General features: G+C 65.0%; 52 protein-coding genes, 1 tRNA gene and 2 pseudogenes (1 of these 55 cut by a window edge). 22 read left to right on the top strand and 33 right to left on the bottom strand.

Annotated features, from left to right (window positions below; genetic code table 11):
- The 8 genes from ABIE58_RS15765 to mbfA all read right to left on the bottom strand — a co-directional run.
- Positions 1-377, bottom strand: the 5' portion of a protein-coding gene (locus ABIE58_RS15765) for a fumarate hydratase C-terminal domain-containing protein (protein ID WP_354545662.1). The gene continues 295 nt to the left of window position 1, outside the view; only the first 377 of its 672 coding nucleotides appear in the window; the start codon lies at positions 375-377; its stop codon lies beyond the left edge, outside the window.
- Complete coding sequence (locus tag ABIE58_RS15760; RefSeq protein ID WP_354545661.1) at positions 374-1,333, bottom strand: fumarate hydratase; 960 nt, start codon at positions 1,331-1,333, stop codon at positions 374-376. Before ABIE58_RS15760 ends, ABIE58_RS15765 begins: the two co-directional genes overlap by 4 nt.
- A complete protein-coding gene (locus ABIE58_RS15755) occupies positions 1,330-2,244 on the bottom strand; it encodes a hypothetical protein (protein WP_354545660.1) in 915 nt (304 codons plus the stop codon). The genes ABIE58_RS15760 and ABIE58_RS15755 overlap by 4 nt, the downstream gene beginning before the upstream one ends.
- Positions 2,241-3,995 carry an L-aspartate oxidase gene (locus tag ABIE58_RS15750; protein WP_354545659.1) on the bottom strand — a complete coding sequence of 585 codons (1,755 nt, stop codon included), beginning with the start codon at positions 3,993-3,995 and terminating at the stop codon, positions 2,241-2,243. The genes ABIE58_RS15755 and ABIE58_RS15750 overlap by 4 nt, the downstream gene beginning before the upstream one ends.
- Entirely contained in the window at positions 3,995-4,336 is a 342-nt protein-coding gene (sdhC, locus tag ABIE58_RS15745; protein WP_354545658.1) for a succinate dehydrogenase, cytochrome b556 subunit, read from the bottom strand. The genes ABIE58_RS15750 and sdhC overlap by 1 nt, the downstream gene beginning before the upstream one ends.
- Positions 4,333-4,665 carry a succinate dehydrogenase gene (locus ABIE58_RS15740; protein ID WP_354545657.1) on the bottom strand — a complete coding sequence of 111 codons (333 nt, stop codon included), beginning with the start codon at positions 4,663-4,665 and terminating at the stop codon, positions 4,333-4,335. Before ABIE58_RS15740 ends, sdhC begins: the two co-directional genes overlap by 4 nt.
- Positions 4,658-5,392: a succinate dehydrogenase/fumarate reductase iron-sulfur subunit gene (locus ABIE58_RS15735; RefSeq protein ID WP_354545656.1), complete on the bottom strand. Its 735-nt coding sequence runs from the start codon at positions 5,390-5,392 to the stop codon at positions 4,658-4,660. Before ABIE58_RS15735 ends, ABIE58_RS15740 begins: the two co-directional genes overlap by 8 nt.
- A gap of 119 nt (positions 5,393-5,511) precedes the next feature.
- On the bottom strand, positions 5,512-6,489 hold the full coding sequence (gene mbfA / locus ABIE58_RS15730) for an iron exporter MbfA (RefSeq protein ID WP_354545655.1): 978 nt from the start codon (positions 6,487-6,489) through the stop codon (positions 5,512-5,514).
- A gap of 165 nt (positions 6,490-6,654) precedes the next feature.
- On the opposite strand from mbfA, the gene ABIE58_RS15725 reads away from it, so the two are divergent.
- The 3 genes from ABIE58_RS15725 to ABIE58_RS15715 all read left to right on the top strand — a co-directional run bounded on the left by ABIE58_RS15725 (position 6,655) and on the right by ABIE58_RS15715 (position 9,232).
- Positions 6,655-6,810 carry a hypothetical protein gene (locus tag ABIE58_RS15725; protein ID WP_354545654.1) on the top strand — a complete coding sequence of 52 codons (156 nt, stop codon included), beginning with the start codon at positions 6,655-6,657 and terminating at the stop codon, positions 6,808-6,810.
- A 101-nt stretch (positions 6,811-6,911) separates the two neighbouring features.
- Entirely contained in the window at positions 6,912-7,529 is a 618-nt protein-coding gene (locus ABIE58_RS15720) for a TetR/AcrR family transcriptional regulator (RefSeq protein WP_354545653.1), read from the top strand.
- Positions 7,530-7,678: 149 nt separating this feature from the next.
- On the top strand, positions 7,679-9,232 hold the full coding sequence (locus ABIE58_RS15715; protein WP_354545652.1) for an alkaline phosphatase D family protein: 1,554 nt from the start codon (positions 7,679-7,681) through the stop codon (positions 9,230-9,232).
- 66 nt (positions 9,233-9,298) lie between these two features.
- Here the strand turns inward: ABIE58_RS15715 and ABIE58_RS15710 are convergent, their stop codons facing one another.
- From ABIE58_RS15710 to eutB, 9 genes are all read right to left on the bottom strand, one after another.
- Positions 9,299-10,480, bottom strand: a complete 1,182-nt coding sequence (locus tag ABIE58_RS15710) for an ABC transporter permease (RefSeq protein WP_354545651.1) — start codon at positions 10,478-10,480, stop codon at positions 9,299-9,301.
- A gap of 12 nt (positions 10,481-10,492) precedes the next feature.
- Complete coding sequence (locus tag ABIE58_RS15705) at positions 10,493-12,160, bottom strand: ABC transporter permease (protein WP_354545650.1); 1,668 nt, start codon at positions 12,158-12,160, stop codon at positions 10,493-10,495.
- Between the two features lie 105 nt (positions 12,161-12,265).
- Complete coding sequence (locus tag ABIE58_RS15700; protein WP_354545649.1) at positions 12,266-13,381, bottom strand: extracellular solute-binding protein; 1,116 nt, start codon at positions 13,379-13,381, stop codon at positions 12,266-12,268.
- A 121-nt stretch (positions 13,382-13,502) separates the two neighbouring features.
- Complete coding sequence (locus tag ABIE58_RS15695; RefSeq protein ID WP_354545648.1) at positions 13,503-14,606, bottom strand: ABC transporter ATP-binding protein; 1,104 nt, start codon at positions 14,604-14,606, stop codon at positions 13,503-13,505.
- Between the two features lie 223 nt (positions 14,607-14,829).
- Complete coding sequence (locus ABIE58_RS15690) at positions 14,830-16,200, bottom strand: aspartate aminotransferase family protein (RefSeq protein ID WP_354545680.1); 1,371 nt, start codon at positions 16,198-16,200, stop codon at positions 14,830-14,832.
- Between the two features lie 68 nt (positions 16,201-16,268).
- Positions 16,269-17,744, bottom strand: a complete 1,476-nt coding sequence (locus tag ABIE58_RS15685) for an NAD-dependent succinate-semialdehyde dehydrogenase (RefSeq protein ID WP_354545647.1) — start codon at positions 17,742-17,744, stop codon at positions 16,269-16,271.
- A 108-nt stretch (positions 17,745-17,852) separates the two neighbouring features.
- The gene (locus ABIE58_RS15680; protein WP_354545646.1) at positions 17,853-18,326 is read right to left on the bottom strand and encodes an Lrp/AsnC family transcriptional regulator; all 474 of its coding nucleotides are present in this window, start codon (positions 18,324-18,326) and stop codon (positions 17,853-17,855) included.
- Positions 18,323-19,312: a cyclodeaminase gene (locus ABIE58_RS15675; protein ID WP_354545645.1), complete on the bottom strand. Its 990-nt coding sequence runs from the start codon at positions 19,310-19,312 to the stop codon at positions 18,323-18,325. Before ABIE58_RS15675 ends, ABIE58_RS15680 begins: the two co-directional genes overlap by 4 nt.
- Positions 19,302-20,303, bottom strand: coding sequence for a hydroxyectoine utilization dehydratase EutB (gene eutB, locus ABIE58_RS15670; RefSeq protein WP_354545644.1), 1,002 nt, complete (start codon positions 20,301-20,303; stop codon positions 19,302-19,304). The genes ABIE58_RS15675 and eutB overlap by 11 nt, the downstream gene beginning before the upstream one ends.
- Positions 20,304-20,469: 166 nt before the next feature.
- On the opposite strand from eutB, the gene ABIE58_RS15665 reads away from it, so the two are divergent.
- On the top strand, positions 20,470-21,654 hold the full coding sequence (locus ABIE58_RS15665) for a M24 family metallopeptidase (protein WP_354545643.1): 1,185 nt from the start codon (positions 20,470-20,472) through the stop codon (positions 21,652-21,654).
- Positions 21,655-21,664: 10 nt separating this feature from the next.
- Here ABIE58_RS15665 and ABIE58_RS15660 read toward each other — a convergent pair whose 3' ends face one another.
- The 3 genes from ABIE58_RS15660 to ABIE58_RS15650 all read right to left on the bottom strand — a co-directional run bounded on the left by ABIE58_RS15660 (position 21,665) and on the right by ABIE58_RS15650 (position 24,894).
- A complete protein-coding gene (locus ABIE58_RS15660; RefSeq protein WP_354545642.1) occupies positions 21,665-22,750 on the bottom strand; it encodes an alpha/beta hydrolase in 1,086 nt (361 codons plus the stop codon).
- A 58-nt stretch (positions 22,751-22,808) separates the two neighbouring features.
- Positions 22,809-23,705, bottom strand: a complete 897-nt coding sequence (gene rpoH, locus ABIE58_RS15655) for an RNA polymerase sigma factor RpoH (RefSeq protein WP_354545641.1) — start codon at positions 23,703-23,705, stop codon at positions 22,809-22,811.
- Between the two features lie 142 nt (positions 23,706-23,847).
- Positions 23,848-24,894 carry an RluA family pseudouridine synthase gene (locus tag ABIE58_RS15650; RefSeq protein ID WP_354545679.1) on the bottom strand — a complete coding sequence of 349 codons (1,047 nt, stop codon included), beginning with the start codon at positions 24,892-24,894 and terminating at the stop codon, positions 23,848-23,850.
- A 67-nt stretch (positions 24,895-24,961) separates the two neighbouring features.
- Here ABIE58_RS15650 and ABIE58_RS15645 point away from each other — a divergent pair, with 67 nt between their 5' ends.
- A complete protein-coding gene (locus ABIE58_RS15645; protein WP_354545640.1) occupies positions 24,962-25,237 on the top strand; it encodes a DUF6476 family protein in 276 nt (91 codons plus the stop codon).
- Positions 25,238-25,243: 6 nt separating this feature from the next.
- Here the strand turns inward: ABIE58_RS15645 and ABIE58_RS15640 are convergent.
- Positions 25,244-25,320: transfer RNA gene (locus ABIE58_RS15640), tRNA-His, on the bottom strand.
- Between the two features lie 161 nt (positions 25,321-25,481).
- Here ABIE58_RS15640 and ABIE58_RS15635 point away from each other — a divergent pair.
- Positions 25,482-25,667 carry a DUF6324 family protein gene (locus ABIE58_RS15635; protein ID WP_354545639.1) on the top strand — a complete coding sequence of 62 codons (186 nt, stop codon included), beginning with the start codon at positions 25,482-25,484 and terminating at the stop codon, positions 25,665-25,667.
- Here the strand turns inward: ABIE58_RS15635 and ABIE58_RS15630 are convergent.
- From ABIE58_RS15630 to rpsD, 6 genes are all read right to left on the bottom strand, one after another.
- Positions 25,662-26,102: an MmcB family DNA repair protein gene (locus ABIE58_RS15630; RefSeq protein WP_354545638.1), complete on the bottom strand. Its 441-nt coding sequence runs from the start codon at positions 26,100-26,102 to the stop codon at positions 25,662-25,664. The genes ABIE58_RS15635 and ABIE58_RS15630 overlap by 6 nt on opposite strands.
- A gap of 281 nt (positions 26,103-26,383) precedes the next feature.
- Positions 26,384-26,716 carry a hypothetical protein gene (locus ABIE58_RS15625; RefSeq protein WP_354545637.1) on the bottom strand — a complete coding sequence of 111 codons (333 nt, stop codon included), beginning with the start codon at positions 26,714-26,716 and terminating at the stop codon, positions 26,384-26,386.
- A 109-nt stretch (positions 26,717-26,825) separates the two neighbouring features.
- Entirely contained in the window at positions 26,826-27,434 is a 609-nt protein-coding gene (locus ABIE58_RS15620; RefSeq protein WP_354545636.1) for an extensin-like domain-containing protein, read from the bottom strand.
- Positions 27,431-28,348 (bottom strand): prephenate/arogenate dehydrogenase family protein, encoded by a 918-nt coding sequence (locus ABIE58_RS15615; RefSeq protein WP_354545635.1) that lies wholly within the window; start codon positions 28,346-28,348, stop codon positions 27,431-27,433. Before ABIE58_RS15615 ends, ABIE58_RS15620 begins: the two co-directional genes overlap by 4 nt.
- The gene (gene hisC / locus ABIE58_RS15610; RefSeq protein ID WP_354545634.1) at positions 28,348-29,430 is read right to left on the bottom strand and encodes a histidinol-phosphate transaminase; all 1,083 of its coding nucleotides are present in this window, start codon (positions 29,428-29,430) and stop codon (positions 28,348-28,350) included. The genes ABIE58_RS15615 and hisC overlap by 1 nt, the downstream gene beginning before the upstream one ends.
- A 117-nt stretch (positions 29,431-29,547) precedes the next feature.
- A complete protein-coding gene (rpsD, locus tag ABIE58_RS15605) occupies positions 29,548-30,168 on the bottom strand; it encodes a 30S ribosomal protein S4 (RefSeq protein WP_354545633.1) in 621 nt (206 codons plus the stop codon).
- Between the two features lie 188 nt (positions 30,169-30,356).
- Here rpsD and ABIE58_RS15600 point away from each other — a divergent pair, with 188 nt between their 5' ends.
- Positions 30,357-31,646, top strand: coding sequence for an NAD(P)H-dependent oxidoreductase (locus ABIE58_RS15600; protein WP_354545632.1), 1,290 nt, complete (start codon positions 30,357-30,359; stop codon positions 31,644-31,646).
- A 23-nt stretch (positions 31,647-31,669) separates the two neighbouring features.
- Here the strand turns inward: ABIE58_RS15600 and plsY are convergent, their stop codons facing one another.
- From plsY to ABIE58_RS15575, 5 genes are all read right to left on the bottom strand, one after another.
- Entirely contained in the window at positions 31,670-32,275 is a 606-nt protein-coding gene (gene plsY, locus ABIE58_RS15595; protein WP_354545631.1) for a glycerol-3-phosphate 1-O-acyltransferase PlsY, read from the bottom strand.
- Positions 32,275-33,555 (bottom strand): dihydroorotase, encoded by a 1,281-nt coding sequence (gene pyrC / locus ABIE58_RS15590; protein ID WP_354545630.1) that lies wholly within the window; start codon positions 33,553-33,555, stop codon positions 32,275-32,277. Before pyrC ends, plsY begins: the two co-directional genes overlap by 1 nt.
- Before the next feature lie 133 nt (positions 33,556-33,688).
- A complete protein-coding gene (locus ABIE58_RS15585; RefSeq protein WP_354545629.1) occupies positions 33,689-34,141 on the bottom strand; it encodes a hypothetical protein in 453 nt (150 codons plus the stop codon).
- Complete coding sequence (locus tag ABIE58_RS15580; RefSeq protein WP_354545628.1) at positions 34,138-34,665, bottom strand: hypothetical protein; 528 nt, start codon at positions 34,663-34,665, stop codon at positions 34,138-34,140. The genes ABIE58_RS15585 and ABIE58_RS15580 overlap by 4 nt, the downstream gene beginning before the upstream one ends.
- On the bottom strand, positions 34,662-35,603 hold the full coding sequence (locus ABIE58_RS15575; RefSeq protein WP_354545627.1) for an aspartate carbamoyltransferase catalytic subunit: 942 nt from the start codon (positions 35,601-35,603) through the stop codon (positions 34,662-34,664). Before ABIE58_RS15575 ends, ABIE58_RS15580 begins: the two co-directional genes overlap by 4 nt.
- A 162-nt stretch (positions 35,604-35,765) precedes the next feature.
- On the opposite strand from ABIE58_RS15575, the gene ABIE58_RS15570 reads away from it, so the two are divergent.
- The 8 genes from ABIE58_RS15570 to ABIE58_RS15535 all read left to right on the top strand — a co-directional run bounded on the left by ABIE58_RS15570 (position 35,766) and on the right by ABIE58_RS15535 (position 45,161).
- Positions 35,766-36,566 carry a uracil-DNA glycosylase gene (locus ABIE58_RS15570; protein ID WP_354545626.1) on the top strand — a complete coding sequence of 267 codons (801 nt, stop codon included), beginning with the start codon at positions 35,766-35,768 and terminating at the stop codon, positions 36,564-36,566.
- Positions 36,563-37,183, top strand: coding sequence for a LysE family translocator (locus ABIE58_RS15565; RefSeq protein WP_354545625.1), 621 nt, complete (start codon positions 36,563-36,565; stop codon positions 37,181-37,183). The genes ABIE58_RS15570 and ABIE58_RS15565 overlap by 4 nt, the downstream gene beginning before the upstream one ends.
- Before the next feature lie 3 nt (positions 37,184-37,186).
- Positions 37,187-37,729, top strand: coding sequence for a molybdenum cofactor biosynthesis protein B (gene moaB / locus ABIE58_RS15560; protein WP_354545624.1), 543 nt, complete (start codon positions 37,187-37,189; stop codon positions 37,727-37,729).
- A gap of 107 nt (positions 37,730-37,836) precedes the next feature.
- Entirely contained in the window at positions 37,837-39,294 is a 1,458-nt protein-coding gene (locus ABIE58_RS15555; protein WP_354545623.1) for an efflux RND transporter periplasmic adaptor subunit, read from the top strand.
- Positions 39,295-39,299: 5 nt separating this feature from the next.
- On the top strand, positions 39,300-42,671 hold the full coding sequence (locus ABIE58_RS15550; RefSeq protein ID WP_354545622.1) for an efflux RND transporter permease subunit: 3,372 nt from the start codon (positions 39,300-39,302) through the stop codon (positions 42,669-42,671).
- A 20-nt stretch (positions 42,672-42,691) separates the two neighbouring features.
- A complete protein-coding gene (locus ABIE58_RS15545) occupies positions 42,692-43,630 on the top strand; it encodes a bifunctional riboflavin kinase/FAD synthetase (RefSeq protein ID WP_354545621.1) in 939 nt (312 codons plus the stop codon).
- Positions 43,627-44,118 carry a YcgN family cysteine cluster protein gene (locus tag ABIE58_RS15540; protein WP_354545620.1) on the top strand — a complete coding sequence of 164 codons (492 nt, stop codon included), beginning with the start codon at positions 43,627-43,629 and terminating at the stop codon, positions 44,116-44,118. The genes ABIE58_RS15545 and ABIE58_RS15540 overlap by 4 nt, the downstream gene beginning before the upstream one ends.
- Positions 44,115-45,161: a threonine aldolase family protein gene (locus tag ABIE58_RS15535; RefSeq protein ID WP_354545619.1), complete on the top strand. Its 1,047-nt coding sequence runs from the start codon at positions 44,115-44,117 to the stop codon at positions 45,159-45,161. The genes ABIE58_RS15540 and ABIE58_RS15535 overlap by 4 nt, the downstream gene beginning before the upstream one ends.
- Positions 45,162-45,221: 60 nt before the next feature.
- Here ABIE58_RS15535 and ABIE58_RS15530 read toward each other — a convergent pair whose 3' ends face one another.
- Positions 45,222-46,016, bottom strand: coding sequence for a FadR/GntR family transcriptional regulator (locus ABIE58_RS15530; RefSeq protein ID WP_354545618.1), 795 nt, complete (start codon positions 46,014-46,016; stop codon positions 45,222-45,224).
- Positions 46,017-46,151: 135 nt separating this feature from the next.
- On the opposite strand from ABIE58_RS15530, the gene ABIE58_RS15525 reads away from it, so the two are divergent.
- The 7 genes and pseudogenes from ABIE58_RS15525 to ABIE58_RS15495 form a co-directional block, all read left to right on the top strand.
- On the top strand, positions 46,152-46,280 hold the full coding sequence (locus ABIE58_RS15525) for a hypothetical protein (RefSeq protein ID WP_354545617.1): 129 nt from the start codon (positions 46,152-46,154) through the stop codon (positions 46,278-46,280).
- 53 nt (positions 46,281-46,333) lie between these two features.
- Complete coding sequence (gene dld, locus ABIE58_RS15520; RefSeq protein ID WP_354545616.1) at positions 46,334-48,052, top strand: D-lactate dehydrogenase; 1,719 nt, start codon at positions 46,334-46,336, stop codon at positions 48,050-48,052.
- Positions 48,053-48,210: 158 nt separating this feature from the next.
- On the top strand, positions 48,211-50,862 hold the full coding sequence (gene aceE, locus ABIE58_RS15515; RefSeq protein ID WP_354545615.1) for a pyruvate dehydrogenase (acetyl-transferring), homodimeric type: 2,652 nt from the start codon (positions 48,211-48,213) through the stop codon (positions 50,860-50,862).
- A gap of 24 nt (positions 50,863-50,886) precedes the next feature.
- The gene (locus ABIE58_RS15510) at positions 50,887-52,122 is read left to right on the top strand and encodes a dihydrolipoyllysine-residue acetyltransferase (protein WP_354545614.1); all 1,236 of its coding nucleotides are present in this window, start codon (positions 50,887-50,889) and stop codon (positions 52,120-52,122) included.
- 11 nt (positions 52,123-52,133) lie between these two features.
- The gene (gene lpdA / locus ABIE58_RS15505; protein WP_354545613.1) at positions 52,134-53,861 is read left to right on the top strand and encodes a dihydrolipoyl dehydrogenase; all 1,728 of its coding nucleotides are present in this window, start codon (positions 52,134-52,136) and stop codon (positions 53,859-53,861) included.
- Between the two features lie 137 nt (positions 53,862-53,998).
- Positions 53,999-55,751, top strand: a pseudogene (locus ABIE58_RS15500) (thiamine pyrophosphate-binding protein).
- Between the two features lie 115 nt (positions 55,752-55,866).
- A pseudogene (locus ABIE58_RS15495) lies at positions 55,867-56,206 on the top strand (IS6 family transposase); the annotation flags it as partial.

Here is a 56,206-nt window from a genome sequence, read left to right as displayed (position 1 = left end):
GCACCATTGGGCACGAAATAGGCCTTGTAGTCCTTCGACGACATGCCGCCCTTGCCGATGATGAGGCGCGCGCCGGTCTTGGCCATCCACTCCGGCAGCCACTTGGCAAAGCGGAAAGAGGCCGTCGCCGTCACCGCGCCCATGTCAAAGCTGCCGTCAGAGCGGATCGCCGCGGCAGGCGAGCAATGGAAATTTGCCGCGCTCTCGCGGGGCAATTCCATCGGGATATTGGCCTGCTCCTCCAGCGCGCGTTTATACACGCCTTCGCGCGCGGTATAGAGCAGCCCGTCGAGATAGACGATATCGCCGAGGCGCAGTTCGGCCAGCGCCTCGGGTGTCGGCGTCGTGCTGAGGCGGATTTCACGGGGTCTGGTCATTCGGCGGCCTCCTGTGCCGTGCCCGGCCACTCGACCGTCTCGCGCCGCTGATAGGGGGTGAACCAGTCGGGATCGGTGCGATATTCCACCCGCCCATCCGCGTAGACACGCGCCACCGCGCGCCGGGACGACAGGCAAAAGGCGTGCACCGACATCTGCATTCCGCCGGTATGGCAATAGCCCACCTCTATATGGCAATCGACGACCATGTTCTTGCCGATAAAGCCCATCGCGCCCATGCCGATGGAATTGCCCAGATCCTTGAATTCCTGCTCCAGCGCGGCGATCCTGGGATCGGGGTTCTCGCTACCCACCACGCGCAGGCAGGCGGCGCGCTTGCCCAGCACCATGCAGGTATCCTTGGAGCCCCCGAGGCCAATGCCGATGATCGCGGGCTGACAGGCAAGGCCGCGTTTGCCAAAGGCCACGAGGCTGTCGAGATAAAACCGCTTGATCCCCTCGATCCCGTCGGAGGGGAACAGCATCCGGTAATCGGTGCCGAAGAGCCCCCCCTTGTGCACGGTGATAAGGTCGATCCACTCGCCCCCCGGCTCATACCCGTATTCGATTTCCGGCGCGCCGATGCCGACGTTGTTATTGTGATCGGTGCGCCAGAGCGGATGCACGCGGTTGGGCCGCAGCGGCACGCCGTCGGTGGCCTGCGCCGTGGCGCGGCGGAGCGCGGCCTCCAATGCCACCGGCCCGCCCTCGATCTGCGTCTCGTTGCCCATCTTCACATACCAGCGCGGACAGCCGGTATCGCCGCACATGGCGCGGCGGTCCTCCTTGGCGGCCTTGTAATTTTCGAGCATGGCTTGCAGCACGAAAGAGGACAGATCGCCATCCTCGGTCTCGGCGGCGTGTTGCAGCCCGGCGAGGTAGTCGTCGGGAATCTCGATCGCCGCCTTGTCCATCAGCGTCTCGGCGGTGCGTTCTATCACGTCGATGGGGATCATTGTGCCACACCCTCTTGCTTATAAAGCTCGCGAGCAACTAACGCCCCAGTTTTGGCCACAAAACTTCTTGACGCGCCAATCAGAGATTCCACGTCGTTGTAATCAACACCGGTGGGAGCATCCTCAACTGTCTTTCCATTACGATGCACACAATCGTGCCGTTTTGGCGCGAGATTTCTAATAGTTGCCAATTCAGTCTTAATATCGATAGCGGCGCTTTCGAATTCTCCAAAAGCTGCTTGGAGAAACATTTTTATGATCGCAGAGTTGTGGAATGACCTAGTTTCAAAGTGCTCGAATATAGCGTCTTGCACAGGGTCGATCTTGTCTTGTATTTCTTTGACGGAGAATTTACGGTTTCTAATACATGGAATTTCTTCCACAACACGTTTCCTAACCGCTTCTTCTTCAAAAACATGTTTTTTCAATATGTTTAAAGAGAATCCTTCTAACACCGACCAACACTGGACAAAGATCATTCGGAGTATGAGTGTGTCTGGCTCCGCATGCCTATTAACATATGCCATTTCCGAGAGTTCTAGCAGTGCATTTTCTGCCTCTTGAACGGCTGAATGCTTGCGCAACCATTCAGATTCTGACTGCACGTAATCTTCATAAGCTTGGATTTGATCAGGATGGTTGCCAGCAGGTGCCCATTCCATCACTCCGTCAGATTCTAGTTCACTTACAACTCGTTCAATTTCTTCGTCGCTCAAAATCCCGTCAAAATGATCATAAAGAACCTCCGATGCATAATACGGCCCACCATAGGGATAAAAATACTCCCCTTCTACCCAAGGCATCTCATTCACTGGATCGTCATGAAACGTACGAAACCAACTAGCTGCAAATTCCCGTTTCTCATCAGAGGACATGTTCTCAATTTCTGACGCTTTGAAATCATTCTTCATTGTGCTGCCACCAGTGTTTCGGGCGCGCCCTCGGGCAGGATCGTCTCGCCCGGACGCACGCGGGTGAATTGGACCGGGTCGCGGCGCACATCCAGCACCTCGCCGGTTTGCGTGACCACGGTGAAATAGGACGCGTCGAGATCGCCCGTCTCGGGGAAATCCTCGCGGTAATGCGCCCCGCGAGAGTTTTCGCGGGCGAGCGCGGCCAGCGTGATCGCCCCAGATATATCACAAAGCGAGCGCAGATTCAGCCAGTCATGCCATGTGAGGTTAAAGGCGAGGTCATCGTCTGCCACGCCCACCTCCATCAACTCGGTTGAGATCCCGGCGATGCGGGTCAACCCCCGCTCCATTCCGGTGGCATTGCGCATCACGCCCACATCCTCCCACATCGCCTCTTGCAGGGCGTGGCGCATCGGCTGCACGAGGCCCGGCTTGCGCGTGAGCGGGTGCAGGGCGCGGCTCACCTCAGCCCTGAGCACCTCGGGGCAGGGATCGCGCAGCGCGCCCATGCCCCGGATATCGCGGCCCATCACATCGCCCGCCACCCCGCCATAAACGGTGGAATTGGCCACACCATTGCCGCCGAGGCGATTGGAGCCATGCGCGCCGCCCGCGTCCTCGCCCGCCACGTAAAGCCCCTCCATCGCCGTGCGGGTATCGGGATCGACCACCACGCCGCCCATGAAGTAATGCGCGGTCGGCACCACCTCGACGAGGCCACCGGCGAGATCAAAGCCGCTGTCGGCGCAGCGCTTGACCATGCCGGGGAATTTCGCGCGCACATGGTCGGGGCCAAGATGCGCCATCGAGATGAACACACCGCCATTTTCTGAGGTGTTGTTCTTGCGCATTTCGGCATAGATCGCACGGCTGACCACGTCGCGGGTGGCGCGCTCGCCCTTTGGGTCATACTCGAACATGAAGCGGTTTTCCGCGCCGTTCAGCAACTGCCCGCCCGCGCCGCGCAAGCCCTCTTCCAGCACCGTGCCGGTCATCCGCGTGTGATCGCCCGCCAAAAGGCCCGTGGGGTGAAACTGCACCATTTCCATATCGCGGAGTTCCAGCCCCGCGCGCAGCGCCATGGCAAGGCCATCCATCGTCTTGTCGCCCGAGGGGGTGTTGTATTTATACATGGTCGGGCCGCCGCCGGTGGCCATCAGCACCGTCTTGGCGCGCACCAGCCGGAACCCGCCCGTGCGCATGTCGATGAAGAGCACACCGGCCAAGGCGCTGCCATCCCGCGTCGGGATCAAGCCGATGGCGCGGTGTTCCTGTAGCTTGTCCACAGGTCGCGCCAGAACCTGCTCCATCAAGCGGCTGATGATCTCGATGCCCGTCAGATCGCCCTTGTGGACGGTGCGGTCGGCGGTCTGCCCGGCAAAGGCCTTTTGATGCAGGGTGCCATCGGGGTTGCGGTCGAAATAGCAGCCGATCTCGTTTTCCAATTCGTGGATGCGCACCACCGCCTGTTCGCAGAGCTTCCACGCCATATCCTGATTGGGCAGCCATTTACCGCCCTGGATCGTGTCCATGAAATGCCGCTCGACCGTGTCACCGCCGCCCAAGGCCACGTTATAGCCGCCCTGCACCATCCGGGTGCAGCCGCATTTGCCAATGAGGCCCTTGACGGCAATGGTGATGCGCGTGCCGGGGGGGGCCGATTGCTGCGCGTGCAGCGCCGCGAAAAGCCCCGCGCCGCCAGTGCCGATGATGAGGATATCGGTATCGTGCCGGTCGATATTGGTCATCAGATCGCCCTCAGGAAAAATGTGGCCGACAGGAACAGCGCCGCGCCGATGGCTAGGGCGGCAAAGCTCTTCTGCCGGTCCGACCACGGCAGGAATTCCAGCGCCAACAGACGCACGCCCCCGCCCATGTGGACGGCGAGCAGGAAGACCAGCCCAAATTCGGCGAGTTTCACCAGCGGCTGCTCGGCGAATGTCAGGAAGCCGTCAAGCGTGGCGGGCGACGCGATAGCCTTTGACAAGAGCCACAGATGCGCGGGCAGAAAGAGCGCCAGCGCCAGCCCCGAAAGGCGGTGAAGCAGGAAGGCGAGCCAGAGCGGATGCGCACGGGGCGGCTGTTTCATAGCAGTGTCACCGCGAGCACGGCACGCGCGCCCAAGGCCAGAAGCCCCGCACCCACGCCCCACATGAGCCAATCGAGCCCCCGCCCCCGCAGCCCACCCCATTCATGCGCGATCACGCGCAACCCGATGGCGGCATGGACCGAGACCGCCACGACAAAGGCCCCGTAGAACAGGAACCACAACAGGCTGCCCTGCGTGCGGCCAAGGATTTCCGCTGTCGAAAGCCCGCCCCTTATCGCGTAAATCATCACCGCGATATGGCCTATCACCAGCGGCACCATCACCAGCGCGCTGAGCCGTTGCGCCATGTAAAGCCTGAGATCAAGCATCGCGCTTGCGCCCCCACGCGGCGCGCACCGTCTCGCGCTTCAGCCCCGCGATGGCGCGCATCGGGTTGAGATCATTGGGGCAATATTGCGCGCAACTGCCCATGGAATGGCAGTTGTGACAGCCGCCCTTGCCCGAGACGGCGGCCAGAATGCCGTCGCGGTCCGCGTCGCGGCTGTCGTTGAGCAGGGTCCACGCCCGTTGCAGCGCGGCGGGGCCGAGGTAATCGGGATTGCCTGTCACGGTATCGCAGGCGGCATAGCAGATGCCACAATTGATGCATTCGATACCTAGGTCGGCCTCGGCGCGGGCGGGTTCCTTCGATGTGACCGGGTCGAACGCGTCATCGCGCCCAGAAGCGGGATGCAACCGCGCCTCTGCCGCGACCCATTTGTCGAAAAACGGGTCCATGTCGGCGGCCAGATCCTTGATGACAGGCAGGTTGCGCAGCGGCGCGATATCAAGCTGGCCACCCTCTGCCACCTTCTTGACATGCGTCCGGCAGGTCCATCGCGGCACGCCGTTGACCATCATCGCGCAAGAGCCGCACATCCCAACCCGGCAGGCAAAGCGGTAGCTGAGCGTCGGATCGGCCATCTGCTGAATCCACGTCACCACGTCGAGAACGGTCTGGTTCTCATAGGCGGGCACGTCGAATGTCTCGTGGCGGATCGCGCCCGTGGTGCCGCGCTGCACGGTGACGGTCAATCTGTCGGGCGTGGTGGTCACGTCGGTCCTCGAAGGTTCGGGATGATGACCACGGTTATATTTAACAGTGCAGCTAACCAAAAGGAATTAATGTTTACCTTTTGTGATAGCCCGGCTTTCAGATTTCCCTGCCCAACCCGCTATCCGCTGCCGATCAGCACCCCGGCGGCAAAGACCAGCGCGCCGCCGAGAACCACCTGAAACGCCGCGCGAAAGAACGGGGTTTCCATGTAGCGGTTCTGAATCCAGGCGATCGCCCAAAGCTCGATGAACACCACAACGAAGGCGATGATCGTCGCAGTCCAGAAATCGGGAATGAGATAGGGCAGGGCATGGCCCAGCCCCCCCACCGTCGTCATCACGCCCGAGGCCACGCCGCGCTTGAGCGGGCTGCCGCGGCCCGAAAGCTCTCCATCGTCGCTTGCGGCCTCGGTAAAGCCCATCGAGATACCCGCGCCGACACTCGCGGCGAGACCGACGAGAAAGGTGGTCCAGGTATCCTGCGTGGCAAAGGCGGTGGCGAAGATGGGCGCGAGGGTGGACACCGATCCATCCATCAGCCCCGCCAGCCCCGGCTGAACCCATGTCAGCACGAATTGGCGCTTGGCGGTGCGGCTCTCGGCCGCGAGCGCATCATCATCGAGATGCTCTTCCTTGAGTGCGCCTGCGCGGGCCTGATGCCCCGCCTCGGCCGCCGCCAGATCCCCCAGAAGCTTGCGCGTGGCGGGATCGCTGCTGCGTTGGGCTGCCTTGAGATAGAAGGCTTCGGCGTCGCGCTCCATCGCCTCGGCCTCGTCGCGGATACGCTCGATCCCGAGGTTTTCCACAAGCCAGACCGGGCGGCGTGCGTAAAACCCGGCCACGTGTTCGCGCCGGATGAGCGGGATGACATCGCCAAAGCGGCGGCTGTGCAGGTCGATCAGGCGCTGCCGGTGGCGGTCTTCCTCGGCGGCCATTCCGTCGAAAATGGCGGCAGTGTCGGGGTAATCGTCGCGCAACATTTCGCCGTAGGAGCGGTAGATGCGCGCGTCGTCCTCCTCTGAAGAGATCGCAAGCGCGAGCACTTGCTGCTCTGACAGGTCGGTAAAGCGGCGGCGGGAGGAGATGGAGGGGATCATGGGCAACTCTATGTTAGAATGGTTCTAATGTATCAAGTGCAGAGGGTAATTCAAGCAAGAAGCAATCGGCAAGAAAACTAAACTGAAGCGTTCACATGGGGCTTGACAAGTAAACCGATCTGTTTAATTACAACTGAACGAAACAGTTCAGATGGGATCGAAACCATGAAACATGTTCTTACCGCCCTTGCCATCATCCTCACGCTTGCCGCCCCGGCGCAGGCCTTCAGCATCACCATGGACAGCCTCACCCCGACGATCACCTATCCCGAGCCGGCCCCGCAACCGGTGACCCAGGGAACGACCGGAATCAACAAGTAACCCTGTCGCGGGCCGCGCCTTGCGGCCCGCGGCCACGCAGATGTGCTTGCGGATGCTGTCCTGCCCCGAATAGACTGACCGGACCTGCCGGGAGGGACACGATGACGGCACAAGCCGCCGAAATCAAGAAGGGCCGCAAGTTCGACCAGGTGCTTGACGGGGCGCGGCGCGTGTTTATGCGCGACGGGTTCGAGGGCGCGAGCGTGGACGAGATCGCGCGCGAGGCGCAGGTCTCCAAGGCGACGCTCTATAGCTATTTCCCCGACAAGCGGCTGCTGTTTTCCGAGGTGGCGCGCCTCGAATGCAACCGGCAAGCCGACGAGGCAATCGACGCCTTTGACCTGAACCAGCCGGTCGAGACGCTCTTGCGCGAGGTCGCGGATCGCATCCTGCGGTTCTATCTTTCGGATTTCGGACAGCAGGTGTTTCGCATCTGCGTGGCGGAATCGCACCGCTTCCCCGAATTGGGGCGCAGGTTCTACGCCTCCGGTCCGGCGCTTGCGCGCGACAGGCTGCGGTTTCTGCTCACCGTTTACATCGAGCGCGGCGCGCTCTGCATCGACGATATAGACCTTGCCGCCGATCAGTTCATCGAGCTGTGCAAGGGCGATCTGTTCATCCGCGCGCTGTGCGGCCTGTGCGATGCGCCCAGCGATGCCGATATCGCGCATGTCACCAACGGCGCGGTGGAGATGTTCCTCGCCCGCTACCGCGCCTGAGCGCCCAGACCGCTGCTACGGTGCTCGGCAAGCCTTGTGCAAACGGTCACAAAAACGTCGCCGAGGTTTCAAGAACCCTACACAGGGTCATTACGCAATCGCCCGAAATTGGCGTCCTCACCGTTCAGTCCGAACCGAAAGGAACAGCCATGTCCAGATTGCTTCGTCCCAGCCGCCGTGCGGTCCTTGCCTCTGGTGCCGCTTTTGCCACCACGCTTGCCATGCCCTCGCTCAGCCGCGCATCGTCGCGCCCGGTCTTTACCCATGGCGTGCAATCGGGCGATGTCGATATGTCCTCGGGCATGATCTGGACGCGCACGGATCGCCCGGCGCGCGTCGCGATGGAGGTCTCGACCACCGAAAGCTTTGCCAACGCCCGCAGTCTTGCGCCGCTCAACGCGCTGCCCGACAGCGATCTGGCGGTCAAGCGGCTGGTCGAGGGCCTGCCCGCCGACCAGGATATCTTTTACCGCTTCGTTGCCAGCGACCTTGCGGATGTAAACGCGGTCAGCGAGCCGATTGTCGGCCATTTCCGCACCGCGCCCGCAGGCCGCCGCTCGATCCGCTTTGCCTGGTCGGGGGATACCGCCGGTCAGGGCTGGGGCATCGACGATGACGGCATGTTCACCTACAGCACGATGGCCAAGCATACCCCCGATTTCTTTCTGCATTCGGGCGACACGATCTATGCCGATGGCGCGATGGTCGATGAGGTCGAAAAAGATGGCGCGATCATCTGGAAGAATACCACGCTGATCGACGAAAAGCGCAAGGTGGCCGAAACGCTCGATGAATTTCGCGGCCAATGGAAATACAATATGATGGATGAGCATGTGCGCGCGCTCAATGCGCAGGTGCCGATGTTCGTGCAATGGGATGATCACGAGGTGATCAACAACTGGTCCGCCTCCAAGGATCTGAGCGAGGATGCGCGCTATAGCGAGAAATCCATTCACGTTCTGGCCGCTCGCTCTGGCCGCGCCTTCCACGAAATGACCCCGATCCGCTTTACCCCCGCCGAGCCGGGCCGCGTCTATCGCAAGATCGCCTATGGGCCGATGCTGGATGTGTTCTTCCTCGATCTGCGCAGCTATCGCGGCCCCAACAGCGAGAACATGCAAGACACGCTGAGCGATGCATCGCGCATCATCGGGGCCGAACAGATGGCCTGGCTGAAGCGCGAACTGGCGCAATCAAGCGCGACATGGAAGGTGATCGCCTCTGACATGCCGCTTGGCCTTGTGGTCGGCGGCGGGCAAGAGGCCTTTGCCAATGGCGACAATGGCCCGGCCCGTGGCCGCGAGCTTGAACTGGCGGAGTTCCTGCGCTTCATCAAGACCGCAGGCATCACCAACACGGTCTGGTTCACCGCCGATGTGCATTACACCGCCGCGCATTACTACAACCCCGAAAAGGCGCAGTTTCAGGATTTCGCCCCGTTCTGGGAATTCGTCTCCGGTCCGCTGCATGCGGGCACGTTCGGGCCGAACGATCTCGATGCCACCTTTGGCCCCGAGGTGAAATTCGTCAAGGGCCCGAGCGCCGAGCAGGGCCAGAACCTGCCGCCGAGCATGGGGCTGCAATTCTTCGGATTGGTCGATATCGACGGCGCCACACAACAGATGACCGTGCGCCTGATGGATCGCGCCGATACCGAGCTTTGGAAAATCACCCTTGATCCGGTGCTGACATCGGCGATCTGATCGGGATTGGGCAATAACAAAGGGCGGTCCTTGCGGGCCGCCCTTTCGTCTTTGTCGCGGGGCTGATCAACCCGGACTCATCCCGCGCAGCCGCTCGGACCGGCGGCGCAGCATCTCGAGCGTTATCAGCAGCACGATGGAAATCCCCACCAGGATCGTCGCCACCGCGAGGATCGTCGGGCTGATCTGCTCGCGCAGGCCGGTGAACATGCGCCACGGCAGGGTCTGTTGATTGGCGGAGCCGACAAAGAGCACCACCACCACCTCGTCAAACGAGGTGATGAAGGCGAAGAGGCCGCCCGAGATCACACCGGGCAGGATAAGCGGCATCTGCACGCGAAAGAATGTCGTCACCGGGTTCGCGCCCATATTGGCCGCCGCGCGCGTAAGCGAGCGGTCAAACCCCACAAGCGTTGCCGTCACGGTGATGATGACAAAGGGAATGCCAAGCGCTGCATGGGCCAGCACCACGCCGAAATAGGTCCCCTGCAAGCCGATGCGGCTGTAGAAGAAATACATCCCCGCCGCCGAGATGATCAGCGGCACGATCATCGGCGAAATCAGGACCGCCATGATCGCGCGGCGGAACGGCACATGTTCCGAGCTCAGGCCAATCGCCGCCAGCGTGCCGAAACTGACCGACAGGAGCGTTGCCACCGGCGCGATGGCCAGCGAATTGCGCAGCGCCTGCTGCCAGCCGTCGGAAGTGAAGAAATCCCGGTAATGCTTGAGGCTATAGCCTGCGGGGTCAAAGCGCAGCATTTCCGGCGTGAAGGTAAAGAAATTCTCGGCGTTGAAGCTGAGCGGCATGACCACCAGGATCGGCGTGATGAGGAACACGAAGATCGCACCGCAGAGCACACGGAACGCATAATGCCAGAGCACCTGCCCGCTCGTTAGGTAGGGCGCGAGGTTGGCGCGATAGCGCCCCTCGCCGATCCAATAGATGAAGAAGGCAAAAAACCAGCCGAAAAGCCCCCCCAGAACAAAGCCCGGCACGCCTGCCAGCATCACGCCCGCCACGGTAGAGAGGGCGATGACGCCCCAGCGCACGGGCTTTTCCACGCCCGGCCCGAGGATCTGCAAGGCGACAAAACCCAGCACCATCAGCACCACGGCCCCGACCGCGATCCCCATCAGGCCGGAGCCATGCGCCGTGCCCACGAACAGGCCCGCACCCCCCCCCGCCGCGCCGATGGTCGGCAGCGCGAATGAGAGCGGTTTCTTCTCGATCGGTGTGAGTGTCATCGCGCTCATGGCTCAGCCCCCCAGCTTTACGTTGTCGATGCCGACAATCTTGTCATAGGCCCAGTAGAGGATCAGCACGACCGCCAGCAGGATAGAGCCGAGCGCCGCCGCCAGACCCCAATTAAGCGAGGTCGAGATATGATAGGCGATCCGGTTCGAGATGAACGTGCCAGTGGTGCCGCCGACGATCTCGGGCGTGATGTAATAGCCGATGGCGAGGATGAAGACGAGGATCGAGCCTGCGCCGATACCCGGCACCGATTGCGGGAAATAGACCCGCCAGAACGCCGTCCAGTTGGTTGCGCCCAGCGATTTCGCCGCGCGCAGATAGGCGGGCGGGATGGTCTGCATCACCGAATACATCGGCAGGATCATGAACGGCAGCAGGATATGCGTCATCGCCACGATGGTGCCGAACTGGTTGTTGATCATCACCAGGCGGCTCTCATCCGCGACAAGGCCGAGCCATACGAGCGTATCGTTGATGACGCCCTGTTGCTGCAACATCACCTTCCACGCGCTGGTGCGCACCAGAAGCGAGGTCCAGAACGGCAGCAGCACGAGGATCATCAGAAGGTTGGCCTTGCGCGCGGGCAGGTTGGCGAGAATCCACGCCACCGGATAGCCCAGCAAGATGCAGCTGAAGGTAATCATCAGCGACATGAACATCGTGCGCTTGAAGAGGATGCCATAGATGCGCTCGTCGTCGCTGCGCAGGGCGATACCTTCGGTGGTCTTTTCCATGTCCACGGCATTGAGGAAATAGCCGGTCGTGTAGGGCGGCGAATAGGTTTTGATGACCTCCCAGTATTCGATCCGGTTCCAGTCCTTGTTGGAGTCGATAAAGGCGGCCTTCATGTCGATCGGGGGCAGTTCTGCCGCCGCAGCCTGGCGTAGCGCATCCGTGCCGGGCCCGTCATAGGCTGCCAGCGCCGCCGCCGTGCCGGAATCCTCCAGATCAACCGCGAGCGCGGCATGGACCGCCTCCCAGGGTTTTTCCTCGGCGATCACATCCTCGTCAATGAAATGGGTGAAGGCGGCAAAGGCCGCGTAGGCCCGCGCGGTATTGGGCAGGATATCGGAAATCGCGGCACCGGGAACAAAGCCCACATCGCCGGAAAATGTCGAGGCCTCAAGTTGCTCCAGCCGCCCGATCTGGTTGGACATAAGGCGCGCGTTGCCCTCGGCACCCGCGCCGCCCGACATCATGTCAAACCAGAATTGCGCGTCATCAAATTGGGGGTTGATCTCCTTGAGCGCGTCCTGAAAGACCTCGCCCATGTCATCCACGTCGCGGCCCGTCGTGCGAAAGAGCGACGACACGCCGCTTTCCTCATAGTTCAGGCGGCTGCCGAGCTTGGTATGTTCCTTGGCCTCGGCGGCGAGGAACAGATCGAAAAACATCGCGCGAAACACCTGCTCGTCAGGCACATCCTCGCCATCCCAGTCGCGCAATTCCTCGACCGTCATCGGCAGCGTGTTGCCGACGATCTGGTTCTCAACCGAGCGGAAAAGCATGTCCGCAATGGGCGCGATAAAGGCGACCATGACGAAAATCAGCAAGGGCGCGATCAGTGCGAGCGCGCGCATCTTCTGGGCGCGCAGGGCGCGTCTGAGGCTGCGCTTCAGCGGCGTGCCGTCGGCGGCAAGCACCGGGCCGGTGTCGGTGGTATCGCTCATGTCATCCCCGTCGGACAAATCTGGTTATTGAACCCTGGGTCTGGTGCCCGGTGGTCAGGTGTCGAAGGGGGCCGCGCGGGCCCCCTCCGGATCGTGTAGCCGCGCTTATTGCGCCAGCCATGCCTGGAACTTGGCGTCCAGATCGTCGCGGTTATCCGCCCACCATTCGTAGTCATAGATATGGGGGTTGGTCGCGTTGGCCGGATCGGTCGGCATATGCGGGGCCATCTCGATGCCCAGTTCCGCATGTTTGCCCACCAGCGGCGCCGAGGAGGCACGCGCCGGGCCGTAAGAGATATAGGCCGCCTGATCGGCAAGACGCTGCGTGTCGGTCGCGAACTTGAGGAAGTGCATGACACGGGCCAGACGGTCCTCGGGCAGACCGGCGGGAACAACCCAGCCGTCAAGGTCGAAGGACTGCATATCCCACATCATGTCGATCGGCTGATCCTGCTCGGCGATGGCCGAAAAGAGACGCCCGTTATAGGTCGAGCCCATGAAGACCTCGCCATCGGCCAGAAGCTGCGGGGTTTCCGCGCCAGCCGACCACCAGACCACCTGATCCTTGATCGTGTCGAGCTTGGCCAATGCGCGCTCAACGCCCTCATCGGTGCCCAGAACGTCATAGAGATCGTCCTTGGCCACGCCGTCGCAGTAAAGCGCCCATTCCATGTTGTCGATCGGGCGCTTTTGCAGCGCACGCTTGCCGGGATAGGTTTCGAGATCGAACACGTCGCACACGCTGTCGGGCGGCTCGGTGCCCTCGGGCACCATGTCGGTGCGATAGCCGAAGGTGGTCGAGTAGACGATCTGCGGCACGAAGCAATCGCTCACGATCAGGTCGCCAAAGTCCTCGCTGGCCGGGGTGCCATCGGGCGCGGCGGCCAGAACCTCGTCGTGATCGAGCTCCATCGCGAGGCCCTCGTCACACAGGCGCATCGCATCCGAGGCCACCGCGTCAACCAGATCCCAGGTCACATTGCCGGCCTCGGTCATGGCGCGCATCTTGGCCACGGCCTCGGCAGAACTTTCGTCCCAGGTGACGCTGACGCCGGGATTGGCGGCCAGGTAGGGCTCTACATAGGCCTTGAGCTGGCTGTCCTGATAGGCACCGCCCCACGATACGAGCGTCATGCTGTCGGCCATGTCCTGTGCGGTTGCAGATACGCCGGCCGCGACGGTCAGGGCCGTTGTCGCCAGCAGGGTTTTCGTGAGTCTCATGAACATACTCCCAGTTTTTGGTCCCGTTTTGGTGAATGGGCCCCGTGTCACGGGTGGAAACATCCGGGGCCTCTCTCAACCCGCGCAGGCGCTCAACGCCCGCGCGAATATCGCTGTCGTCTCATGTCGCGTCGAGCGCGCGGCAATCGTCGGGCAACCAGCCGATCTCGATCTGCTCGCCCGGTTGCAGGCGGCGTTGATCGGGGGCGTTGCGTGTCTTGATGATGAACTCTTCCGATCCCGCCACCCGAAGCCGCGTGCGGAAGATATCGCCCATATAGATGAATTCGAGCACCTCGGCCTTGAGCGTATGGGCGTCGGGGCTGAGCCGCTCGCGGTTGAATTCCACCCGCTCGGGGCGGATCGAAATCAGCGTGCGGTCGCCCGCCTTGTCCACGTTCACCGGCTTGGCATCAATCAGGCCACCATCATCAAGCTGCACGAGGGCAAGCCCGTCCTTGATCTCTTTTACCGTGCCTTCGAGCGTGTTGTTCTCGCCTATGAACTGCGCGACAAAGCTGTTTTGCGGGCTTTCATACAATTCGTCCGGCGGCGCGATCTGCTGGATGCGGCCATCGTTGAACACCGCCACCCGGTCCGACATGGTCAGCGCCTCGGTCTGGTCATGGGTCACGTAAACCGTGGTGATTCCCAGATTATGCGCTAGGTGCGTGATTTCGAACTGCATCTTCTCGCGCAACTGCTTGTCGAGCGCGCCAAGCGGCTCATCCATCAGCACCAGCTCCGGCTCGAACACGAGCGCGCGTGCCAGCGCCGCGCGCTGCTGCTGCCCGCCCGATAGCTGCGCCGGGCGCCGCCCGCCCATCTCACCCATCTCGACCATTTCCAGCGCGCGCTTGACCTTGGCCTCGCGGTCCGACTTGCCGATCTTGCGCACCTCCAGCGGAAAGCTGAGATTCTCGGCGATGGTCATGTGGGGGAACAGTGCATAGTTCTGAAACACCATGCCGATGCCGCGCTTGTGCGGCGGGATGTGGTTGATACTCACCCCGTCGAGCTTGATCTCGCCATGGGTGGCGGTCTCGAAGCCTGCGAGCATCATCAGACATGTCGTCTTGCCAGAGCCAGACGGCCCGAGCATCGTCAGAAACTCGCCCTTGGGCATCGAGAGGTTGAGGTCCTTCACGACAAGCGTTTCGCCGTCGTAACTCTTTTGCACGCGCTCAAAGGCAACGAACGCATCGTTGTTTCCGGTATCGGCCAACGCAGGCTCCCTGTTTTTATGTCGTGGATTTTTCCACGTTAGGCACAGACTAAACGCCAATTTTTCAGTGATGCAAGTAAGCAACGACCCTTTTTCGCAGATTCACGCCGTCAAAGGTCAATTTGACCGCGAGATCGCCAAATTCAGTCGAATGTCCTTTACTCTTTGCCGAAAAAAGGGCCGCCAGAGAGAGGTCAGGCGGCCCGCAGATGTGGGGCTGGGATTATCCGAGGACGGATTTGACCGCCTTGGCGGTCTTGGTCACCACCTCGTCGGCCTCTTCGCGCGTCAGGCAGAAGGGGGGCGCGAAGCCAAGAATATCGCCCTGCGGCATGGCGCGCCCGATCACGTGATCCTCGGCCAGCGCGGCGGCTACCTTCGGCCCGATCTTGTCGGCGGCGTCAAAGAAGGTGCGGCTGTCCTTGTCCTTGACGAATTCCACCGCGCACAGCATCCCCTCGCCGCGCACCTCGCCCACGTTCGGGTGATGCCCGAGCGCCTCGGCCATGGTCCGGTTGAGATAGCCGCCCACCTCGCGGTTGTTGGCGATCAGGTTCAGATCATCGAGCAGCTTGAGGTTGGCCACCCCCGCCGCCGCCCCGATGGGATGGGCCGAATAGGTCCAGCCATGGCCGATGGGGCCATTCTCGTCGGTGCCTTGCTCCAGCACTTTCCACATCTTGTCGCTGACGATGCTGCCCGAAAGCGGCGCATAGGCCGAGGTCAGACCCTTGGCGATGGTGATGAGGTCAGGCTTGAGCCCGTAATGCTCGGAGCCGAACATCGTGCCGAGACGGCCAAAGCCGGTCACCACCTCGTCGGCCACCAGCAGGATGTCGTGCCGGGCCAGAACCTCCTGAATCGCCGCCCAGTATCCGGCGGGCGGCGGCACGATACCCCCGGTGCCCAGCACCGGCTCGCCGATGAAGGCGGCGATGGTATCGGCACCCTCGCGTTCGATCAGCGTCTCAAGCTCCGCCACGCAATGCGCAACGAATTGCTCTTCGGTCTGATCGAGGTTGTCACGGCGGAAATAATACGGGGCCTCGGTATGGACCACCTGCGCCAGCGGCAGATCGAATTTCTGGTGGAACAGGTGCAGCCCCGTAAGCGAACCGGTCATCAGCCCCGAGCCGTGATAGCCGCGCCAGCGCGAGATGATCTTCTTCTTCTCGGGGCGGCCAAGGATGTTGTTGTAATACCAGATCAGCTTGATGTTGGTCTCGTTTGCGTCCGACCCCGACTGCCCGAAATAGACCTTGCTCATGCCCTTGGGCGCGCGGTCCATGATCATCTTCGCGAGCGTGATCGACGCCTCGGTGCCGTGGCCGACATAGGCGTGGTAATAGGCCAGTTCGCGCGCCTGATCGGCGATCGCCTCGGCAATCTCCTGACGCCCGTAACCCACGTTGACGCAGTAAAGCCCGGCAAAGGCATCAAGCAGCCGGTTGCCGTCGCGATCCTCGATATGACAACCGCTTGCGGTGCGGATCACCCGGTTCGGGGCCTCGCCACGCGCGAATTGCGCCAGATGCGTCGAGGGGTGAAAGAAGTTCTCGCGATCCCATTGATCGAGTTGGTCGTTGCGCAGCATCGTCTTTCCTTTCATCGGGGGCTTGGCCCCCAGCTTCATCTTGCCAAAAATATCCAAAGACCTGTCCGTCACGCCCAATCGCGGCAGACGTATTTGATCTCCATGAATTCCTCCATGCCGCGCCGCGCCCCTTCGCGGCCCAGCCCCGATTGCTTGACCCCGCCAAAGGGGATGGGCGCGCCGGTGACCTTGGTGCGGTTGACCGCCACCATGCCGAATTGCAGCGCCCGTGTCATGCGGTAGATGCGGCGCGGGTCGTGGCTGTGCAGATAGGCGATGAGGCCGTATTCGGTGTTGTTCGCCCGGCGCACAACTTCGTCCTCGGTGTCAAAGGGTGTGATCGCCGCCACCGGGCCAAAGGTCTCGTCGCACATGATCGCTGCCTCGTCGGGCACATCGGTCAGCACCGTGGGCTGATAGAAGAGTGGGCCGAGATCGTCGCGCTGCCCGCCACAGGCCAGCTTGGCACCATGCTTGAGCGCATCGGCCACATGCTCTTCCTGCTTGCGCACCGCGCCCTCGTTCATCAGCGGGCCGATATCCGGGTCATCCATCCCGCGCCCGAGGGTCAGCTTTTGCGTCGCCTCGGTGAACCGGCGGCAGAACTCGTCATAGATCGCGCGCTCGACATAGATGCGGTTCGCGCCAAGGCAATCCTGCCCGGAGGTGGCGAACTTGGCCTTGATCGATTCCGTCACCGAGGTTTCCAGATCGGCATTCTTGAACACGATCACCGGCGCATGTCCGCCAAGCTCCATCACCAGTTTCTTCACCGTCCCCGCGCATTGGCGATAGAGCAACTGCCCGATATTGGTCGATCCGGTAAAGCTCAGCGCACGCACGCGGGTGTCTTGGGTCCACGGCTCCACGATCACCGGCGCGCGGCCCGTGACCACGTTGAACACACCCTCCGGGATGCCCGCACGCTCGGCCAGTTCCGCCAGCGCCAGCGCCGAATAGGGCGTCTCGCCCGAGGGATGCGCCACCACGGTGCAGCCCGCCGCCATCGCCGCCGCCGCCTTGCGCGTCAGCATCGCGGCGGGGAAATTCCACGGGGTGATGAGGGCAGCGACGCCCACCGGCTCCAACCACAGCTCGACCTCGGCATCGGGCAGGTGGCTGGTCACACCCTCGATATTGGGGCGCTTGGCCTCCTCGGCGTAATATTCCACGAAGCTCGCCGCATAGTCTATCTCGCCGCGCGCTTCCGAGAGGGGTTTGCCCTGCTCCAGCACCATGATGCGCGCAAGATCCTCCTTATGTTCGATCATCAGGTCGAACCAGCGGCGCAGCAGGGCCGACCGGTCCTGCGGCAGGGTCATCGCCCAGTCGTCGAACGCCGCTTGCGCCGCATCCACCGCCGCGCGCGCCTGATCGGCGCTGAGGCTGGCCACATCGCCAAGCGCCGCGCCATCGGCGGGGTTGCGCACGGCAATCGTGGCGTTGTCGTCCCCCGCCACCCATTTGCCGTTCACATAAGCAAAATTGCGCACAAGGCGCGTGTCGGTGATCCCGTTGCGGGTCCAGATCGCTGAATCAGACATTTGGCCCTCCTTTCACGCAGATAAATATACTGTCTGCACAGAGGTTGGGGCCGAGATTTCTGCTGGTTGCAGATTTTTCATCTGCAATGGTGCATTATTAAAGATGATTCATCCGAAAAACATCTCCAGCGGCGGCAGGCGTGGAGATTTGACCGGCTTGGTCACGATATAGGTGAAATAGCGCGCCAGCCCGATGCGCGCCTCCAGCATCTCGTCGATCAGCCGCTGATAGGCGTCGATATCGCGGGTCACGATCTGCATCAGGTAATCGAACCCGCCGCCCAGCGCCCAACAGGCCGTCACCTCGCCATAATGCTGCACGCTGTCCTCGAAGGCGCGGAATTTTGCCGGGGTGTGATCGGCCAGTTCCACCGCGACAAACACCGTCACATGCGGCCCCAGCTTCTTGAGGCTGATACGCGCGTGATAGCCCTCGATCAGCCCGGCCTCTTCCAGCCGCCGCAGCCGCTCCCAGCAGGGGCTTGCCGAGAGGCCGACGCGCGTGGCCAGATCGGCCTTGGTGATGCGCCCCTCATCGGCCAGCACCCGCAGAATTTCCAGATCGCGCGCATCGAGCCTCATGCGCGGATCACCGCGCCCACGTCGCGGCCTGCAAGCCGCGCCATGACATGGGTGGCAATCGCGGTATCCTGCGCGCCGGTGCCGGTCAGGTCGCAGATCGTGATATCTGTCTGCCCTTGCCGCCCGCGCGCGCGGCCCCGGATCACGTCGCCCAGTTCCACCGGCGCGCCCCTGTCCCAGAGCCCGGCGGCGATGGCCCCGCGCAATTCGCCCAGTTTTTCCACCTGCGCCGCGCGGTCGGCGACGTAAAGATCGGCCTGCACCAGCGCCTTCGGGTCGATCTCGGTCTTGCCCGCCTGATCCGATCCCATCGCGGTGATGTGCAAGCCGGGGTGCAGCCAAGCGGCCTCGATCACGGGCGCGCGCGCGGGCGTGGTGGTGATGACCAACTGGCTGTCGCGCACCAGATCGGCGGGGCTGTCCGCCACCGCGATATCGCACTTCATATCCGACAGGTCATCGGCACAGGCGCGCGCGCGCTCGGCATCGCGGCCCCAGATCAACAGCCGCTCAAAGGGCCGCACCAGATGCGCCGCCCGCGCCTGAAGCCGCGCCTGCACGCCGGTGCCGATCACGCCTGCCACCTGCACCCGCTCGGGCGCGAGGTGCCGCGCGGCCACCGCCCCCGCCGCCGCGGTGCGCAGATCGGTCAGGTAGCCATTGTCGAGAAACACCGCCTCCACCAGCCCGGTTTGGGCGGAAAACAGGATCATCAACCCGTTGAGGCTCGGCAGGCCCAGCTTGGGGTTGTCAAAGAAACCGGGACTGACCTTGATCGCGAACCCAGAGAATCCGGGTATATAGGCGGTTTTCACGTCCACCTCGCCATGCGCCTCGGCCAGGTCCATCGACAGGACGGGCGGCATCACCACCCCGCCATCCGACAGCGCGCCGAACGCCTCTTCGATCACGCGCACGGTGTCGAGGTCCAGCCCCACCGCCCCGCGCAACTCCGCCTCGGTCACGATGCGAATGTCATGTGCCATAACGCTGCCCCTCAACCACGGTGTCGCCCAGATGCACATCCTGCCCGGTGATGACGCGGGTGAACATCTCCATATCCAGATTGCGACCGGTGATGATGGTGGCGGTCGGGCCGGAGACGTCAATCTTGCCCGAAAGCACCGCCGCGAGGCCCACCACGCAGGCCCCCTCGGCCACGATCCGGTCTTCGTAATAGAGCACCTGCATCGCGTGATAAATCTCTTCCTCCGAGACCAGCACCACCTCGTCGAGCAACTCGCGGCACATCGGAAAGCTCAGCCGGTTGCCCATCCCGATCCCGCCGCCAAGGGAATCCGCGAGGCTCGCCACCTCCTCGACCTCGACGGGGTGGCCCGCGCGGATGCTGTCATGCATCGCAGCACCGCGATCCATGCTGATCCCCACCACGCGGAGCGACGGCTTGATTGCCTTCGCGGCCATCGCCACGCCCGCCGCCAGCCCGCCGCCCGAGAGCGGCACCAGCAGAACCTCGATGTCAGGCCGCGCCGCCATGATTTCCAGCCCGATGGTGCCCTGGCCCGCGATCACCCGAGCGTCGTCGAAAGGCGAGATTTCCACCAGCCCCTCGTCGCGCACCAGCCGCTCGGCCTCGGCCTGCGCGTCGTCCTGCGACCGCCCGGTGATCCGCACCTCGGCCCCCAGTGCGCGGATGCCGTCCACCTTGGCCTGCGGCACCAGCTCCGACATGCAGATCACCGCGCGCATCCCCCGCGCCCGCGCCGCATAGGCCACGCCGCGCCCGTGATTGCCGGTGGAACAGCAGGTGACACCGGCGGCCTCAGTCACCCCCGCCACGGCGTTCAATGCCCCGCGCAGCTTGAACGCGCCGATGGGCTGCATATTTTCCAGCTTGAGCAGAAAATCATGGCCGCAAACGCCGCTCATATGGGGCGACGGCACCAGCGGCGTGGCAACCGCCACCCCGGCGATCACCTGTGCCGCGGCAAGAACATCGGCCAGAACGGGGCGCATCGCTGTCTCCTTGTCACTCGGTGGCGGCAATCTGCGCGCGGATCGGGGTTGCGTCAACCTTGCGCCACACGGTGGTCAGAAAACGACATCCGGTGGCGTATTTCTTGGGGCGCGCGCGCCGAAAATCCCCCAAGGCGGGATAAACCACAACGTGACGGACGATGCCATGATCGAGAAAAACCTTCCCTTTTCGTTGCAGGAATACGAGCGCCGCCTCGGCAAGACGCGGAGCGCGATGGCCACCCGCGATCTCGACGCGATCTTTGTCACCGACCCGTCAAACCAGCATTGGATCACGGGGTATGACGGCTGGTCGTTCTACGTGCATCAGGGCGTGATCGTGCTGCCCGAGGCCGATCCGATCTGGTGGGGCCGCAACCAGGATGCCAATGGCGGCGTGCGCACCGTCTGGATGACCGATGACCGGGTGATCGGCTATCCTGACCACTACGTGCAATCGACCGAGTGCCACCCGATGCAGGATCTGGCCGCGCGCCTGACCGGCATGGGGCTGGCAGACAAGCGCATCGGCGTGGAAATGGACAATTACTATTTCTCCGCGCGTGCGATGCAGGTGCTGCGCGAGGAACTTCCCGAGGCCACGTTCCTCGACGTGACCGGCTTGGTCAACTGGCAGCGCGGCGTGAAATCCGAGGAAGAGCTGGTTTTCATGCGCAAGGCCGCCGCGATCTCGGAAAAGATCACCGACGGGCTGTTCGAGCGGGTGGAACCGGGGGTTGCGAAAAACGAGATCGTCGCCGAGATTTTCCGCGACGCGATCCGGGGCGTCGAGGGCGCGTGGGGCGATTATCCGGCGATCGTGCCGCTACTGCCCTCCGGCTCGGACGCCGCCGCGCCGCACCTGACATGGGACGGGCGCGAATTTGCGACAGGCGAAGCGACATTCTTCGAAATCTCAGGCTGCTATCGCCGCTATCACGCACCGTTCTGCCGCACGCTCTTTCTGGGCAAGCCGCCGCAATTCCTGCTCGACGCGGAAAGGGCGCTGGTCGAGGGGCTGGAGGCCGGGCTGGAGGCCGCAAAGGCGGGCAACCGCGCTTGCGACGTGGCCAATGCGCTCGCCGCCCCGCTGGAGCGTGCGGGCATCGAGCGCGGCGCGCGCTGCGGCTATCCCATCGGCCTCAGCTACCCGCCCGACTGGGGCGAGCGCACGATCAGCTTGCGCGCCGAGGATGAGAGCGTGCTGGAGCCGGGCATGACCTTCCATTTCATGCCGGGCCTCTGGATGTCCGACTGGGGGCTGGAGATCACCGAATCGATCCTTATCAAAGAAAGCGGCCCGGCCGAGACCTTCTGCAACCGCCCGCGCAAGATGTTCGTGAAGGATTAAAGAATCTTGCTCAAAACCGGCTCCCACTTTTGAGCAGAATGCTTTCGCGCGGCACGGCGTTGGGGGCGGGCAGCTTGAGGGTCATTGCGCCTAGCGCCCCGGCGGCGGGGCGGCCGGTTTCCGAGAGGAAGCGGTTGAGTATCTCGATAGCGGCGGGCGAGGTGACGGGGACGAAGTGATTATAGGCCTCGCCGGTGGCAAGCGCCGAGAAGTCGATCACCTGCACATCGGGCCGCGTGACCTCTTCGGCGGCATCGATCACGCCGAGGCGCGGCTTGCGCCCGGTGATGAAGCCCGACAGCGACAGCGCCCGATCGGCGCGGGTGATGAAGATGAAGAACGGCTGCGGCAGGCGCCCGATCGCCTCGGCCTGGCGCGCGAATACGTCCGGGTCGATATCGGGCGACATCAGCACCACGCCGCTCAGCCGTGAAAGCGCCGTGCGATCCCCCGAAAGCGCGATCTGGCGCAGCGCCTCCATCACCAGTTGCGAGCCCATCGAATGCGCGAGCACGAACACCCGGTCGCCGGGACCGGTGGTCAGCCGCTCGATCAGCGCCACGAGATCGTCGCGCGCGAAAAGCACGCTGTCGCGGTCATAGACATAGCCGCGCGGATCGCCCGCCGAGGGCCAGGAAAACAGCAGCGCCGGCATGGTGGTTTCGAAATCGGTGCGGATTTGCGCCAGCCGATACATCGCCTCCGAGAGGGTGTTGTTGTAGCCGTGGACATAAAGCAGCGTCTCGCGTCCCGGACTGCCCGCGCGCATCCGCGTGATCAGTTGCGTCGCATTCTCCAGCACCTCGGTGCCGGTGACGACGAAATCGGTGGCGGCATCGGGCTTGCCCTCGGGCCATTCGATCTGGCCCGGCATATGGGTCGGCGGCACAGAGATATCGGCGCGAAAATATCTCAGCCCCGATTTTCGCTCGATCCCGAATTGCGATCCGGTCTGATCGAGCACGAGGCCTGTGGCCACATGGATCGTCTGGATCGTCGCCGTCGGATCGGGGGCGGCACGCATCGCGCTGGGGCGCGGGGCGCAACCCGCCAGCAGCACCATCGCCAGAACCGTGACTACCCGCAAACCGCCCATGCCTCAACGCCCCCGCAGCCACCTCCCTCATAGTCGAGCGGGGCGCATCATCCAAGGATCAGCTTGCGGTCAGCATCCCCTTTTCCTGCGCCAGGCTGCGCATCCGCTTTTGCAGCTTTTCAAAGGCACGCACCTCGATCTGGCGAATCCGCTCGCGGCTCACGTCATATTGCGCGCTCAGATCCTCTAGCGTGATGGTTTCCTCGCTGAGGCGGCGCTGCGTCAGGATATCGCGTTCGCGCTCGTTGAGCACGTCCATCGCCAGCGCCAGCAATTCGCGGCGGGCCTTGAGTTCGTCCTGCGCCTCGTAATCACCGGCCTGATCGGCGCCTTCATCCTCGAGCCAGTCCTGCCACTGCATCGAGCCTTCGCCCTCGGCCCCGACGGTGGCGTTGAGCGAGGCATCCGCCCCGGCCATGCGGCGATTCATCGAGATCACCTCGTCCTCGGTCACGCCGAGATCATGGGCGATCTTCTTGACGACCTCGGGGCGCAAATCGCCCTCTTCCAGCGCGCCGATACGCGCCTTGGCCTTGCGCAGGTTGAAAAACAGCTTCTTCTGCGCCGAGGTGGTGCCGAGTTTCACAAGGCTCCAGGACCGCAGGATATATTCCTGGATCGAGGCCCTGATCCACCACATCGCATAGGTCGCGAGGCGAAAGCCCTTCTCGGGATCGAATCGCTTGACCGCCTGCATGAGGCCAACATTGGCCTCGGAAATCACCTCGGCCTGCGGCAGTCCATAGCCGCGATAGCCCATCGCGATCTTGGCCGCGAGGCGCAGGTGGCTGGTGACCATGCGATGCGCGGCCTCGGTGTCCTGTTCCTCGACCCAGCGCTTGGCCAGCATGTATTCCTCTTCCGGCTCCAGAAGCGGGAATTTGCGAATCTCCTGCATGTAGCGGTTGAGCCCGCCTTCGGGGGTGGGGGCCGGGAGATTTGCGTAATTGCCCATGCGGGTGTCCCTTCCTTCATGTATAACGCGTTAACATTGATTTATGCAGTCAGCGCGCGCGATCAAGCCTGTTACCTCATGGATATTAACGCATCGTTCAGCGGTTTCCGGCAAAATTCGGCGAATATGTCGAAATCTCACGTCATTCTGTGCCGCTGTCATCCGTGCCGCGCAAACACGCCAGCAGCGCCGCCATATCGGCGGGCAGCGGCGAGACAAACCGCAAAACCGCGCCGCTCAGCGGATGGGTGAACCCGAGCACACCGGCATGAAGCGCCTGCCGGGGAAAGCGGCGCGCCGCCTCGGCCGCGCCCTCGGGCAGGGCGCGCGCGGGCAGGCGGCGTGCCCCGCCATAGACCGGATCGCCGATCAGCCCATGCCCGGCATAGGCCATGTGCACGCGAATCTGGTGGGTGCGCCCGGTCTCGAGCCGACATTCCACCAGCGCCGCCGCCGGCGGCTGGCCGAATCGCTCCATCACCTGCACGCGCGTCACCGCGTGGCGGCCACCCGTGACCACAACCGCCTGCCTCTGGCGGTCGGTGCGGTGGCGAGCCAGTTGCGTGCGGATGACAAGCGTGCCGCCCGCCTCAAAGCGCAGCCCCGCCAGCCCCTTGAGGCGCGGATCGCCGGGATCGGGCGCGCCATGCGCAAGCGCGAGATAGGCGCGCTCGACCGTGTGCGCGGCGAATTGCGCGGCCAGCCCCTGATGGGCGGCGTCGGATTTGGCCACCACCAGAAGGCCGCTGGTATCCTTGTCGATCCGGTGCACGATACCGGGGCGGCGCGCCCCGCCAACCCCCGACAACCGGTCGCCGCAATGGTGCAAAAGCGCGTTCACAAGCGTGCCCTCGGGCGTGCCCGGTGCCGGGTGCACCACCATGCCCGCAGGCTTGTCGATCACGATGAGGTCGTCATCCTCATAGGCGATGTCGAGGGCGATGGCCTCTGGCTCCATATGGCTCTCGCGGAGCGCGGGAAGGGCGATTTCGATCAGGTCGCCCTCGGCCACGCGCGCCTTGGCATCCTGTACCACGGTGCCACCCACGCGCACCGCCCCCTCGGCGAGCAGCCGCGCAAGCCGGGTGCGCGACAGCGCCGCCGCCTCTGGCACATCGCGCGCCAGCGCCTTATCAAGGCGCGGGGGCGGATTGGCCCCGATGGTAAAGCCGAGCAGGTCCTGCCCCATGTCCGACCCCATGTCCGACCCCGACTCAGACCCCATGCCCCAAAGCCCCCCGCCGGTGAGCCCGGCCATGCTGAAATTCCTCGCGCGGTTGGTCGCGGTGCTGACCGCCACGATGATCCTCGGGCTTCTAGTGATCGTCGGCCTGCTTGTCACCCGGTTCTGGTCCGAGCCTGCCCTGCCCGCCCTGCCAGACACCATAACCCTGCCCGAGGGCGCGCGCGCCACCGCCTTTACCCAAGGCGAGGGCTGGTATGCGGTGGTCACCGATGACGGGCGCATCCTGGTCTATGACCGCGCGAGCGGCGCATTGCACCAAAGCGTCACGATCAAAGCGGCCAATTGAGAGCGATGGTACCGCCTCCCTGGCTTGAACAGGGGACCTCTGGATCCACAATCCAGCGCTCTAACCAACTGAGCTAAGGCGGCACTGTCGGCGGATTTACCGGTGCCGCCGCCCGATTGCAAGCCTGACGCAAAGCGATTTGCCAGCTTTGTGCGACAAAGGCCCCGCATTCCCACCGGAATATCCAGAGGCTTGCCAAGGCGGCGCGCAAGGCGTAGCAGATCGCGAGTTTCAGGAGACCGTCATGAGCATCAACAGCGAGCGCGACATCGAGGCCAATCTTCAGATCGGGCCGACGGATCAGGGCATGGTGCGTCTCTTCATCGAATCGCAGGGCATCGAGGTGCCGATGGATTTCGACCCCGACGAGGCCGACGAGATCGCCGAGGAAATCCGCGCCGCCGCGCAGCTTGCGCGCGCGCGCTCATAGCCGCGGATCGGTGGCCCGGCGCAGGCGGCGCGCGGCATCGCGCGCGAATCGCCGGATAAGCGCGGCACGCCGCGCGGGCGCAAGCCGGGTCTCGGGCGCCATGCGCAGGATCTCGGCATCGAACGCGTCGGCGATAATAAGGCCGGTGCCCTCGGGCAGAAGATCTATGGGGAAATCCGCCTCCACCGCCCAGAAATAGCGATCACACCAACCAAGATAGCCCTGCCACTTGGCATCCGAGACGAAATCGGCGCGGCTTGATTTGCACTCCACCACCCAGATCTCGCCCTTGGGGCCAAGCGCCATCACATCCACGCGCCTGCCCCGCTCGGGCGAAAATTCCTCGATCGGCACGAAATCGTGGCTCAGCAGGTGGCGGCACACGCCGCGCGCGATCAACTGGCCGGGTTGCAGGGGGCGGGGAGGTGTATCCATGTGGTTATTTTGAACAAACCACGAACGCACGCAACCCCTTGTCGCGCCCCGCGCAAAGCATTACCTGAGAGGGGTGACGGGTGCTGCCCTTCCCGTGAACGGTTGCATTCCGGTGGCCTTAAGCAATTCCGAGGGAGCTGGCTCTGTCCGGGCCCTGGTCCGGTTACCCGGTGCCCACCTGTACAAACAGGTCCTCGGGAATGAGAGAACCAAACGGTTGCGTGCGGGCCCGTCACACCCGATCCCTCGCACATCCTCAGAGCCATTGGCCGGTAGATGGTTCAGTGACTGCGCCGCACCGGGTGCCGCCCCGCAGTCACGCGCACAGGGATGGCGACATAATCGCGACGCATAACAGGCTGCCGCCGCCCGCCGTGGTGATCGTCGTCATCGTCATCCTTCATCCGCATCACGGCAATGGCGAACTGCGCCCCGGCAAAGACGATGCCATTGGCCACCCACAGGATCAGCACCGCGAGCGGGCCATCGCTACTATGGCTGACGAGGTGCCACAGGTTGGCAATGTTGAACCACAAAAGCAGCCCCACGAACACCCCCGCGAGCCCGAACCCGATGGCAACCTGCGTGATATAAAGCCTGACGAGCCGTGGCATGGCGGACCTCCGTTTCAGTCACCTTAAAGCTACGCCCTTAACAAAGGATTACAAGGGCCGGATTGCACCGCGCCCGACAGCGGCGACAAAATGCCCGAAGTTCGAGCGCTCAGCGGCAATAGGCCCCGCCGCGATGGCGGGCCGTGTCGAAATGCAGGTGATCGCGGTGAAACCGGTCCGATTCGGGGCCAAGCACCGTGCCGAACCGCCCGCAGGCCTGCCCGTGCACCCGCCGCAACACCCGGCCCTCGCGCCCCTTGCCCCAATCATCGAGCACCGAAATTTCCGAACCGTCGCGCAATTGCAGCGCCGAGATGTCGATTGCACGGCCCTTGCCATGCTCGGAAATGCGCGCGCCTTTCTGATGGTTGCGCGTACGGCACACGTAATGCGCCGCCACCCGCAGGCCACTGAGGCCGCCGCCCATGCCCCCCACCTCGGGCTTGGCGCTCTGCGTCACCCAAGCGCCGAGCGTGCGCGCGGTGCGGCAATCGAGCGTCGCGGGCTGGCTCAGCCGCACGCCGTAAACCGATGTCACGCGCACGGCATTGTCGATCCCACAGCCGTTGACCGGGTCGGCCACCAGCCCCGAGAGCGTGCCCTCAAGCCCCGGATCATCGCACAACCCGCCGCCGCGTGTCACCGTATCGTCGCCACGCCCGCAGCCGGTGGCAGCAAGGCTCAGCACCAGCGCGCCAAGAAGCGCCGCGCGCCTCATGGGGCCTTGGCCCTCCCGAAATCGGGCGCATCCACGTCCTGCCCCGCCTCGATGATGCCGCGCCGGATGTCGCGGGTGCGGGTGAAATAGGCGTGCAGGTGATCGCCGTCGCCGGTGCGGATCGCGCGTTGCAGCGCGAACAGCTCTTCGGTGAAACGACCGAGGATTTCCAGCGTCGCCTCGCGGTTGTTGAGGAACACATCGCGCCACATGGTCGGGTCCGAGGCCGCAATGCGGGTGAAATCGCGAAAGCCGGCGGCGGAATACTTGATGACCTCGCTATCGGTCACCCGGCGCAGATCATCGGCCACGCCCACCATCGTATAGGCAATGAGATGCGGCGCGTGGCTTGTGACCGCCAGCACCAGATCGTGATGCTCGGCATCCATCTCGTCGGTATGGCTGCCCAGCGCCTGCCAGATCGCCTCCAGCCGCGCGACGGCGGCGCGGTCGCTGCCCGCCTGCGGCACGATGAGGCACCAGCGGTTGTCGAATAGCTCGGCAAAGCCCGAACGCGGCCCGGAATGCTCGGTTCCCGCCAGCGGATGCGCGGGCACGAAATGCACGCCCTCGGGCAGATGCGGCGTGACCGCCTCGATCACGGCCTTTTTGACCGATCCCACATCGCTGAGCGTCGCACCGGGCTTGAGCGCCGGGGCGATCTCGGCGGCCACCGCCCCCATCGCTCCCACCGGCACGCAGAGCACCACGAGATCGGCCCCCGCCACGGCCTCGGCGGCACTGTCGCAGACGCGATCACACAGCCCGATCTCGCGCGCGATATCGCGGGTCTCGGGGCTGCGCGCATAGCCGGTGATCTCGCCCGCCACGCCCGCGCGCCGCATCGCATGGCACATCGACGAGGCAATCAAACCCAGCCCAATGAGCGCCACCCGGTCATAGATATGCGCCATCAGCGCGCCCCCCGGAACTGCCCGATGACATGCGCCACCCGGCGGCAGGCGGATTCGTCACCCACGGTGATCCGCAACCCTTCGGGAAAGCCATAACCGCCAACCCGGCGCACGATGATCCCATCGGCCCGCAGGGCGGCATCGCAGGCGGCGGCCTCTGCCTCCGAGGCAAAGCGCGCCAGCACGAAATTGGCGTGGCTGTCATCCACCGCCACCCCCGCCGCCCGTAGCGCCTCAATCAGCCAGGCACGATTGCGGATCGTGTCGCCCACCACCCGGTTCAGCCAATCGCGATCCCGCACCGCTGCCTCGGCGGTGTCGAGTTGCGTCTGCGACAGGTTGAAGGGCTGGCGAATGCGGTTCAACACCCCGATCATCCCGGCCTGCGCATAGCCCCAGCCGATCCGCAGACCGCCCAGACCATAGGCCTTGGAAAAGGTGCGCGTCATGATGACATTCCCGCGCGCCTCGACCAGCGCCACGCCGCCATCATAGCCTTCGGCAAATTCGGTATAGGCCCCGTCAAGCACCAGAATGGCGCTCTCGGGGATGCCCGCCGCCAGCCGCGCCAGTTCCGCCTCGGGCAGGATCGTGCCGGTTGGATTGCCGGGATTGGCGATGAACACGATCCGCGTGCGCGGCGTGCAGGCGCGCAGGATCGCGTCCACATCCACCACGCGCGCGCGCTCGGCCACACAGACCGGCGTTGCCCCCACCGCATGGGCAAGGATCGGATACATGGCGAATCCGTGCGCGGTATGGATCACCTCGTCACCCGGTCCGGCATAGGCCTGCGCCACGAATTGCAGCACCTCGTCGGAGCCGACACCGCAGATCACCCGCTCCGGATCAAGCCCGTGCACCTCGGCGATGGCGTGGCGCAGATCGGCGTGATCGGTGCCCGGATAGCGGTGCAGCGTGGCGGCAGAGCGGGCAAAGGCCGCCCGCGCCTTGTCCGAAGCCCCATAGGGGCTTTCATTGGCCGAAAGCTTCAGGATCTCGGATCGGCCCTCGATCACGGCCTCGCCACTCTTGTAGAGCGCGATCTCCATGATACCGGGCTGCGGCGCGATCTTGGTCATGTCATTCCCCGTCTGTCGCCGCAGGTTCTAGCTTTGGCCCGCCGCCTTGGCCAGCACCAAAAGGAAAAGGCCGCGGCGGTTTCCCGGCGCGGCCTTGTCGATGGGATAGCAGCGCGATCAGTTCTGCGCGTAATATTCGATGACGAGGTTGGGCTCCATCATCACCGGATAGGGCACATCGCCAAGGGTCGGCGTGCGCACGAAGGTCGCGACCATCTTGGAATGGTCGGCCTCGATGTAATCGGGCACGTCGCGCTCTGCCAGTTGCACGGCCTCGAGCACCACGGCGAGCTGCTTGGATTTCTCGCGCACCTCGATCACATCGCCTTCCTTGACACGGTAGGAGGGGATGTTGACCCGCTGGCCGTTCACCGTGACATGGCCATGGTTCACGAATTGACGCGCGGCGAAAACCGTGGGCACGAACTTGGCGCGATACACAACCGCATCAAGACGCCGCTCCAGCAGACCGATCAAAAGCTCGCCGGTGTCGCCGCGCACGCGCTCGGCCTCGGCATAGATGCGGCGGAACTGCTTCTCGGTGAGATCGCCGTAATAGCCCTTGAGCTTCTGCTTGGCGCGCAGCTGAAGGCCGAAATCCGACATCTTCTGCTTGCGGCGCTGGCCGTGCTGGCCGGGGCCGTATTCGCGGCGGTTCACCGGCGATTTGGGGCGGCCCCAGATGTTTTCGCCCATGCGGCGGTCAATTTTATACTTGGCAGACGTGCGTTTGGTCACGACTGGTCTCCTTCTGATATGTCGAAGGGCGTTGTCCTCTGGATTGCTCCCGACAGGCATCCCCTTGCGGGGGCCACCAACACCAATGAAGCCGCGCTTATATATGTCCGCCCTGTGGTGTCAACCGTCCCTTGCGCGCAGGCGACGGCGCGTGTTCAGATATGCGCGACACGGGATGGAGAGATAGCATGAATCTGGCAAGACTGGCAGCAGAGGCCGAGGCGCGCGGCACACCGGTGCGCGCGGGGCTGATCGGCGCGGGCAAGTTCGGCTCGATGTTTCTGGCACAGGTGCCGACGATCAAGGGCCTCGCGGTCGCGGCCATTGCCGATCTGGACCCCGACCGCGCGCGCCGCGCCTGCCACACCGTGGGCTGGGACGAAGGCCGGGTGGCGGCGACCGCCTTTCTTGATGACGGCGCCGCACTTGCCGCGCGCGACGATGTCGATGTGGTGATCGAGGCCACCGGCAACCCGCGCGCGGGCATCACCCATGCGCGCGCCGCCATCGCGGCGGGCAAGCATGTGGTGATGGTCAACGTGGAGGCCGACGTGCTCGCAGGCCCCGCGCTGGCGCAAGAGGCGCGGGCGGCGGGCGTGGTCTATTCGATGGCCTATGGCGATCAGCCCGCGCTTGTCTCGGAAATGGTCGATTGGGCGCGCGCCACAGGCTTTCACGTCACCGCCGCCGGAAAGGGCACCAAATACCTGCCCGCCTATCACGCCGTCACCCCCGATGACGTGTGGTCGCATTACGGTCTGACGGCAGAGGAGGCCGCAGCGGCGGGGATGAACCCGCAGATGTTCAACTCCTTCCTCGACGGCACCAAGAGCGCCATCGAGATGGTGGCCATCGCCAATGCCTGTGGCCTCGACGTGCCCGTGGCGGGCCTTGCCTTCCCGCCCTGCGGCGTCGATGACCTCGCCCATGTGCTGCGCCCTCGCGAGGCGGGTGGCCAGCTTGATCGGCGCGGCATGGTCGAAACGGTATCCTCGCTCGAACGCGACGGGCGGCCCGTGTTCCGCGATCTGCGCTGGGGGGTCTACGTGGTGTTCGAGGCCCCGAACGACTACGCCGCCGCCTGCTTTCGGCAATACGGCCTGCCGACCGACGCGACCGGGCGTTTCGCCGCGATGCACAAGCCGTTTCACCTGATCGGGTTGGAATTGTCGATCTCGGTGCTGAGCGCGGCCCTGCGCGACGAGCCCACGGGCCAAGCGCGCGAGATGCGCGGCACCGTCGCGGCGGTGGCCAAGCGCGATCTCAAGATGGGCGAAATCCTTGATGGCGAAGGCGGTTACACGGTCTGGGGCAAGGCACAACCGGTGGCGCAGGCGCGCACGGCGCTGCCCATCGGCCTTGCGCATGGCGTGGCGATGGTGCGCGACGTGGCGCGCGGCACGGTGCTGAGTTTTGACGACGTGGCGATCGGGAATGATCCGGTGGCGGATCTCTATCGCGGTTTGACCGGCACCTGAGACGGCAAGGCACCGCCCCCGGCTCAGCCCTTCCCGATCCTCGGCTCGGTGCCCGCGCGCAGCCGCGCGATATTGCTCCGGTGCCGCCACAGGATCAGCGCCGCCAGCGCGATGGCCAGCACCACCGCGCCGCCCTGCCCGAGGATCAGCATCCAGAGCGGTGCCGCCACCGCCGCCACCAGTGCCGCCAGTGAGGAAATCCGCATGAGCACCGCCGTGGCCAGCCATGTCAGGCACGCCGCGATGCCCACCGGCCATGCCAGCGCCAAGAGCAGGCCAAGGAACGTCGCCACCCCCTTGCCCCCGGCAAAGCGCAGCCAGACCGGGTAGCAATGCCCGAGGAAAGCCGCAAACCCCGCGATTTGCGCCGCGTCCTCGCCCGCCAGCGCCCGCGCCAGCAGCACCGCCACCGCGCCCTTGCCCCCGTCAAGCAGCAGCGTCAGCGCGGCGGCGGCCTTGTTGCCGGTGCGCAGCACGTTGGTCGCGCCGATATTGCCCGATCCGATCTCGCGGAGGTTGCCAAGCCCCATCAGGCGCGCCAGCACCATGCCAAAGGGGATCGACCCAAGCAGATAGCCGATCACGGCCCAGAGGCTCAGGATACTCAGCATGCTCTCGAATGGGGGCATCATCCGGCCTCGTAAACGCAGCTACCCGCGACATAGGTGGCACTCACCCTACCCTGAAGCCGCGCGCCGTCAAAGGGCGTGTTCTTGGATTTCGAGCGCAGCGCGAACCGGTCGAGGATGAACGGCCTGCCGGGATCGAACAGCACCAGATCGGCAGGCGCACCCACCGCCAGCCGCCCGCAATCCAGCCCCAGCCGCCGCGCCGGGCCAAGCGACAGCGCACGCCACAGCGTCGGCAGATCGAGCGCCTCGGCATGGTAAAGCCGCAGCGCGGCAGGCAACAGCGTCTCCAGCGCCACCGCCCCGCTCGCCGCCGCCTCGAAGGGCAGGCGCTTGCTCTCCTCGTCCTGCGGGGTGTGCATGGAACTGATGATGTCGATCAGACCCTCGCGCAGCGCCTCCGTGACCGCCTGCCGGTCTTCTTCGGCGCGCAGCGGCGGCTTGACCTTGAAGAAGGTGCGATAATCCGACACGTCAAGCTCGTTGAGCGTGAGGTGGTGGATCGAGGTTCCGGCGGTGATGTCAAGGCCATTGGCCTTGGCGCGCGCCAACGCGGGCAGCGCGCGCGCGGTGGTGATCTGATCGGCGTGATAGCGCGCGCGCGTCATCTCCAGCAGAGCAATATCGCGGTCCAGCCCCATCCGCTCGGCCATCGGCGACACGGCGGGCAACCCGCGCAAGCTCGCGAATTTGCCGCTCGTCGCCGCCGCCCCCGCGCTCAGCCCCGGATCCTGCACATGCCCGATCACCAGCGCGCCCAAGCTGCGCGCGTAGGTCAGCGCGCGGCTCAAAACCTTGGTATCGCTTACCACATGGTCGCAATCGGTAAACGCCACCGCGCCCGCATCCATGAGAAAGCCGATCTCGACCATCTCGCGCCCCGCGCGCCCCTTGGTGAGCGCGGCCATCGGCAGCACGTTGACGGGGGCGGCCTCGTTGGCGCGGCGACGCGCGAATTCGAGCACCTCGGGCGTGTCGATGGCGGGCAGGGTATCGGGGCGCGTGGCCATCGTGGTCACCCCCCCCGCCGCCGCCGCGAGACCGGCAGAACGATAGCTCTCCTTGTGCCGCTCGCCCGGCTCGCAGACCTTGACGCCGATATCGACGATACCGGGCGCGAGACACTGCCCGCCGCAATCCACCACCACCTCGGCCTGCGGCCTGTCCTCCCCCACCCCGCGCGCGGCAATCACGCCCTTGCCGGTCAAGAGCCAGCCGGGTCCATCCGTCCCCGTCTCGGGGTCGATCAGGCGGGCATTGATGAAAAGGGTTGTGGTCATTCGGTCCTGTCCTTGCCTTGTGCGCCGCTCATCCCGCCACCCATACCATCACCACCGTGAGCGCCACGATCACGGCAAGCGCCGCCATCGCGATCTTGCCGGACATGCGCGGGTCTTTCGGCTCCTGCATGGCTCAGCCCTCCCGCAGACCGGCGGCGGCACGAAGGCGTGCCTCGGTGCCCGCGCGGTCGGCCTGATACTTGATGAGGTGCTTGTCGCCCGAGCGGCTCACCACCTGCACCGCGCTTCCCAATCCCCGCACCGTCCTGATCTCCGAGAGCGGCACTTCGCGTGTCAGCGGTCCGAGCAGGCGGCGGTCGGTCATGTCCCAGCGCGCGCGCAACTCGTCCGAGGCCACATAAACCCCCCTGACCGCCACCGCCGCAAGCCCGCCCACGGCCCCGGTCCAGACATGGGGGTTGCCCAGCATCCAGAGCGCCGCCATCCCGAGCGCCATCGCCACCACCGCCAGCCAGGCGTGATCGCGCAGATAGGTCGCGCGGTCGGGGTGGAACGAGACCAGCACGCGCTCGCCCTCCTCAAGCGCGGTGGTGGGCGTCATCGAATGGATCGGGCCTTCGGTCATCGCGCCCCCGCCAGCCAGGCCACGATCCCGGCCAGCACGGCCAGCCCCGCGAAAAACCCGATTACCGCAAGCCGCGCGGGGCCTTTGCCGTCGCGCGCCTTTGCAGGGGGGGAAACGCTACCCGCCGCCCCGCCTGCGGGCAGCGGATCAAAGCGCACCGGGACGACATCCTCCTCGAACCGGGCCACGAGGCGCAACCCGCGCCCCACGCGCAACGCCATCGCCGCCCCGCCAAAGGCGCGCGACGGCAGGATAAGCACGCGGCCCGCCAGCCCGTCGATCTGCCCGCGCATCGGGTCCAGATCGGCCCGCGCGATCCCGTGCCCCTCGGCGAGGTAGTCAGAGAGCGGCATAGTGCCAAGATCGCCAAGGTCGAACAGCTCGATCTCATCTTCGCACAAGTCCCCCCCCGCCCCGAGCGCGGCAATCACCTCGGCATCGCTGAGCGGCGCAGCCCCGTCGATGACCGCAAAGACGCGCACCACATGCGCCTCATGCGCGGGAATATCCAGAACCGTGCTCATGCCGCGCGACGCGCTCGCAGACCCTCGGCCAGCAATTCCATCGCCGCCATGCGCACGGCCACGCCCATCTCCACCTGGTCGCGGATCACCGAGCGGTTGATGTCATCGGCGATCTCGCCGTCGATCTCGACGCCCCGGTTCATCGGGCCGGGATGCATCACGATGGCATCCTCCCCGGCATAGGCCAGCTTTTCGGCATCAAGGCCGTAGCGGTGGTAATATTCGCGCTCGCTGGGGATGAAACCGCCATCCATCCGCTCGCGCTGCAAGCGCAGCATCATCACCACGTCCACGCCCTCCAGCCCCGCCTTCATGTCGTCAAACACCTCGACGCCGAATTCGGCAATGCCTGCGGGCATCAGCGTCGGGGGGCCGACAAGGCGCACGCGGTTTTCCATCTTGCCCAGCAGGAGGATGTTCGAGCGCGCCACGCGGGAATGCGCGATATCGCCGCAAATCGCGATGTTGAGCCGGTGCAGCCGCCCCTTGGCGCGCCGGATCGTGAGCGCATCCAGGAGCGCCTGCGTGGGATGCTCGTGCCGCCCGTCCCCGGCGTTGAGCACCGCACACCGCACCTTCTGCGCCAAGAGGTCGACCGCGCCGGAATGCGGGTGGCGCACCACCAGCAGATCGGGATGCATGGCGTTGAGCGTCAGCGCCGTGTCGATCAGAGTCTCGCCCTTCTTGAGGGAACTCGCCTGCATCGCCATGTTCATCACATCCGCGCCAAGCCGCTTGCCGGCAAGCTCGAAACTCGCCTGCGTGCGGGTCGAGGCCTCGAAGAACATGTTGACCTGCGTCAGCCCGGCGAGCACGTCGCGATGCTTGGCCGCGCTACGGTTGAACGCAACATATTCGTCGGCCAGATCGAGAATGGCGGTGATATCGCCGGGCGCGAGCGGCTCGATCCCCAGAAGATGCGCGTGCGGAAATGACATGCCGCCTCCGATGCCGTTTCCATCGCTTATAGAAAGCCCGCCCCGCCGGGGCAAGCCACCGCTCCCGGCCTCATCTTGCCACAAATATCCGGCCCCGCGCGCGGCCATGCGGGGCGGCCTTCCCCCTTTCACCCGCCCGCCGCAACGGATAGCGTCACCGGCATGGAATCAACCCTCACCCCCGAGGCGGCGCTGGCAAGCCTCGCCTGGCAGATCGAGCTTGGCGCGACCGAGGCGATCGGGGATGCGCCAGTGGATCGCTACGCCCTGCCCGACCGGCAAGCCACCACCCCGAAACAGGCCACGCCGGCGCCTGCCGCAGCGGCAGAGCCACGGACACCCGAAACCACCGGGGACGATCCCGTGACCGCCGCCACCACGGCGTCGGCCGGTGCCACCACGCTCGACGCGCTGCGCGCAGCCCTTGGCACCTATCCGCATTGCGCGCTGCGGCACGGCGCGCGCAACCTCGTCTTTGCCGACGGTCTGCCCGGCGCGCGGGTAATGGTCATCGGCGAGGCACCGGGGCGCGAGGAGGATATCGAGGGCCGCCCCTTCGTGGGCCGCGCCGGGCAGTTGCTCGACCGGATGTTCGCGGCCATCGGCCTCGGGCGCGGCGCGACAACCCCGCAAGACGCGCTCTATATCGCCAATGTCCTGCCGTGGCGCCCGCCGCAGAACCGCGACCCCAATGCCGACGAGATCGCCATGATGCGGCCCTTCATGGCGCGGCATGTGGCGCTCGCAAACCCCGATATCGTGGTCCTCATGGGCAATATAAGCTGCGAGGCCGGGCTGGGGCGGCGCGGCATCACGCGGCTGCGCGGGCACTGGGCCGAGGCTTATGGCAAACCCGCGCTGCCGATGTTCCACCCCGCCTACCTCTTGCGCAACCCGGCGGCCAAGCGCGAGGCCTGGGCCGATCTGCTGGCGCTCAAGGCGCGGCTGACGGGGGGGGCATGATCGTCGATCCGCTCACCCTGCTGGCCTTCGTGCCCGCCGCGCTGGCGCTCAACCTCACGCCGGGGGCGGATATGATGTTCTGCCTCGGGCTTGGCCTGCGCGCCGGTCCGCGCCCGGCCATCGCCGCAAGCGCGGGCATCGGGCTGGGCGGCATGGTGCATGTCACGCTTGCCGGGCTGGGGCTGGCGGCGCTGATCGCCGCGCATCCGCTGGCGCTCGACGCGATCCGCTGGATCGGCGTGGGCTATCTTTTGTGGCTCGCGGTGCAGGCGCTGCGACAAGGACCGCTGCGCCCCGACGCCCCCGCGCTCGGGCCTGCGCGGGCGTTTCTACAGGGCGTGACGGTCAATCTCACCAACCCCAAGGTGATCCTCTTCGTGCTGGCCTTCGTGCCGCAATTCACCGATCCCGCCCGCGCGATCCTCCCGCAATTCCTGATTTATGGCGCGGTGCTGGCGCTGGGCGGCTTTGTCATCAACGGCGCTGTCGGGGTGTTTGCCGGGGGGCTGGGCCGCAGGCTCGCCACCTCGCCGCGGCTGGCGCGGGGGCTGGGGCTCGTCTCGGCCACGATATTCACCGCGCTCGCCGCGCGCCTTGCCCTCATGCAAAGGAGCTGACCCATGCCCCGCCTCGACGAAACCAAGGAATTCATCCCCGTGCGCATCGCGCTACTCACGGTGTCGGACACGCGCGACCTGACGCAGGACCGTTCCGGCGATGTGCTGGCCGGGCGGATCGAGGCGGCGGGCCATATCCTTGCCGATCGCATGATCGTGCGCGACGAGCGCGACCAGATCGCGGCGCATCTGCGCGAATGGGTAGCCCGCCCCGAGATCGACGTGGTGATTTCCACTGGCGGCACCGGTCTCACCGGCCGCGATGTCACCGTCGAGGCCCATCGCGATGTCTATGAGAAGGAGATCGACGCCTTCGGCACGGTCTTTACCACCGTCTCGATGCAGAAGATCGGCACCTCGGCGGTACAGAGCCGCGCCACCGGCGGCGTGGCGGGCGGCACCTATCTCTTTGCCCTGCCCGGCAGCCCCGGTGCGTGCAAGGATGCATGGGATGAAATCCTCTGCCACCAGTTCGATTACCGCCACCTGCCCTGCAATTTCGTGGAAATCATGCCCCGGCTTGACGAACACCAGCGCCGGAAATGAGCGCGGCGCGCGTGTAACCGGCGTCTTGGCTTGGCTTTTGCCGAGCAACGCTTAGATTTACCGAGGTCCGCAAACCTGCCGGACCGGTTGCACGAAAGGCGCGCGTCATGCGGTTTCTCCGCCAGGGTCTTATGGGGCTGTTGCTGCTGTCGCTGACGGCGGGCCTTCTGGGCTATGCCGGGCAGGTGCTGCGCCTCGCCGTCGAAGAGCGGATGACCCGCGAGGCCATGACGCCAGAGCGGCGCGAGCGCGTCTTCGCGGTGCGCACCGTCACGCCGGAGTCTGCCACCATCGCGCCAGAGCTCACCGCCTTTGGCCGGATCGAGAGCCGCCGGGGCCTCGATATCCGCGCGCAGGTGGCGGGCGAAATCATCGAGCTTGCCCCCGGCTTCAAGGAGGGCGGCACGGTCGAGGCGGGGCAATTCCTCGCGCGGATCGACCCGGCAGAGGCCGAGGATGCCCGGACCCGCGCCCGCATCGACCTTGCCGATGCCCGCGCCGAGGCGCGCGAGGCCGACCGCGCGCTGGCGCTTGCCCGTGATGAATTGGCCGCGCGCAAGGATCAGACGGCGCTTCAGAAACGCGCACTGGCGCGGCAGCGCGATCTTGAATCGCGCGGTGTCGGCACGCTCACCGCCGTGGAGGCCGCCGAATACAATGTCATGCAGGCGCAGCAGGCGGTGCTGGCGGGGCGTCAGGCGCTGGCCAATACCGAGGCGCGGGTGGATCAGGCGGCAACGGCGGTCTCGCGCGCCGAACTGGCGCTGGCAGAGGCCGAGCGGCGGCTGGCCGAGACGCGGATCACGGCGCGGTTCTCGGGGCGGCTGAGCGGTGTTACGGCAGTTGAAGGCGGGATCGTGGCGGTGGGCGAGATGCTGGCCCGGCTGGTGGACGGGCGCGCGCTCGAAGTGGCGTTCCGCGTCTCAACCGAACAATACGCGCGGCTGCTGGATGAGAACGGGGCGCTGCGCCCCCTGCCGGTTACCGCCACGCTGGAAAGCGGCGGCACCGATATCCGTGTGGGCGGGCAGATCGCGCGCGAGGCCGCGGCGCTGGCCGAGGGCGAAAGCGGGCGCATGATCTTTGCCGCGCTCGAGCGCGCCACCGCGATGAAACCCGGCGATTTCGTGCGCGTCACGGTAACCGAGCCGCCGCTTGCCGGGGTGGCACGGCTGCCCGCCTCGGCGCTGGGCGGCGATGGCACGGTGCTGGCGCTGGATGACGCCGACCGGCTCGAGGTGCTGCCGGTCACGCTCTTGCGGCGGCAGGGCAATGATGTGCTGGTCGCGGCCCCCGGCGTGGCCGGCCGCGAGATCGTGGCCGAGCGCAGCCCGGCGCTTGGCCCCGGCCTCAAGGTGCGGCGCATCGGCGTGGGCGCGGCGAGCGACGAGGGCACCGCCGGGACCGTCTCGCTCAGCGCGGACCGGCGCGCGCGGCTGCGCGCGCGGGTCGAGGCCGACCGCTCGCTGCCCGAGGACGAGCGCCGCCGCCTGCTCGCCGATCTTGCCCGCCCGCGCGTGCCCGCGCGCACCGTCGCGCGGATCGAAGCGCGCGCCGGGGGCTGAGGCACATGGCCGCGATCATCTCCTGGTTTACCCGCCACCGCACCGCCGCCAACCTGCTGTTGATCGTGCTGGTGGCGGCGGGGCTGCTCGCCGCGCCCAACATGCGCGCGCAGTTCTTTCCCGACGTGGTGGTGGATAATGTCACCGTCTCGGTCACCTGGGAAAGCGCCAGCGCCGAGGATGTGGACGCGGGCATCGTGCAACTGATCGAGCCTGCCCTGCTCGCGGTCGAGGGCGTGAGCGAGGCCCGCGCCACAAGCCGCGAGGGCAGCGCCACGATGGTGCTTGATTTCGAGCCGGGCTGGGACATGGGGCGCGCGGCGGACGAGGTCACGGCCGCGCTCGGGCAGATCACCGACCTGCCCGAGGACGCCGAAGAGCCGGTGGTGCGGAGCGGTGCCTGGCGCGACCGGGTGACCGATGTGGTCATCACCGGGCCGGTGGGCCTCGCGCAACTGGCCCGGATCGCGGATGATTTCGTGGCGCGGCTGTTTGCCGCCGGGGTCACGCGGGCGACCGTCTCGGGGGTGGCCACGCCGGAAACGGTGGTCGAGGTGTCTGCCCGCGCGCTCATCGCCCATGATGTGAGCATGGCCGATATTTCCACCGCCATCGCCGCGCGCGTGGATGCCGACCCGGCAGGCGACGTGACCGGTGCCCGCGCCCGGCTGCGTACCGGCACCGAGCGGCGCAGCCCCGCCGAGATCGCCACCATCCCACTGCGCCTGCGCCCCGATGGCTCGGCGCTGGAAATCCGCGATCTTGCCGAGGTGCGCGCGAATGGTGCCGACCGTGGCGCGGCCTATTACGTGGGCACCTCCCCCGCCGTCACCGTGCTGGTGGACCGCCCCGCCGAGGGCGACGCACTCGACGTGCAGGCACGGGTAGAGCGCATCGCGGGCGAGATGCTGCTGACCCTGCCCGAGGGGGTAGAGATCGACCTCGTGCGCACCCGCTCCGAGGCGATTTCAGGACGGTTGAAAATGCTGCTCGACAACGCCGCCACCGGGCTTGCGCTGGTGGTGGGGCTGCTGTTCCTGTTTCTCAACGCGCGCACCGCGTTCTGGGTAGCGGCGGGGATCCCGGTCGCGATGCTGGCGGCGCTGGCGCTCATGTATGCCGCCGGGCTCACGCTCAACATGATCTCGCTTTTCGCACTCATCATCACGCTGGGGATCGTGGTCGATGATGCCATCGTGGTGGGCGAACATGCCGATGCACGCCACCGCCGCTATGGCGAGCCGCCCCATGTGGCCGCCGAACGCGCCGCCGGGCGCATGGCGCTGCCGGTATTCTCGGCCACACTGACAACGCTCATCGCGTTTTTCGGGCTGGCGCTGATCGGCGGACGGTTCGGCAACCTCATCTACGATATCCCCTTCACCGTCATCGCCGTGCTGCTGGCAAGCCTTGTCGAGTGCTTTCTCATCCTGCCCAACCACATGGCGCACGCGCTGGCCAACGCCGCGCGCGAGCGCTGGTATGATATCCCGAGCCGGGTGGTGAACCGTGGCTTTACCGCGCTGCGCGACCGCGCCTTTCGCCCGCTGATCGGGCTGGTGATCCGGGCGCGCTACGCGGTGTTGGCGGGCGCGGTGCTGCTTTTGGCGACGCAGGTGGCAAGCGTGATGCGCGGCGACGTGACATGGCGGTTTTTCAACGCACCCGAGCAAGGCACCGTCACCGGCAATTTCGCCATGGCACCGGGGGCCACGCGCGCCGATACGCTGGCGCAAATGCACGCGGTCCAAGAGGCGGTGGCGGCCCTCGGGCAGGACTATGCCGCGCGCCACGGGCAAAATCCGGTGCGCCATGTGCTGGCGCAGGTGGGCGGCCATGCCGGGCGCGGGCTGGCCGGATCAGAGACCCGCGAGGCGGATTTGCAGGGCGGCATTTCCATCGAGTTGATCGACGCCGACCTGCGCCCCTATTCAAGCTTTGCCTTCCTCGCCGACCTGCAAGAGCGCGCGCCGCGCCTGCCCATGACCGAGGTGCTGAGCTTTCGCGGGGCGCGGTCGGGGCCGGGGGGCGATGCCATCGACATCGCCCTTTACGGGGCCGATGCGCAGACCCTCAAATCCGCCGCCGAGGCGCTCAAGACCCGGCTGGCGCGCTTCCCGGAGGTGTCGGCGCTGGAGGATACGCTCGCCTGGGACAAGGCCGAACTGGTGCTGGAGCTGACCGCTCACGGGCAGGCGCTCGGCTTTGATATCGACGCGCTGGGGCAGACCCTGCGCAACCGCGTGAACGGCATCGAGGCCGCGACATGGCCCGAGGGGCCGCGCACGGCGGCGGTGCGGGTGGAATTGCCCGAGGCGGATCTGTCGGCGGATTTCCTCGACACGATGATGGTGCGCAGCGACAGCGGCCATTACGTGCCCTTGGCCGATATCGTCACCGTCACCACGCGCACCGGCTTTGCCACCGTGCGGCGCGAGAACGGGCTGCGCCATGTCAACGTCACCGGCGATATCGCCGAGGACGACCCCGCCCGCGCCGCCGAGATCGCGCGCGCGCTCGACGAAGATATCTTGCCGCAACTTGCCGGGCTTTATCAGATCGACTACCGCATAGGCGGGCTGGGCGAGCAGGAAAGCGATTTCCTGGCCGATGCGCGGCTGGGTCTGATGCTCACGCTGCTGGGCATTTATCTTGTTCTGGCGCTTGTCTTTGCAAGCTGGGCGCGCCCGCTGGCGGTGATGGCGGTGATCCCGTTCGGCCTTGTCGGCGCGATCTGGGGGCACGCCTATTGGGATGTGCCGCTGTCGATGTTCTCGGTGGTGGGGCTTTTGGGCATGACCGGCATCATCATCAACGATTCCATCGTGCTGGTGACGGCCATCGACGGCCACGCAGAACGGCGCGGCCTGATCCCCGCCATCACCCTGGGCACGGCAGACCGGCTGCGCGCGGTGGTGCTCACCACGCTCACCACGGTGCTGGGCCTCGCGCCGCTCCTGATAGAGCGCTCGACACAGGCGCAATTCCTCAAGCCCACGGTCATCACGCTGGTCTACGGGCTGGGCTTCGGGATGCTGCTGGTGCTGATCCTTGTGCCTGCGCTTCTGGCCATCGGGCACGACCTTGGCCGCCCCTTCACCGCGCTGCGACGCGGCTGGCGGGCACCGCGCGGCTGGGTGGCGGCGCTGATGCGCGGCACCGGCGCGGCGCTGCTAGTATGGCTCATCGCCACAGTGGGCTGGGTGCTGGCCACCGGCGCGCTGCCCGCGCCGCTCTCCGGCCTCGTGCCGCTGTCGCCGATGGGCGCGGCGCTGGTGCTTCAGGCCGCAGGCAGCGCGGCGCTGGTGGCGGCGGTCTGGCTTGGCGCGATGGTCACGGCACGCGCGCGCCGCCAAAGCGGCTTGCGCCGCCCCTGATCCGGCGCTACGCGTGAGCCATGCGGATCGTGCGCGACCATAGCTTTGCCACCGAGGCCGACCGGGGTGCCTCGGCCGCCATCGGCAATTTCGACGGCGTCCACCTTGGCCATCGCCACGTCATCGAGATCGCGCGCCGCGCGGGCGAGGCGATCGGCGCGCCGCTGGGCGTGCTGACATTCGAGCCGCATCCACGCGCCTATTTCGCCCCCGAGGCCCCGCCCTTTCGCCTGATGGGGGCCGAGGCGCGCAGGCATCGCCTCGAAAAGATCGGTGTCGAGCGGCTTTACGAGCTTCCCTTCAACGCGGCGCTTGCCAGCCTCAGCCCCGAGGCCTTTGCCCGCGATATCCTCGCCTCCGGGCTGGGGCTGCGCCACGTCGTGGTGGGCGCGGATTTCTGCTTTGGCAAGGAGCGGGCGGGCAATGCCGCGATGCTCCGCGATTTCGGGGCCGGGATGGGATTCGGCGTGACCATCGCCGAATTGATCGAGGGCGCGGGCGGGCAGGTCTCCTCCACCGCGATCCGCGCTGCACTGACCGAGGGCCGCCCCCGCGACGCCGCCGCCATGCTGGGCCACTGGCACCGCATCGACGGCCCGGTGGTGGGCGGCGAACAGCGCGGCCGCACGCTGGGCTTTCCCACCGCCAACATGTCCATCGACGGGCTGCACCCACCACGGTTCGGGGTTTACGCGGTGCTCGTCGATGTGCTCGACGGGCCGCACAAGGGGCAGTATCACGGTGCGGCCTCGCTGGGCGTGCGCCCGCAATATCAGGGTGAAGAGCCCAATCTCGAAACCTTCCTGTTCGATTTCTCCGGCGATCTTTACGGCGCACATCTGTCGGTGGGGCTGGTGGAGTATCTGCGCGCTGAGGCGACCTTCGACAGCCTTGAGGCCTTCATCGCGCAGATGGAGGCCGATTGCGCCCGCGCGCGGCAAATACTGGCGGCGACATGACCGATACCACCGATCCCAAAGACCCCATCGACCGCACCGGCCTGCGCCCGCGCTATTGGGAAAGCGTGCCGCTCGACCGCATGAGTGTGCGCGAATGGGAGGCGCTTTGTGACGGTTGCGGCAAATGCTGCCTCAACAAGCTTGAGGATGACGAGACCGGCGAGGTGGCGCTCACCCGCGTCGCCTGCCGCCTCTTTGACGATACCACCTGCCGCTGCGGGCAATACGCCATCCGCCATCAATTCGTGCCGGAATGCATCTCGCTCAAGCCTCACACGATCGAGCGCCACGCCTATTGGCTCCCCTCGACCTGTGCGTATAAGCTCCTGCACGAGGGCAAGCCGCTCTATCCGTGGCACCCGCTGATCTCTGGCACGCCCCAGAGCGTGCACGCGGCGGGGGTCTCGGTGCAGCACCGCACGGTGCCGGAATTCGAGGTGCCCGAGGACGATTGGGAAGACCACATCATAGAGGAGCCCGGCGCATGAATTTCGCCTCAGACAATGCCGGCCCCGCGCTGCCACAGGTGATGGAAGCGATGATCGCCGCCAATACCGGCTTTGCTCCCTCCTACGGGGCCGAGGCGCTGATGGACGAGGTGCGCGACCAGCTGCGCACGCTGTTCGAGGCCCCGCAGGCCAGCATCTACCTCGTCGCCACCGGCACGGCGGCCAACGCGCTGGCACTCGCCACCCTGTCGGAGCCGTGGCAGACGGTGTTCTGCACGCCGCTTGCGCATATCCACACCGATGAATGCAACGCGCCCGAATTCTTTACCGGCGGGGCCAAGCTGAGCCTTGTCGGCGAAGGCGACAAGATGACCGCCGAAGACCTGACGCGCGCCATCGCCGCCTGGCCCGCAGGCGACGTGCACAACCCGCAGCACGGGCCACTGGCGCTCACCCAGGCCACCGAACGCGGTCGCGTCTATAGCTGCGCCGAGATCGCCGCGCTCTGCGACGTGGCCCGCGCGCATCGCCTGCCCACCTATATGGACGGCGCGCGCTTCGCCAATGCGGCGGCGGCGCTGGGCTGCACCCCCGCCGAGATGACGTGGAAAGCGGGCGTCGACGCGGTGAGTTTTGGCGGCACCAAGAACGGCTGTCTGGGCGTCGAGGCGGTGATCTTCTTCTCGCCCGAGAATGCCTGGGAATTCGAGCTCCGGCGCAAGCGCTCGGCGCATCTGTTTTCCAAGCACCGGTATCTGTCGGCGCAAATACTGGGCTATCTCTCGGAGGAGACCTGGCGCGAGGCGGCGCAGACCGCCAATACCCGCGCGGCGCGGCTGGCCCACGGGCTGCGCGACGTGCCGGGGGCAGAGTTGGTGCATCCCCGCGAGGTCAACATGATCTTTGCCCGCCTGCCGCGCGCCACCCATCAGCGGCTCCGGGCTGCGGGCGCGGCCTATGCGCTCTACGAGGGGCCGCTCGAGACCGGCCCGGAGGACGAGCCGCTGATGGCGCGATTCGTCTGCGACTGGTCGGTGGGCGAGGACGAGATCGACCGGTTTCTCGACCTGGCTACGGGCTAGGGCAGTTTGCTAAAAGGCGAGGCCCGCTTCTGAGCGGCTCGAACACGTGGAATCAGTGGATTAGAACGGGTCGCCAAGCCCGAGCAACAGACGGCGGCGGCTGGCCACGATTTCGCGGCGGCGGCGCAAATGGTGCACCTGAAAGCTTTCGGCGACATATTCGATATGCCGCGCGGCGGCCTCGGCGGCGGTGTCTGGCTGGGCGTCAAGAATCGCCTCGGCGATGGCGCGATGCTGATCGAGCAGCGCCTGCCCGGTGCCGTCGATGGCGCGCAGGTAATCGCGGTTGTAGAATACATGGCTGCGCATCAGCGCATAGATCGAGCGCATGGTGTGGACCATCAGCGAATTATGCGAGGCATCCACAACCGTCTGATGAAAGCGCACATCCGCCTCCATCGAGGCGGTGCGGTCATCGGCATCGTGGGTGCGCTCAAGTTCGGCCACGGTTTCGCGCAGGGTCTGGCAATCCTCGTCGGTGGCGCGTTCGGCGGCGAGGGCGGCGGCAAAGCATTCCTGTTCGCGGCGAAATTCGAGGTAATCGCGGAACGCGGCCTCGTGTTTGGAATAGAGACGGGTCAGCGCCGGGCTCATGGCCGCGCCGATCAGATCGGCGATGAATGTGCCCTCTCCGTGGCGCACGGTAACAAGGCCGGCCTGCTCCAACTGCTTGATCGCCTCGCGCAGCTTGGGGCGTGAAACCCCCATCGACAGGGCAAGCTCGCGCTCGGGCGGCAGGCGCGTGCCCTCGCGCAGCACGCCGCTGACGATCATTTCCTCGATCTGGTCCGCGATGGTCTGAGCAAGCCCCTCATGGTCGACACGCTCAAACGGGCTGATCGAATCGCTGGGCATCGAAATCCTGTCCTTAGCGGGGCATGGCCCCGGTTGGCGGCTGTGGTTGAGTGTCGCAGTCGGCGCACTGGTGGTAAAGTAAGTTATCCTTTGCGGCCTGCCAAGCCGTGAAATGACCGGCGTTGTGGGGATGCGTTGATCGAGGAGGCGATCCCTGGTGCCGGACTGGGATCGACGGGCACAATCATGTTTATCCTGTCCGTCGTGTTCCTGTTGGGCTTCGTGCTGTTGCAATTGACCGGCTTGCCACTTGTGTTCCTGTAGCCTGCGCTGGCAACATGGTTGCCATCGGTGGCCTATTGAGCGGGGCTGATACCATGACCAATGACCAACTGATCGCGGAGTTGCGCCGCATCGTCGGGCGGCGGCATTGCCTGACCGGCGAGCGGCGGACCGAGCGGTTCCGCAAGGGCTATCGGTCGGGGGAGGGGGATGCGCTCTGCGTGGTGCAGCCCGGATCGCTCTTGGAGCAATGGCAGGTGTTGCAGGCCTGCGTGGCCGCCGACAAGATCGTGATCCTGCAGGCCGCCAATACCGGCCTGACCGAAGGATCGACGCCCAAGGGCAAATATGACCGCGACGTGGTGCTGATCAACACGCGGCGGATGGACCGGCTACACACGATCAAGGGTGGCGCACAGGCGCTGGCCCTGCCCGGTGCGACGCTGTTTGCGCTGGAAAAGCTGCTGAAACCCATGGGGCGACAGCCGCATTCGGTGATCGGCTCGTCCTGCATCGGGGCCTCGGTCATGGGCGGCGTGTGCAACAATTCCGGTGGCTCGCTGATCGAGCGGGGACCGTCCTATACCGAATTGTCGCTTTACGCGCGGATTGATGCGGGCGGGCGGCTGGAGCTGGTCAATCACCTTGGCATCCGTTTGGGCGACACGCCCGAGGATATCCTGACGCGGCTGGAGGCGGGTGATTTCACCGCCGCCGATTTCGAGCCGACCAACAAGAAAGCATCCGATACCGATTACATCACCCGCGTGCGCGATGTAGAGGCCGACACGCCCGCGCGGTTCAACGCCGACAAGCGGCGGCTTTATGAGGCGGCGGGATGTGCGGGTAAGCTGGCGGTGTTTGCGGTGCGGCTCGATACCTACCCCATCCCCGAGAGCGAGGCGACCTTCTATATCGGCACCAACGATCCCGGTGAATTGACCGCGCTGCGCCGCCATATCCTGCGCGAATTCGATCATGTGCCGGTCTCGGGCGAATACATGCAGCGGGCGTGTTTCGACATCTCGGACCGCTATGGCAAGGATACGGTGCGGATGATCGGCTGGCTTGGCACCGACAAGCTACCGATGTTTTTCGCGCTAAAGGGCGCGTTTGACGCGCGGTTCAACAAGTTCCGGCTGACGCGGGGCCTGACCGACAGGGTGATGCAGCTTTTTGCGCGGCTGACGCCCGATCACCTGCCGCGCCGCCTGCGCGAGTGGCGCGACCGGTATGAGCATCACCTTATTCTGAAAATGCGCGATGGCGGGATCGACGAGGCGCGCCGCTTTCTGGCGGAGTTTTTCCGCGCGCGCGACGGGGATTTCTTTGAATGCACCCCGCGCGAGGCGAAACTGGCCGGGCTCAACCGCTTTGCCGCGGCCGGGGCGGCGATCCGCTATCAGAATATCCACCGCGGCGAGGTGGAGGATATCCTTGCCCTCGATATCGCGCTCCGGCGCAATGACGAGGATTGGCTGGAACGCCTGCCGCCCGAGATCGACGCGCAGATCCTCCACAAGCTCTATTACGGGCATTTCTTCTGCCATGTCCTGCATCAGGATTACATCGTGAAGAAGGGGGCGGATGTGGCCGCGCTCAAGGCGCAGATGCTGGCGCTGCTGGATGCGCGCGGCGCGCAATACCCGGCGGAGCACAATGTGGGCCATCTTTATGCGGCCAAGCCCGATCTGGCGGCGCATTACCGGGCGTGTGACCCGACCAACAGCCTCAATCCCGGCATCGGCAAGATGTCGCGCTGCAAGCATTACGGCGAGGGCGCAGAGGCGCATAAAAATATGGTTGAACATTGAACTATATTTTTCAGCTATGCATAAAGCGCCACCCCGATATGTATTGGACGGCCTAACTCGACGGGCGCAGGGCCGTTATTACCCCACGTCACCAGAATAATGGTTTAACGTTGAACAAACTGGCGCATCAGCGCCGCATTGGAGGAGAAGGGGGAGAGATGACACATATCCCGGACATGGACCCGGTCGAATCACGCGAATGGCAGGACGCCATCGAGGACGTGATCGAACGTGACGGCGCGAACCGCGCGCATTACCTGCTGGATAAGGCGGTGCAATCCGCGCGCGCGGCGGGGGCGAACCTGCCGTTTTCGGCGACCACCCCCTATCAAAACACCATCCCCGCCGACGATCAGGCCGATTTTCCCGGCGATCTGGAGATGGAATGGCGCATCCGCACCATCAACCGCTGGAACGCCATGGCCACGGTGGTGCGCCGCAACAAGGAGTCCAGCGAATATGGCGGGCATATCGCCTCTTTCGCGTCCTCGGCGGTGATGTATGACATCGGGCTGAACCATTTCTGGCGCTCGAAATCGGCCATTCACGGCGGCGATCTGGTGTTCTTTCAGGGTCACGTGATCCCCGGCATCTATGCGCGGTCGTTCATGGAGGGGCGCATCAGCGAGGCGCAGCTTGAGAATTTCCGCTCAGAGGTGAATGGCGGGGGCCTTTCGTCCTATCCGCACCCGTGGCTGATGCCGGATTACTGGCAGTTCCCGACCGTCTCGATGGGATTGGGGCCGTTGATGGCGATCTATCAAGCGCGGTTCATGAAATACATGCACAACCGGGGCCATATCGACATGGCCGACCGCAAGGTGTGGTGTTTCCTGGGCGATGGCGAGATGGATGAGCCCGAAAGCCGGGGTGCGATTGATCTGGCCGCGCGCGAGGGGCTCGATAACCTGATTTTCGTCATCAACTGCAACCTGCAACGGCTTGACGGGCCGGTGCGCGGCAATGGCAAGATCGTGCAGGAGTTGGAGGGCGATTTTCGCGGTGCCGGCTGGGAGGTCATCAAGCTCTTGTGGGGCAAGGGCTGGGATGAGCTTCTGGAACGCGACACATCGGGCCGCCTGCGCCAGTTGATGGACGAGACGGTGGATGGCGATTACCAGACCTTCAAGTCGAAGGATGGCGCCTATATCCGCAAGCATTTCTTTGGCAAATACCCCGAGACCGCCGCGCTGGTCGAGGACTGGACCGACGATCAGATCTGGGCGCTGCGCCGGGGCGGGCATGATCCGCAGAAGGTCTATACCGCGTTCAAGCGCGCGACGGATACCAAGGGGCAACCCACCTGCCTGCTGATCAAGACGGTCAAGGGCTACGGCATGGGCAGTGCCGGTGAGGGGCAGAACACCACCCACCAGCAAAAGAAACTGGCCGAGGATCAGCTGCGCGCCTTCCGCGACCGCTTTCAGATCCCCATCAGCGACGAGGACCTGCCGAAAGCACCCTTTGTCACGCTCAACAACGCGCAAAAGGCCTATCTGGCGGATCGGCGCAAGGCATTGGGCGGCGATTTCCCCAAGCGCACGACCGACGCGCCCAAGCTGACCATCCCGCCGCTTGACGCCTTCAAGGCGCAGTTGCAGGGCACCGGCGCGCGCGAGATTTCCACCACGATGGGGTTTGTGCGCATCCTGACCACGCTTTTGCGCGACAAGAACATCGGCAAACACGTGGTGCCCATCGTGCCGGATGAGAGCCGCACGTTTGGGATGGAGGGCCTCTTCCGCTCGGTCGGCATCTACAACCCGCAAGGGCAGACATACACGCCCGAAGACCGCGATCAGATGTCCTATTACAAGGAATCCGAAAGCGGGCAGGTGCTGCAAGAGGGGATCAACGAGGCCGGTGCCATGGCCGACTGGATCGCCGCAGCGACGGCCTATTCCAATCACGGCGTGGCGATGATCCCGTTCTTCATCTACTATTCGATGTTCGGGTTCCAGCGCATCGGCGATCTGGCCTGGGCGGCGGGCGACAGCCGCGCGCGCGGCTTCATGCTGGGCGGCACGGCGGGGCGCACGACGCTGAATGGCGAGGGGCTGCAACACGAGGACGGGCACAGCCACATCCTTGCCTCGACCATCCCCAACTGCGTCAGCTACGATCCCACCTTCCAATACGAGGTGGCGGTGATCGTGCAGCACGGCCTCAAGCGGATGTATGAGCAGGGTGAGGACGTTTATTTCTACCTCACCCTGATGAACGAGAATTATGCCCATCCCGATATGCCCATGGGCGTGGAGGAGGACATCATTCGCGGGCTTTACCGGCTGCACAAGACCGCCAAGCCGGGCAAGAAACACGTCAACCTGCTGGGCTCGGGCACGATCCTGATGCAGGCGATCAAGGCCGCCGAAATGCTGCGAGAGGATTTCGGGGTCACCGCCGATATCTGGTCGGTGCCATCCTTCAACGAGTTGGGCCGCGATTGCGCCGATGTGGCGCGGTGGAACCGCCTCAACCCGCTGGAGGAACCGCGCGAGGCGTTTGTCACGACGCAGCTAAGCCAGGCGCAAGGCCCGTTCATCGCCGCCACGGATTACATGAAGGCCCATGCCGATCAGATCCGCGCAGGCGTGCCGGGGCGCTACACGGTGCTCGGGACCGACGGGTTTGGCCGCTCTGACAGCCGGGTGAACCTGCGCCGGTTCTTCGAGGTGGACGCCAACCATATCGCGGCGGCGGCGATGACCGACCTTTACCGAGAGGGGGCCGTGACCAAGGCGAACCTGCAAAAGGCGCTCACGCGCTACGAGATCGACGGCGCCAAGCCGAACCCGCGTCTGGTGTGACGTGAGCGAGAGGAGACAGAGACAATGACACAAGACGTGACAGTTCCCGACATCGGCGATTTCAGCGATGTTCCCGTGGTCAGCATTCTGGTGAGCGTCGGCGATACCGTCGCCGCCGAGGACCCGCTCATTGAATTGGAGAGCGACAAGGCAACGATGGAAGTGCCCTCGCCCGCCGCCGGTGTGGTCAAGGAGATCAAACTTGCCGAGGGCGACCGGGTGTCCGAGGGCGCGCTGATCCTGATCCTTGAGGGTGCCGGGGCAAGTGACGCGCCCAAGCCCGAGACCCCCACTGTGGCCCCTGCCCCTGCCCCCGCCGCAGCACCCGCCCCGGCGGTGACCGATGCGGGCTTTGGCAAGGCCCATGCCAGCCCCTCGGTGCGCGCCTTTGCCCGCCAGCTTGGGATTGATCTGGCGCAGGTCAACGGCTCGGGCCGCAAGGGCCGCATCCTGCGCGAGGACGTGACCAAACAGCTCAAAGCCACCGCTGCCCCCGTGGCCAGCGGCGCGCCTGCGGGCGGCATGGGCATTCCCCCCATCCCGGCGGTCGATTTCTCGAAATTCGGCCCTGTCGAAGATGTGGAAATGCCCCGCATCAAAAAGCTGAGCGGCCCCGCGCTGCACCGCTCCTGGCTCAACATCCCGCATGTCACGCATAATGACGAGGCCGACATCACCGATCTCGATGCCTATCGCAAGGAGATGGACACCCAAGCCAAGGAAGACGGCTATCGCGTCACGCTTCTGTCCTTTGTGATCAAGGCGAGCGTCTCGGCGCTCAAGACGCATTGGGAATTCAATTCCTCGATCCACCCCGATGGCGACAAGCTGATCAAGAAATCCTATTACAATATCGGCTTTGCCGCCGACACGCCCGGCGGCCTCATGGTGCCGGTGATCAAGGATGCCGATCGCAAGGGGCTGGTGGAGATATCCAAAGAGCTGATGACGCTCTCCAAGGCCGCCCGCGATGGTGAGTTGAAATCCAAGGACATGCAGGGCGCGACCTTCACCATCTCCTCGCTTGGTGGGATCGGGGGCACGTCGTTTACCCCCATCGTCAACGCGCCCGAGGTGGCGATCCTTGGTCTGACACGCTCCAAGATCGCGCCGGTCTGGAACGGCAGTGAATTCGCGCCGCGCCTGATGCAACCGCTCTCGCTCAGCTATGACCACCGCGCGGTGGACGGGGCCTTGGCGGCGCGCTTTTGCGTGACGCTCAAGGGCCTGCTCGGCGATATGCGCAAGTTGATGTGGTAAGGAGAGAGAACATGGACATCAAAGTTCCCGATATCGGTGATTTCTCCGACGTGCCGGTGGTCTCGATCCTCGTCAGCGTCGGCGATACCGTCGCCGCCGAAGATCCGCTGATCGAGCTGGAAAGCGACAAGGCGACGATGGAAGTGCCCTCGCCCGTCGCGGGCAAGATCACGGACATCAAGGTTGCCGAGGGCGACAAGGTTTCCGAGGGCACGCCGATCATGGTGATCGAGGCGGCAGGCGCGGCAGAAGAGGCCCCCAAGGCAGAGGCCCCCAAAGCCCCCGCCCCGCAAGCGGCCACCGGCACGGCCACGGGCAAGGGCGACAAACACGCCGAGGTGGTCGTTCTGGGCTCCGGCCCCGGCGGCTATTCGGCGGCGTTCCGGGCTGCCGATCTGGGCAAGAAAGTCATCCTGATCGAGCGCAACCCCACGCTTGGCGGTGTCTGCCTCAACGTCGGCTGCATCCCCTCCAAGGCGCTGTTGCATGCCGCCAAGGTCATCACCGAGGCCGAGGAGATGGCCAGCCACGGCATCAGCTTTGGCAAGCCGAAGGTTGACCTAGACGCGCTGCGCGGCTGGAAAGACAGCGTTGTCGGGCAGTTGACCGGCGGGCTTGACGGGCTGGCACGCGCGCGCAAGGTCGAGGTGGTGCGCGGCACGGGCAAATTCACCGGGTCGAACATGATTGAGGTTTCGGGCGAGGACACCACGACCGTGTCGTTCGATCACTGCATCATCGCCGCCGGGTCCGAGGTGGTGAAACTGCCCTTCATCCCGCATGACGACCCGCGCGTGATCGATTCCACCGGCGCGCTGGAACTGGCCGATATCCCCAAGCGGATGCTGGTTCTGGGCGGCGGCATCATCGGGCTGGAAATGGCCTGTGTCTATGACGCGCTTGGCGCGCAGATCACCGTGGTCGAGTTGATGGATCAGCTTATGCCGGGTGCCGACAAGGACATGGTCAAGCCATTCCACAAGCGGGTCGAGGGGCGCTATGAGGCGATCCGTCTCAAGACCAAGGTGACGGCGGTCGAGGCCCTCAAGACGGGCCTCAAGGTCACGTTCGAGGACGACAAGGGCGAGGTCACGACCGATACGTTCGACAAGATCCTTGTCGCCGTGGGGCGCAAGCCCAATGGCAAGCAGATCGCGGCCGAGGCGGCAGGCGTCGCGGTGGACGAGCGCGGCTTCATCGCCGTGGACGGCCAGCAACGCACCAATGTGCCCCATATCTTTGCCATCGGTGACGTGGTGGGCCAGCCGATGCTGGCACACAAGGCGGTGCACGAAGGCAAGGTCGCCGCCGAGGTCTGCGCCGGTGAAACCCGCCACTTCGACGCCCGCCTCATTCCGTCCGTCGCCTATACCGACCCCGAGGTGGCGTGGTGCGGCCTGACCGAGACCGAGGCCAAGGCCAAGGGGATCAAATATGAAAAGGGCGTGTTTCCCTGGGCGGCCTCGGGCCGGGCGCTGTCGAACGGGCGCTCCGAGGGGATAACCAAGCTCTTGTTCGATCCCGAGGATGACCGGGTGATCGGCGCGGCGATCACCGGCACCAATGCGGGCGATCTCATCTCCGAGGTGGCGCTGGCCATCGAGATGGGGGCGGATGCGGTGGACCTTGGCCACACCATCCACCCGCACCCGACCCTGTCGGAAACCGTGAACTTTGCCGCCGAAATGTTCGAGGGCACGATCACCGACCTGATGCCGCCGAAAAAAATGAGCCGGTGAACCGTCTTGACCAGCGGCAGCCCGTGACGCGTTAACCACGCTGTTCCGTGCTCGCGCGATTTTGTCACCGCCACGGCGGCGGGTTGGCGGCGGGTTGACGGTGTCATGGCTGATGCTTGTCGGTGGCCTCATGGTCTATGAAAGGGCCCGGTATCGCGATATGTCCAGACTGGCCGACCCAGACCCGGACCGCGTATAAACGCCGGGAAACGGAGCCACTGATCATGCTGCAAAACGTCTCTCTCAAAGCCCGAACCGGCGGACAGGTTCTCGTCGATCAGCTTTTGCTGCATGGGGCCGATACCGGCTACTGCGTGCCCGGCGAAAGCTATCTCGACGTGCTCGACGCGCTTTATGACGTGCAGGACAGGTTCACGCTGATAAATGCCCGCCACGAGGCCGGAGCGGCCAACATGGCCGAAGCCTATGGCAAGCTTACCGGCAAGCCGGGGGTCTGCATGGTCACGCGCGGGCCGGGGGCCTGTCACGCGGCCATTGGCGTGCATATCGCGCGGCAAGACAGCACGCCGATGATCTTGCTCGTGGGCCAGATCGCCCGCGACACCACCGACCGCGAGGCGTTCCAGGAAATCGACTATCGCGCCATGTTCGGCTCTGTCGCGAAATGGGCAACCCAGATCGATGACCCCCGCCGCGTGCCGGAATACATCGCCCGCGCCTTTCGCGTGGCAACCTCGGGCCGTCCCGGCCCCGTCGTCGTGGCCCTGCCCGAGGACATGCTGACCGAGGTGGTCACGGTGGCCGATGCGCGCCCCTATACCGCCACCCGTGCAGACCTCTCGACAGACGGCCTCGACGCGCTCAAGGCCGAGATCGCCCAGGCACAGCGACCGCTGCTGATGCTGGGCGGGTCCGGCTGGTCCGACAGGGCCGCGGCAGCCATCACCCGGTTTGCCGAGACCAACCGCATTCCCGTCACCTGCTCTTTCCGGCGGCAGGACATCGTCAATAACCTGTCCCCGGTCTTTGCCGGTGATTTCGGCACCTCCACCGCCCCCAGCCTCTACGAGCACCAGCACGAGGCCGATCTGCTGATCGTGATCGGCGCGCGGCTCGGAGAGATGACAACCAAGGCCTATACCACCATCCAATCCCCCAACCCGCAAATGCGGCTGGTGCATGTCTATCCCGATCCCGACGAGATCGGGCGGGTCTATGCGCCCGATCTGGGTATCGCGGCGGCCCCCGAATCGGTTGCCGCCGCGCTGGACGGCGTTGATCTCGGCCAATCGCAGGCCTGGGACGGCTGGTGCTCCCGCCTGCACGAGGACTACCTCGCCGACACCACGGCCCCCAACGGCGGCGACTGGGCGCTCGACATGGGCGTGGCGCTTTGCCAAATGCGCGACAGCCTTCCCGAGGATGTTGTCGTGACGCTTGACGCGGGCAACCATACCGGCTGGGCGCAGCGGTTCCTGCGCTTTGGCCGCCCCGGACGGATCATCGGCTCGACCTGTGGTGCGATGGGATATTCCGTGCCCGCCGCCGTCGCCGCCTCGATCGCCAACCCCGATCGCTTGGTGGTGTCCTTTGTCGGCGACGGCGGCGCAATATGGCGGGCGGCCCATTGTTTTGCTGTTCAACAACGGCATCTACGGCACGATCCGGATGCACCAGGAACGCGATCACCCCGAGAGGATTTCGGGCACCACGCTTGAAAGCCGCGACTTCGTGAAGATGGCCGAAGGTCTGGGCGCCCATGCCGAGCAGGTCACGAGGACCGCCGATTTTGCGGCTGCTTTCGCCCGTGCCCGCGACAGTGGTCGCCCGGCGCTGATCGAACTGGTGACCGACCCGGAACATATCTCCACCCGCACGACCATCAGCAAGTTGCGCGAGAGCGCGCGCAGGAAAGCTGATGGTGCTTAGCGTTGAGGGGGGGCGGCGAGGACCGGTTCTGTTGCAAAGATTTTAGGTTTGAGGTTGGCCCAGCATTATACATTGCCTTAGAAGGTGACGTCGCAGCGATGGTTGGATGGGTACGATGGTTGACTTCAAGGGCGCGCATTATCCGAAATCGGTGATCGTCTCCGCGGTATTTTTCTATGTGCGCTACCCTGTGTCCTATCGCGACGACCTCGAAGAAATCATGGAAGACCGCGGTGTCGATGTTGACCACGCAACCCTGAACCGTTGGGTAGTAAAGTACTCCCCATTGATCGCAGCGAAGGCCCAGGCGAAAAAGCGTCCGATGGCCATTTCATGGCGCATGGACGAGACCTATATCAAGGTGCGCGGGAAGTAGATGTATCACTATCGTGCCGTGGATCGGAACGGTCGAACCCTTGATTTTATGCTGTCTGAGCATCGCGACAAAGCTGCCG

The sequence above is a fragment of the Roseovarius sp. MBR-78 genome, assembly GCF_040547535.1.
Taxonomy (GTDB): Bacteria; Pseudomonadota; Alphaproteobacteria; order Rhodobacterales; family Rhodobacteraceae; genus Roseovarius.
This window is presented reverse-complemented; position numbering and strand designations above follow the sequence as displayed.

Excerpts from the sequence above, each read along its gene's own strand:
- ABIE58_RS15760 (WP_354545661.1), bottom strand. The coding sequence starts at position 1,333 with ATGATCCCCATCGACGTGATAGAACGCACCGCCGAGACGCTGATGGAC.
- ABIE58_RS15755 (WP_354545660.1), bottom strand. The coding sequence starts at position 2,244 with ATGAAGAATGATTTCAAAGCGTCAGAAATTGAGAACATGTCCTCTGAT.
- ABIE58_RS15750 (WP_354545659.1), bottom strand. The coding sequence starts at position 3,995 with ATGACCAATATCGACCGGCACGATACCGATATCCTCATCATCGGCACT.
- sdhC (WP_354545658.1), bottom strand. The coding sequence starts at position 4,336 with ATGAAACAGCCGCCCCGTGCGCATCCGCTCTGGCTCGCCTTCCTGCTT.
- ABIE58_RS15740 (WP_354545657.1), bottom strand. The coding sequence starts at position 4,665 with ATGCTTGATCTCAGGCTTTACATGGCGCAACGGCTCAGCGCGCTGGTG.
- mbfA (WP_354545655.1), bottom strand. The coding sequence starts at position 6,489 with ATGATCCCCTCCATCTCCTCCCGCCGCCGCTTTACCGACCTGTCAGAG.
- ABIE58_RS15725 (WP_354545654.1), top strand. The coding sequence starts at position 6,655 with ATGAAACATGTTCTTACCGCCCTTGCCATCATCCTCACGCTTGCCGCC.
- ABIE58_RS15720 (WP_354545653.1), top strand. The coding sequence starts at position 6,912 with ATGACGGCACAAGCCGCCGAAATCAAGAAGGGCCGCAAGTTCGACCAG.
- ABIE58_RS15715 (WP_354545652.1), top strand. The coding sequence starts at position 7,679 with ATGTCCAGATTGCTTCGTCCCAGCCGCCGTGCGGTCCTTGCCTCTGGT.
- ABIE58_RS15710 (WP_354545651.1), bottom strand. The coding sequence starts at position 10,480 with ATGACACTCACACCGATCGAGAAGAAACCGCTCTCATTCGCGCTGCCG.
- ABIE58_RS15705 (WP_354545650.1), bottom strand. The coding sequence starts at position 12,160 with ATGAGCGATACCACCGACACCGGCCCGGTGCTTGCCGCCGACGGCACG.
- ABIE58_RS15700 (WP_354545649.1), bottom strand. The coding sequence starts at position 13,381 with ATGAGACTCACGAAAACCCTGCTGGCGACAACGGCCCTGACCGTCGCG.
- ABIE58_RS15690 (WP_354545680.1), bottom strand. The coding sequence starts at position 16,200 with ATGCTGCGCAACGACCAACTCGATCAATGGGATCGCGAGAACTTCTTT.
- ABIE58_RS15685 (WP_354545647.1), bottom strand. The coding sequence starts at position 17,744 with ATGTCTGATTCAGCGATCTGGACCCGCAACGGGATCACCGACACGCGC.
- ABIE58_RS15680 (WP_354545646.1), bottom strand. The coding sequence starts at position 18,326 with ATGAGGCTCGATGCGCGCGATCTGGAAATTCTGCGGGTGCTGGCCGAT.
- ABIE58_RS15675 (WP_354545645.1), bottom strand. The coding sequence starts at position 19,312 with ATGGCACATGACATTCGCATCGTGACCGAGGCGGAGTTGCGCGGGGCG.
- eutB (WP_354545644.1), bottom strand. The coding sequence starts at position 20,303 with ATGCGCCCCGTTCTGGCCGATGTTCTTGCCGCGGCACAGGTGATCGCC.
- ABIE58_RS15665 (WP_354545643.1), top strand. The coding sequence starts at position 20,470 with ATGATCGAGAAAAACCTTCCCTTTTCGTTGCAGGAATACGAGCGCCGC.
- ABIE58_RS15660 (WP_354545642.1), bottom strand. The coding sequence starts at position 22,750 with ATGGGCGGTTTGCGGGTAGTCACGGTTCTGGCGATGGTGCTGCTGGCG.
- rpoH (WP_354545641.1), bottom strand. The coding sequence starts at position 23,705 with ATGGGCAATTACGCAAATCTCCCGGCCCCCACCCCCGAAGGCGGGCTC.
- ABIE58_RS15650 (WP_354545679.1), bottom strand. The coding sequence starts at position 24,894 with ATGGGGCAGGACCTGCTCGGCTTTACCATCGGGGCCAATCCGCCCCCG.
- ABIE58_RS15645 (WP_354545640.1), top strand. The coding sequence starts at position 24,962 with ATGCTGAAATTCCTCGCGCGGTTGGTCGCGGTGCTGACCGCCACGATG.
- ABIE58_RS15635 (WP_354545639.1), top strand. The coding sequence starts at position 25,482 with ATGAGCATCAACAGCGAGCGCGACATCGAGGCCAATCTTCAGATCGGG.
- ABIE58_RS15630 (WP_354545638.1), bottom strand. The coding sequence starts at position 26,102 with ATGGATACACCTCCCCGCCCCCTGCAACCCGGCCAGTTGATCGCGCGC.
- ABIE58_RS15625 (WP_354545637.1), bottom strand. The coding sequence starts at position 26,716 with ATGCCACGGCTCGTCAGGCTTTATATCACGCAGGTTGCCATCGGGTTC.
- ABIE58_RS15620 (WP_354545636.1), bottom strand. The coding sequence starts at position 27,434 with ATGAGGCGCGCGGCGCTTCTTGGCGCGCTGGTGCTGAGCCTTGCTGCC.
- ABIE58_RS15615 (WP_354545635.1), bottom strand. The coding sequence starts at position 28,348 with ATGGCGCATATCTATGACCGGGTGGCGCTCATTGGGCTGGGTTTGATT.
- hisC (WP_354545634.1), bottom strand. The coding sequence starts at position 29,430 with ATGACCAAGATCGCGCCGCAGCCCGGTATCATGGAGATCGCGCTCTAC.
- ABIE58_RS15600 (WP_354545632.1), top strand. The coding sequence starts at position 30,357 with ATGAATCTGGCAAGACTGGCAGCAGAGGCCGAGGCGCGCGGCACACCG.
- plsY (WP_354545631.1), bottom strand. The coding sequence starts at position 32,275 with ATGCCCCCATTCGAGAGCATGCTGAGTATCCTGAGCCTCTGGGCCGTG.
- pyrC (WP_354545630.1), bottom strand. The coding sequence starts at position 33,555 with ATGACCACAACCCTTTTCATCAATGCCCGCCTGATCGACCCCGAGACG.
- ABIE58_RS15585 (WP_354545629.1), bottom strand. The coding sequence starts at position 34,141 with ATGACCGAAGGCCCGATCCATTCGATGACGCCCACCACCGCGCTTGAG.
- ABIE58_RS15580 (WP_354545628.1), bottom strand. The coding sequence starts at position 34,665 with ATGAGCACGGTTCTGGATATTCCCGCGCATGAGGCGCATGTGGTGCGC.
- ABIE58_RS15575 (WP_354545627.1), bottom strand. The coding sequence starts at position 35,603 with ATGTCATTTCCGCACGCGCATCTTCTGGGGATCGAGCCGCTCGCGCCC.
- ABIE58_RS15570 (WP_354545626.1), top strand. The coding sequence starts at position 35,766 with ATGGAATCAACCCTCACCCCCGAGGCGGCGCTGGCAAGCCTCGCCTGG.
- ABIE58_RS15565 (WP_354545625.1), top strand. The coding sequence starts at position 36,563 with ATGATCGTCGATCCGCTCACCCTGCTGGCCTTCGTGCCCGCCGCGCTG.
- moaB (WP_354545624.1), top strand. The coding sequence starts at position 37,187 with ATGCCCCGCCTCGACGAAACCAAGGAATTCATCCCCGTGCGCATCGCG.
- ABIE58_RS15555 (WP_354545623.1), top strand. The coding sequence starts at position 37,837 with ATGCGGTTTCTCCGCCAGGGTCTTATGGGGCTGTTGCTGCTGTCGCTG.
- ABIE58_RS15550 (WP_354545622.1), top strand. The coding sequence starts at position 39,300 with ATGGCCGCGATCATCTCCTGGTTTACCCGCCACCGCACCGCCGCCAAC.
- ABIE58_RS15545 (WP_354545621.1), top strand. The coding sequence starts at position 42,692 with ATGCGGATCGTGCGCGACCATAGCTTTGCCACCGAGGCCGACCGGGGT.
- ABIE58_RS15540 (WP_354545620.1), top strand. The coding sequence starts at position 43,627 with ATGACCGATACCACCGATCCCAAAGACCCCATCGACCGCACCGGCCTG.
- ABIE58_RS15535 (WP_354545619.1), top strand. The coding sequence starts at position 44,115 with ATGAATTTCGCCTCAGACAATGCCGGCCCCGCGCTGCCACAGGTGATG.
- ABIE58_RS15530 (WP_354545618.1), bottom strand. The coding sequence starts at position 46,016 with ATGCCCAGCGATTCGATCAGCCCGTTTGAGCGTGTCGACCATGAGGGG.
- dld (WP_354545616.1), top strand. The coding sequence starts at position 46,334 with ATGACCAATGACCAACTGATCGCGGAGTTGCGCCGCATCGTCGGGCGG.
- aceE (WP_354545615.1), top strand. The coding sequence starts at position 48,211 with ATGACACATATCCCGGACATGGACCCGGTCGAATCACGCGAATGGCAG.
- ABIE58_RS15510 (WP_354545614.1), top strand. The coding sequence starts at position 50,887 with ATGACACAAGACGTGACAGTTCCCGACATCGGCGATTTCAGCGATGTT.
- lpdA (WP_354545613.1), top strand. The coding sequence starts at position 52,134 with ATGGACATCAAAGTTCCCGATATCGGTGATTTCTCCGACGTGCCGGTG.